Here is a 57,671-nt window from a genome sequence, read left to right on the forward strand (position 1 = left end):
CGTCTGCCGTCTCAGTGGTTGCGCATTATAATCAGACTCTTTGATGACGCAAGCCTTTTTTATACAAAAACAACACGAACCGAATCGTTTGTTCAATAAACGATCAAAAAGTGCTGGGGCGGACAAAATAACATCAAATTAGACTCTACATGTCCTCTTTATTTAGATTGGTGCGCCACTATTTTATTATCAACAACTAACAGTTCTACTTTTTTCTCCGGATCGACTTTTCCGGCCAATATCGCTTTGGCTAATGGGTTTTCTACCGTTTGCTGTATCGCCCGCTTTAGTGGCCTTGCGCCGTAAACTGGATCGAAGCCTACATTGGCAATTAAATCGAGAGCCTGATCTGATACTGCAAGTTGATAACCGCTGTCTTCCATGCGCTGGCCTAACTGTGCAAGTTGTATCGACGCAATCGACTTAATATGCTCTTTTCCTAATGGGTGAAAGACAACACTTTCATCGACACGATTTAAAAACTCTGGTCGGAAGTGCTTATTTACCACCTCCATTACCGCACTCTTAATGCCCTGATAATCTAAAGCTGCAAAATGTTCCTGGATTTGCGTCGAGCCTAGATTGGATGTCATTATCACTACGGTGTTTCTAAAGTCGACAGTGCGACCCTGTCCATCAGTCAGTCGTCCATCGTCAAGAACTTGCAATAAGATATTAAATACATCTGGATGCGCTTTTTCTACTTCATCGAGTAATATTACTGAATAAGGTTTTCTCCGAACTGCTTCTGTTATGTAGCCACCTTCTTCATAACCTACATAGCCAGGAGGCGCCCCGACTAATCGAGCAACCGAATGCTTCTCCATGAACTCGGACATATCAATGCGAACCATTGCGTCTTCGCTATCAAACATGAAATTAGCGAGTGTTTTACACAACTCGGTTTTTCCTACCCCCGTAGGCCCAAGAAACAAGAATGAACCTATTGGTTTGTTAGGATCAGACAGACCAGCACGACTTCGACGAATGGCATTCGCCACCACCTCTACTGCTTCTTTTTGCCCTATAACTCGTTTATGTAGAACTTCTTCCATTCGTAGAAGCTTATCTTTTTCCGCCTCTAGCATTTTTGATACTGGAATGCCTGTCTGTTTAGAAAGGACCTCTGCGATTTCATTATTGGTTACTTTATTTCGCAGTAATGTCATCTCTTGCATTTCTGCTTGCGTCGCTAGGTCCAATTGTTTTTCTAACTCAGGTATACGTCCATATTGCAACTCTGACATACGACTCAGATCACCAGCTCGGCGAGCAAAGTCCATGTCCATCCTCGCTTGTTCCAGCTCAGATTTTATATGTTGGGTACCTGACAACGCGGCTTTTTCTGCGTTCCAAACTTCTTCAAGTTCAGCAAACGCGCGTTCTTTTTCTTGTAGCTCTTGCTCTATTACCACTAAGCGTTTCGAACTCGCATCATCATGCTCATTAATTAATGCTTGTTGCTCGATTTTTAGCTGGATGATTTTTCGTTCTAGCTTATCTAACGATTCCGGTTTCGAGTCTATTTGCATCCGTATGCTGGATGCCGCCTCATCGATTAAATCAATCGCTTTATCTGGTAACTGACGGTCTGATACGTAGCGGTGAGAAAGGCTCGCAGCGGCAACGATCGCTGGATCCGTAATTTCAACATGGTGATGCAATTCATAACGCTCTTTAAGACCACGTAAAATAGCGACCGTATCTTCAACCGAAGGCTCATCTACAATCACTTTTTGAAAACGACGCTCTAAGGCTGGATCTTTTTCAATATAACGTCGGTATTCATCTAGCGTTGTTGCACCGACACAGTGAAGCTCGCCACGAGCAAGAGCTGGTTTTAGCATATTACCTGCATCCATAGAGCCTTCCCCTTTCCCGGCACCAACCATAGTGTGAAGTTCATCAATAAAGAGAATAACGTTACCCTCTTCCTTGGCCAGTTCATTCAGTACCGATTTTAGTCGCTCTTCAAATTCACCACGGTATTTCGCGCCAGCCACAAGAGACCCCATGTCCAAAGACAAGACTCTACGGCCGCGTAAACCTTCAGGTACTTCATTGTTGATAATTCGCTGAGCGAGACCTTCTACTATCGCGGTTTTCCCGACACCTGGTTCACCGATAATCACTGGATTATTTTTGGTGCGACGTTGGAGAACTTGAATCGTTCGGCGAATTTCGTCATCTCGACCAATAACAGGGTCTAATTTTCCTTGTTCTGCTCTCTCGGTTAGATCAATGGTGAATTTTTCTAACGCTTGGCGAAGTTCCTCGGCATTTTGATCTTTTACTTTTTGCCCACCGCGAATTTTATCGATGGCACCTGACAAGTTTTTCTCGGTCAGACCAACCTCTTTGAGTAAGGCCCCCAAAGCACCATTGTCTTCCAACGCTGCGAGTAAAAAGACTTCAGAGGAGATATAAGCATCTTGACGCTTTTGAGCGACTTTATCGCACAGATTAAAAAGCATCCCCATCGCGCTAGATAGTTGTACATCACCACCAATGCCACTAACTTTCGGCAAACGCTCTAAGATTTCACTCAATTTGGAGCGCAAATGTGGAACGTCCACATCGAGCATAGTCAGCAATGGTCGAATTGGGCTGCCGTTTTGGTCTAATAAAGAAACCATTAAGTGCACAGGTTCAATATATTGATGGTCACGACCCAAAGCCAATGATTGGGCATCAGAGATGGCAATTTGAAATTTACTTGTAAATCTATCTAGACGCATAGCGATAATTCCAACTGACTAAATGAGTTAATATTTACTAGAAAGATGGATACTAAAGACTAAATTTTCAAGGGGTAGGGAATAGGAATGAGTCAAAAAATAGATCATGAACATTACGGGCAAGAGTTAGTTCGGTTCAATCCAAATAAATACGGCTTGTCGCCCGGTAATGCCATCACGGCGGTAGGAAAAGAAATCACGCTTTTGTTGATAAGTGCACACATCGCTAGAAAAGATATGATTAACCCCAACACGCTTTAAACGCTGAGTCGCTAACATCGTCATGTTAGCCAGCCATTTATTACTTTCAATAGGCATAAACGCTCGCTCAGCATTTTCATCAAATAGACAAAATGCGTGCAAGACATCATCACCCACTTCAAACGCTGTCGCACCAATCGCAGGGCCCAGCCAGGCTATGACATCGCCATCAAACTGATTCACTGCATTTTCAATGATGCCACCGGCTAACCCTCGCCACCCCGCATGAATCGCTGCCACTTGCGTACCTGACGTGTTAGTTAAGAGTACAGGCAAACAATCTGCGGTCATCGCTGAGCATACGACGTTGTGAGAACGGGTAAAAACACCATCAGCATCTAACACCGTCTCTGTCGGTGCTTTGACTTCAAGTATATGTGTCGAATGGGTTTGGTTTAGCCAAACAGGCTGACTAGGCATGGCACATTGCTCAGCAAATAACGTCCTATTTTGCTCAACCAATGCAATGTCATCCCCAACATGTGTTCCTAGATTCAATCCGTCATAGGGTGGCAATGAAACCCCACCAACGCGAGTTGAAGACACTGCTTTTATACAGCTAGGAGCATTCCAGTTAGGGATGATCATGGTTAGTAATCTTCGGCGTGGTTTAGTTTTGCATCTTCTCGCAGTGCTTCAGTAATCGCGACCATATCATCAGGAACCGGAGCATGGAATTCTAACGTTTCCCCTGTCACTGGATGTTCAAAACGAAGCATTACAGCATGCAGAGCTTGTCGTTGAAAGCCACGAATCATCTCGGTCACTTCTTCACTTGCGTCTCTTGGTATACGAGCTCGGCCACCATAAGCAGTATCACCCAATAACGGATGCTGCAAATACGACATATGAACGCGGATTTGGTGCGTTCGACCCGATTCAAGGCGTAAGCGAATACGAGTATGTTCTCTGAAATGTTCAGCGACTCGGTAGTGAGTTACAGCCGGTTTCCCCATGGGCGCTACAGCCATCAGGGTGCGCTTCGTTGAATGACGACCAATAGGTTGATCTACTTTACCACCAGCGGTCATTTTACCAATAGCTATCGCTTCGTATTCACGAGTGATTTTACGTTTTTGAAGCGCACGTACTAGTCGAGTTTGTGCAGGTACGGTTTTAGCGACCACCATAAGACCAGTTGTGTCTTTATCTAAACGATGCACAATGCCCGCGCGCGGTACTTCTGCAATATCAGGGTAATGAAAAAGTAATGCGTTAAGCACGGTGCGATCTGGTGTCCCTGCTCCTGGATGAACAACAAAACCAATCGGTTTATTGATAACCAAAAGATCGTCATCTTCATAGACAATATCAAGCGGAATATCTTGAGCTTCCCAACGCTGTTCGTCTTCAAGCTCTGCTTGAACGGTAATAAGCTCTCCACCCATTACTTTAACGCGAGGTTTGGTAATTACTTCACCATCCACTTGGATTTTACCGGCCAATAACCACTCTTTGATACGAGAGCGTGAGAAATCGGCGAATAATTCCGCGACAGCTTGGTCTAATCTCTGACCAAGCTGGCTATCTTTTACTGTATTTGTTAATTCTATCTGCTGGGCCATATCGAACTTTTTCAAAAACTGTGAGACTAATGCTCACTACTGTGGAAAAATAAGCGTCATTGTATCTGTTACGAAGAAGAAAGTAACGGAAGCTTAAGAAATATTTAATTCAAGGAATCAGCTCCTGACATGAAACACTATACTTTATCCAGTTTACTCGCTCTTACTTTGCTGTTTGGTTGCTCAAGCAGTAATGAGATTGTTCCCGATGTTCCACCATCAGAGCTCTATGCAGAAGCTCAATTATCCCTGCGTTCAGGAAACTGGTTAACAGCAATAGAACAGCTAGAAGCCTTAGATTCACGTTACCCTTTTGGCGCGTATTCTGAACAGGTGCAACTCGACCTTATATACGCGTATTACAAAAACGATGACTTGGCATTGGGCCTTGCTACTATTGAGCGCTTTAGCCGTTTAAATCCAACGCATAACAAGCTCGACTGGGTGCTTTACATGCGTGGCCTAACACACATGGCTCAAGATCGTAATTTCATGCATGATTTATTTAATGTCGATCGAAGTGATCGAGATCCTGAACCAGTAAAGAAAGCGTTCGCTGATTTTAAAAAGCTGCTTCAGCGCTACCCGAATAGTCAATTTGCTAATGATTCTAGAAAACGCATGTACGCGCTAAAGAATCGATTAGCCGACTATGATTTGGCGACCGCAGATTTTTATCTACGCAGAGAGGCCTGGATTGCTGCTATCAACCGCAGCCAAGAGCTACAAAAAACCTATCCAGACACAGTGGCCGCCCGCAAATCATTAGAGATTCAATTAACGGCGTATGAAGAGCTTGGATTAGAAGAAGCGGTTGCTAGAACCCAAAAACTTATTGAGCTTAATGGCAATTAATACATGCCAATAAAAGTAACTCTCTGATTTAAAGCCGCTTCTTATGACGCGGCTTTTTTGTATCACTTGCTCATACCAGTATTTCGCCTAACCTTAAAGAATCACTTAGTAAAGGATTGGTTTATTGTGACCTTCAAATGTAGGCAGTGGTTTACTTTTATATTTCTGTTACTGGGCGTTTCAAGTGCTTCTGCGCTAGAGCTATCCCCCCTGCAAAAAAAAACCCTACAAAGGCGACTTTGACGAATTAAAAAATAAAAGTGTTATACGTGTTTTAGTGGCTGCTGATTTAGGGTTTTATTACATCGAAGGTGGACGGCCAAAGGGAATTATTGCCGAGTTACTTTATCATTTTGAGAAACAACTCAAAAAGACATCGCCCTATCTAAACCTACAGGTGATTCCTATACATCGAGATGACTTGCTACCAGCTATTGAAAGTGGGTACGGTGATCTCGCCATGGCCAACCTCACCATCACAGAAAAAAGAAAACAACGCGTCGATTTTAGTTCTCCTTTTATCAGCGATGTCAGTGAACTTATCGTGACTCAGCAATCGGTGACACCATTCACCTCAATTGAACAACTTAGTGGTCAAGAAGTCTGGATTCGCGCAAGCTCTAGTTATTTTGAAAGCCTACAACGTATCAATTTTCAGCTCGATGCCATCGATCAACCTCCCGTCGTTATTCAGTTCATTGAAGAAACGTTACAAGACTATGAACTGATGGAAATGATCAATTTGGGCCATATCAAAGCAACCGTTCTAGACAGCCATAAAGCAGAGCTATGGATGAACGCAATGGAAAACTTGCAGGTCCACACAGCTCTTCCACTTCGTGAGGGTGGAAAAATTGCTTGGGCAATGAGAAAAAATAGCCCTCAATTAAAAACAGTAACGGATCAGTTTTTAAAGTCTTCTCGCGCTGGGACACTTTTGGGTAACGTTATTTATAACAAATATATCGAAGACACTCGTTGGTTAGCACGATTACTCGATCCTAATAAAGTGGAACGTCTAGCTTCGTTATACTCGATATTTTCAGTCTATTCCGAACAATACTCATTCGACCCACTGATGATGTCAGCTCAAGGCTTTCAAGAGTCAGGGTTAGATCAAAGTAAAGTGTCTCACAAAGGCGCTGTTGGTGTGATGCAGGTACTACCCAGTACCGCAAAAGATCCTAACGTCGCAATTGCTGATATTCAAAAAGTCGACAACAATATTCATGCAGGCGTGAAATACATGCGGTTCATACAAGATCGGTATTTTACTGATGATGATATTTCCGCTGATAATCAGGTCTATTTCACCCTTGCAGCTTACAATGCAGGACCTGCCAACATTCGAAAAATGAGGCGTTTAGCCGTTAAGCACGGTTATGACCCCAATGTTTGGTTTAAAAATGTGGAAATTATTGCTCGGAGAAATATAGGTAAAGAACCCGTCACTTATGTAGCCAACATCAATCGATATTACGTTGTGTACAAACAGCTATCCGCATTAAAGCAGTTACGTGCTAAAAGAAATGCTAGCGTTGCACCGACAGAATTACGGCCACTGCGCGATCAATAAAACCGCCTTACCCTGCTGCATTATCTTAGCCATTGAAGGGTAGCCTGAACTTATCGAGACGAAGATCACAATTAAGAGTGGATAGAAAACAAACAGGAAAGTTTTTTAGGCTGCAAAAACTCCCCAAAAATAAGGTTTGTTTTTGCGTATTACCTCTTCCAATCTAGTCTTATCCCAATAAAAAACAAGCTTTTCTTTATGAAAACAGCATGACTCTTTGCGTAAGATCACATTTAGTTTTCATTGATAAATATCGACAAGAAACAGTGATTAAGATCACGTTACTTTCTGCTCAAATGCGTAATCTGAAGTTAACCCATAAGGGATGACACAGAGGAAAGCATCTATGAAAGTAAAAATCACTGGTAAAAATATCGACATCACCTCTGCTATCCGTGAGCACATTGAAAGTAAGTTTAAGAAACTTGAAAAGTGGCAAGTAGACATTATTGGATGCCAAACCACTTTTAGCGAAGCACCAAATAAGCAAAAGAAATTTGAAGCTATAATGACAGTACCAAAGGGGCAACTGGTCGCTTCAGCAACCCATGATGATTTATACGCGGCCGTTAACGAGGTTGAACAAAAATTAGAACGTCAGCTAAACAAACTACGTCACAAGCCAGAAGCTAGACGAGCAGAAAAACTCGAGCTTGAAGAAGAAGTAGAATAAAGATTGATTAAATAAAACTTAAAAATAGCGCTGAAAAGCGCTATTTTTTTTCTTGACGCTCTAAGCTCGCTTGCTTATTGTGTTTAAATATTCACTCTTGAGTGAGCAACTATGCAAACTTACCTGTTCTTTTTTGACTTCTTTTTACTCCAATAACCTTGGAGGCGGGATCGTTTGCAGAAGATAAGTCAAAAACGAACAAGAAGCCTCCCAAATGGGAGGCTTTTTTATAAAGGAAATATTCATGACCGACAAACAATACTCACTGGAAGAAATTCGTACACGCCTTAACGAATTGGATGATCAATTACTCAGTTTGATCTCTGAACGACGAAAAATGAGTATTGAGGTAGCGAAAAGTAAAGTAGAAACTTCTAAGCCTGTTCGCGATGCTGATAGAGAACAACAGCTTTTGGTCAAACTCATTAATAATGGCCAAAATAAATACAACCTTGATGCTCAGTACATAACGAAACTTTTTCACACTATTATTGAAGATTCCGTTTTATTGCAGCAAGCTTACCTACAAAACTTAGCGAATCCTCAAAGCAGAAAACCACTCGCTAGAGTCGCTTTCCTTGGCTCGAAAGGCTCTTACTCTCACCTCGCAAGTAGAGAGTTCTTCAGCCGGAAAAATATGGAATTGGTGGAGCTCAACTGTGAAAGTTTTCGAGATATTACCAGCACCGTTGAATCGGGCCATGCGGATTACGGCGTACTTCCAATAGAGAACACCAGCTCAGGTTCCATTAATGAAGTGTATGATTTATTACAACATACAACGCTTTATATCGTAGGTGAGCTAACACAACGCATAGAGCACTGTTTAGTAAGCACCTCTGAGATTCGAATTGAAGACATTAAAACACTTTATTCTCACCCTCAGCCCCACCAGCAATGCAGTGAGTTCTTGAACCGCTTAAAAGGAGTGACTCTAGAGTCCTGCGCAAGTACTGCTGATGCAATGAAAAAAGTGAAGCAGCTAAACCGAAGCGATGTTGCAGCGATTGGTAATGCATCAAGCGGCAAGATATATGGCTTACAACCCATCCAAGGTAACATTGCCAACCAAACGGAAAATCACACCCGCTTTATCGTGGTAGCGCGCAAACCTGTAGAAGTATCACAGCAAATACCAGCCAAAACGACCGTCATTATGTCGACTTCTCAAGAAGCAGGATCTCTGGTTGAAACACTACTGATCCTTCAACGCTACGGCATCAATATGACGAAGTTAGAATCTCGACCAATCATGGGAAACCCTTGGGAAGAGATGTTCTATGTCGATCTTCAAGCTCATCTGGACTCACAACATATGCAATCGGCCATCAATGAACTTACTAAGATCACAAAACACCTAAAAGTATTAGGCTGTTATCCGGCAGAGAACGTGAAACCCACCCAAGTAAAACTTCAATAAGTCTACATCTGTCTAATAAATCGCGGGAATGAGCTGACACTTTTACGAGCCCCCCGTAGAATTCTCCATTCTACGGGGGGATAAAAAATGACGCTTCTTTCGTCTGCACTTTATGAATTCGTAGTAACTTTATTGCATATTACTTTAATATAACTCAGGATAAACTCACGACCATGATGTTAAGGATAACTCCAGCTATTTGGGGGCAAGGGCAAGTACCTCATCCCGTTGCTAGACTATTATGAAGCTTAATACCCGAATATTACTGCTAGTCGCTCCTGTTATAGCCTTAAGTGCTGCGCTATCAAGCTACTCTATTTTTCAGCAACAAAAAGATGCTTTACTGAAACGAGAAGAAAGTTATCTTCAACTTAATATGGAGAAGCTGGCGGGGTATTTTCGTCATTCTGTTTCCGTGTTAAATGGCTATTCTTACACGCTGACGAAAAGCGACATTATTCGATACTACTTTCATAATGAGAATAGCCCCTACCATGATCTTGAATTAATCGATAATTTAAAGCATTCTATTACCTCTCTTCAATCTGGTGCTGACGGCAGTGGCCGCCTAGCTATTCTAGATAATAATCGAAACGCTCGATTTTATGTCGACAGTAATACCGATACTCTCGACACGCTTGACCCTAAAATCCGAGAATATACTGACAACGTTTATACCAAGACGAAAAAAACCAGTCATATAGGCTACACACAAAACTCTCAAGGTGAAGGGGTACTGATTCGATATGATTTACTCGGAAAGGACAGCCTCAAACATCCTACAGAAAATGCGAATGAAGAGACCTTTTTTGTGGTCGTTTCTGTCTCGCTAACCGCTTTCAATCAACTGCGTAAGCAAATAGAATTTGATACTAAAAGCAGTATATTCTTTACCGAAGTTCCTATTGTTCCTAAGCGCCTTATTCCGGATCCATCAAAACTGACTCAAACAGTGCAACTGAAAAAAAACTTCTATGCCACGTTAGATCCCGCTCATTTTATTATTGATGATAAGATCTATGCGTTAGGGAAAAACCTCGCTTCTTCTTTTGGTATTTCTTCACTTATCACTGTTCTGATTCTAACTTTTCTCCTCTATAGGCATGTGATAAGCCCAATCTCTAGGCTTGATCAACAACTTGGTGAAGTAGAGAGCAATCAACGTAAAAATATTGAACTACTGAAAGGAGACGATGAAATTGCGCATCTATCTCGCCGCTTCCACGCTATGTATCAAGAGCTCAATACGACCTATCAAAAAACAAAAGCATTAGCAGAAAATGATCACTTAACCCAATTGGCCAACCGACATCATTTTCATCAATTGGCTGAGCGCGCGTTGTCAAATACCCGTTCCAGCAAGCAGGTTTGGATTCTTTACATCGACCTAGACAATTTCAAGTACGTAAACGACAAATATGGTCATACAATTGGTGATAAACTCCTCATCAACTTTGCGCATCACATTCAAACGTTAAGTGATGAGTTCCATAAAAAGCATCACGTAAAATGCTTTGCTTCTCGGCTTTCTGGTGACGAATTCGCCATTTTTATCTCTTCAAAGCATTTTGATAACGAAAGCCATATCATTCGAACTTTCACTGCGAAATTACTTGAGCCTATTCAAAAGAGTCACGATTCTTTATTAGGCAGCTTTCCGGTAACGGCAAGCGTTGGTATCGCCACTTACCCTAAAGACGGTAACGACATTCATTCCCTCATTTCTAGAGCCGATACCGCCATGTATCAAGCCAAAAAGGCAGGAAAAAACCAGGTCGGCTACTACTCCAAAGAAATGGATGAAGCGGTTCAGCGCAGAACTCAAATTGAGCGAGCACTGAGAAATGCAGAGATAGAAAATGAATTTCGTTTGGTTTATCAACCTTATTTTGATCAAAGCGGAGCGAACGTTGTTGGTGTGGAAGCGTTGTTGCGTTGGCATTCATTAAAGCTGGGAATGGTTTGCCCTAGTGAGTTTATTCCAATCGCCGAGCAAACAGGGTTATTTGGGAAAATTGACCGTTGGGTAATACGCACTGCGTTTGGTGACTTTGGTTCTTTACAGTCAATGTTTGAAAAAGAAATTCAGCTGTCGATCAACCTGTCATCCGCAGAATTGGACTCACTTCAACTTGCCAATTATGTCCAACAGCAAGCCACATTATACAACGTCAACCCAAACCTTATTGATTTTGAGATTACAGAAACGTTTGCCAGCGATTCACAAAGCTTCCCATTACTGCACGAACTCACTATGCAAGGCTATCGTTTAGCCATTGATGATTTTGGTTCAGGATACACATCGATTACTCACTTAGTTCAGTACCCAGTACAGAAAATTAAGTTGGACCGTTTTTTCTTAGAGACATTAATAAAGACGGGTAACGAAAAAGTCATCAAGCCACTCATTGACCTTTGTCATTCACAATCTATGGCCGTCACTGCAGAAGGTATAGAAAACGAAGAAATGCACTACTGGCTCTCAGCTTACCAATGTGATTACATGCAAGGGTTTCATTTTGCGCACCCTCTTTCATTAGAAGAATTAAAAATATGGCGCAAGAACTTGCAAAAAGGACATAAAAAACATGAACGAGAGCAACAAGGTTGTCATAGCTTCGCTTAACCCAGCGAAGATTAATGCAGTTAAAAGTGCCTTTAGTGACACATTTCCCAACGTGGCGTTTGAATTTATGGGCGTGTCGGTTCCTAGTGAGGTCGATGACCAACCGATGTCAAACCATGAAACTCACCTAGGCGCACTCAACCGAGTCAAAAATGCCAAACGCGCTCAACCAAACGCAGATTATTATGTTGGACTCGAAGCAGGGATAGAAAACAACATGACATTTGCTTGGATTGCCGTTGAATCACAGTCTCAGCGAGGAGAATCTCGCTCGGCAAGCTTAATGTTACCTCCAAAAGTCCTAACAAAGCTTCAAGACGCCAATGAACTGGGCGATGTTATGGATGATGTTTTTGGAACTCAAAACATTAAGCAACAAGGTGGGGCAATTGGCCTGCTGACACACAATCAACTGAGTCGAAGCAGTGTGTACCATCAAGCCTTAGTCTTAGCGCTGATCCCATTTATCAATCCAAACCACTTCCCTGATAGTGTATAGATTAATTAAGTAAATAGATTGGTTGGGTGAATATCTTAATAATGTGAAGAGCGGCCCTTTATAGGCCGTTCCTTCGGGCTTGAAGATAGAGCAACCCTTAGTTAATGAACATAACTATCGAAATAACATACTAAGAAAATCTCGCCTGTTATTTCAAAAGCAATTTGGCTATCTGAGCTTTTTCATCATCGGATTTTGCTTTGAGTTCATTAGAACCTCGAGTAATCGTCGCTACACCAACCCCCAACATTTGGCTCACTTGACGTTGCGATATTTCACCTTTCAATAGCTCACAAACAATATTTGCTCGAGCCAGTAGCGCGTCTCTTTCATCGGGTGTCATTAACATCGTCAGTAGCAGCTCATGTTGCTCTGTGTCTGCTGCATGCTTAATTAAATCCATTAATTGTTGCCAATCTCGATATTGAGGTTCTAATGACATATTACTGCTCGATTCAAAATTAATGATCCTATTGTAAAGGGTTCAAACGCCATTGGAATCAATATTTAGTTTTCATTTCATGTTCATTAAGAAAGGCGCCATCCACCCCCATTAAATCTCGATAATAGGTTTCAAACATCAATATATTCTGGACATAACCACGGGTTTCTTTAAACGGAATCGCCTCAATAAACGCATAAGCATCCAACTTCTCGTTAGTTCGCTCTCGCCACTGTTTTACTCGGTTAGGGCCAGCGTTATAAGCGGCCAACGCAAAAATACGGTTGTTGTCATATTGCTCTAACAGTCCATCTAGATAATGGCTACCAATTTCAATATTTTTCCCCACTTCGTACAGCTCATTTTTCCCATGATAATTTAACTGGTATTTTTTAGCCGTATACTTAGCTGTTGTCGGCATAATTTGCATGATGCCTCTTGCCCCTACTGGAGATTGAGCTTCGCTGTCTAATGCACTTTCCTGTCTCGCCAGAGACATTAAAGTTATCGGATCAATATTGTGCTTTTCCCCATAAAAATTAAACCACCACATATGGGCGATAGGGAAACGTAAACTCGTGTTGTCCCACATTTTGGCGGAAATAGAAGCGGCAACAGACAAGTGATGCCAACGTTGCGTTGATGCATAAGCAGCGAGCATCTCTTTTTCTTTGGTTGGGCTATTTTTAAGGAGCCAACGCCACTCACTTTTTGCGGCGGTGATCTTATCTGTATCAATGAGCTCCTGAATACGCGTTAACGCTACTTGATGGTGTTTGATCAAAGCGTGATCCAGAGTTATCGTCGTCACTGGATACTGAATAGATTGCTTAATCTCCTTGGCAGCAGCTACGCTATAAAAGTTTCTCAAGCCCACTATTTTTTCAAGCCTTTGATGGCCGGATGAAGTATCCCCTAGTGCAATTTCGGAGCGCCCTAACCAATACTGCCATCGCGGTAATTGTTGGTAAGAGTTAGGCAGTAGTGCTGTCCACTTCTGTAAACCTTCCCAGTCTGCATGTTGAATCGACAGTCTGATTCGCCTTTCCATTAGAGAGCGGTTTTGTGATGTTTTAATGGCTTCATCACGCCAGTTAGCCAACTCCGAGGAATCGGTATTAATTAAGCGAAATGCGAGAAAATCAGCCAGTTCCTGCTGACTTTCCTTTGGTAATTGCTGCGCATTAACAACCTCTTCAAAGGCACTTTGTGCTTGCTCTATATCTTTACGAGCAAGCTTCTTTAAAGCATACATGCTGAGTTTTTGATGAAAATCATTCGGTTTATGTTTGCTAGCAAAATCCCCTACTGATTTAGGTTCACGGTACAGAGACTGCATTTCTTTTGCTTGTGTCGCCGCTGAGGAGCTATCAAGCTGCTTCATCAAGTAGTTCATCAAACTGCTGTTACCCGCTTTAAAAGCAAGTAACATTCTCTCTAAAATCAACGGATCCGTTTTAAGCCCTGCTTCACTCCATGCTTTAAACAGTGGGTCACAAGCATCCGACACCCCTTCCCCGCTTAACCAAAGATCATTGGCCCCTTTGAATGCTTTCGCCTTGTCACCCACCTTAAAGTGCGCGTAATAATAGTGGCACTGATACGTTTCTCCATTCGGTCGCTTTGTTTGAAAGGCCAGCAAGGTCGACCAATCCTTTTTTGACGCTAGCTCATCAAGATACGGAGCTCGGATTCGATAAGAAAAAGGAAAACTCTGGTAAGTATCGATAAAATGGCTCACATCCTCTGGCGTCTTTTGTTCAAGCTCGGCCAAGAATGCTCGATAGTCGACATAAGGCGTTAATGGGTAAGAGGCGATCTGTTCTCGCATCTGACGATATTGTTTAATGTTTTTATCGTCTAGAAGCTGTTGTGCTTGCTGATAGAGTTTTCTTTGAGTCGTTATACTTGACGATGTTTCAGCATACGAAGTACCGCTCATCAATGAACTAACAGCGATCATTGAGGTAAGAAGGCGTTGCGGTAGAGTGAATGGCATTAACTTCATTAGCTCTCTTCCTGTTGAGATAAGGTTTGATTCCCTTTAATTACGCTAATTCTAGCCTTAAATGTAAAGCGTTTAAGTGTAAATAGAGATAATTTAATAAATGTGCGACAAAAACATTTACGTCAATCGAGATATCAGCTTCATTTGATAATCGCTCACCGTATTCATGAGACAAAAGCACGCTCCTTAGTAACAAAAACATGTAGATTGGTATAAAATACCTCTTTTGTATCCACAAACATTAGGAACGATCGGCAATGGCTGAATACGTATATACCATGTCTCGGGTGAGTAAAACGGTGCCCCCGAAACGTCAGATTCTGAAAGATATCTCTCTAAGCTTTTTCCCTGGAGCCAAAATCGGTGTTTTAGGTCTCAACGGTTCAGGTAAATCAACACTACTTCGTATTATGGCAGGTCTTGATACTGATATTGATGGTGAAGCACGCCCACAGCAAGGTTTGAAAGTCGGTTATCTCCCGCAAGAGCCTGTTCTTGATGAATCTAAAACCGTTCGTGAAATTGTTGAAGAAGCCGTTTCAGATGTCGCAGGAGCCTTAAAGCGTATAGACGCTGTTTATGCGGCCTATGCGGAACCTGATGCAGACTTCGATGCCCTAGCAAAAGAGCAAGGCGAGCTTGAGGCACTGATCCAAGCGAAAGACGGCCACAACCTAGAGACAGCTCTAGAGCGCGCAGCTGATGCACTTCGTCTTCCTGAGTGGGATGCGAAAATCGAATTCCTATCAGGTGGTGAACGTCGTCGTGTTGCTATCTGTCGTTTACTTCTTGAGAAGCCAGACATGCTGCTTCTTGATGAACCAACCAACCACTTAGATGCAGAATCGGTCGCATGGCTTGAGCACTTCCTGGTTGATTACAGCGGTACTGTTGTGGCGATTACCCACGACCGTTATTTCCTAGACAACGCAGCAGGCTGGATTCTAGAACTTGACCGTGGTGAAGGTATCCCATGGCAAGGTAACTACACATCTTGGCTAGAACAGAAAGATGAGCGTTTGAAGCAAGAAAAAGCAGGCGAAAGCGCACGTCAAAAAACGATTGAGAAAGAACTGGAATGGGTTCGTCAAAACCCGAAAGGTCGTCAAGCTAAGTCTAAAGCTCGTATGGCGCGTTTTGAAGAAATGACGACGGGTCAATACCAGAAGCGTAACGAAACTAACGAACTGTTTATCCCACCGGGTGAGCGTTTAGGTGACAAGGTACTTGAAGTTAAGAACCTCACTAAGTCATTTGGTGATCGCGTTCTTATCGACGACCTATCATTCAGCATGCCTAAAGGTGCGATTGTCGGTATCGTTGGTGCCAACGGTGCAGGTAAATCAACACTGTTTAAGATGTTGAGTGGCGCTGAACAGCCAGATTCAGGCACCGTTGAACTTGGCGAAACGGTTAAGCTTGCTTCTGTTGATCAGTTCCGTGACAGCATGGACGATACAAAAACAGTATTCCAAGAGATCTCTGAAGGCGCTGATATCATTAAGATCAATAACTTCGAAATCCCTGCTCGTGCCTACTGCTCTCGCTTCAACTTCAAAGGCAACGACCAACAAAAAATCATCGGCCAGCTTTCTGGTGGTGAACGCAACCGTGTCCACTTAGCAAAACTGCTAAAAGCGGGCGGTAACGTGCTGCTACTCGATGAACCGACCAATGATCTTGATGTTGAAACGCTGCGAGCTCTTGAAGAAGCGCTGCTTGAGTTCCCTGGTTGTGCCATGGTTATCTCGCATGACCGTTGGTTCCTAGACCGTATTGCAACGCACATTTTAGATTACCGCGATGAAGGACAGGTCAACTTCTACGAAGGCAACTATACTGAATACAGTGAGTGGCTGAAGAAGACATTAGGTGCTCAAGCGGCAGAACCACACCGTATTAAGTACAAGCGAATTACCAAGTAGTCGCAAGCTTAATAATGGAATCAAGAACCGCAGACATTCTGCGGTTTTTTTAAATCTGTACACCCTTTAGTCCCATCATTTAAAAAAAACTTAAGGCATTCTAAGAGCTAAGGCACATTGAACATTGCGGAACTTTGCTATTATGATTGATGAAACGTTGAAATACATGCTATTGAAACGCATACATTTGAATCTGAAACACTTGGAGCTAATGCAATTACAGCTAATGCACTTAAAGCAAGTACAGAGAAAGAAGAGATATCACTATGGTTGAAAAACGTCGATTTTCAAGAATTGTCTACAAAGCATCTGCTGTTGTTATACAAGGGAATACCTCTGTAGACGCCCACATTCAAGACTTATCACTGCATGGCTTGCTGCTCAGCGCAGAGCCGAGCTGTAATCAGCTTAATGAGAATCAAGTGGCTGATGTTCAATTCTCACTGCCAGACAGTGACATTACTATCCAAATGACCGTCAATTTAATCAAGATTGACAACAATATCATTCGAGCAAGTATCAACCACATTGATATCGACAGTATCAGCTATTTAAAGCGGCTCATTGAATTAAACGTCGGCGACGATAGCCTACTGCACCGCGACATCGAGCATTTATCCGATCTTGGGGAACACGCTCACTAAGACGAATGCAGATAACATAAACATCGGTGGGCTTTGGTTTACTGACTAAAAAACAAAAAGAGCAACCAAGGCTGCTCTTTTAGACTTTCTATGCACTTTCACTCGCTCAACGCACCTTTACCCGCTGAGATCTAACCTCTATGGATAGCATCGTTCGCTTGCTTTAATAGATTTTGGCTCTCATTCATAAACTGCGAAGAGTAATCACCGAACCAATCACTGACTTCATTAAAACTCGTGATAAAGGCCTTCTTATCTTTTCCTTCTAATATTTCTAACGCATCACCAAAACGCTGGTGAAAACGCTTTATCATATCTATGTTGTCCTGAGAAGAAAAAATGATATCGCCATACAGGTTAGGATCTTGGCCAAATAGACGGCCCACCATGGCGAGTTCAAGCCGATAAATCGGCGAACTCAATTGCAATAACTGATCAATATTCGGGTTTTCTTTGCTCAAGTGTAAACCGTAAGCAAAAGAGGTAAAGTGACGTAAAGCTTGGATCAGCGTCATGCCGTTATCATGCTCATTGGCATCGATTTCACACAATGAAGCTCCCCAAATGGCAAACTGTTTCAACAGCCACTGATAACTCTCTTCACCTCGACCATGGCAGTAAACAATGACTTGTTTCGCTAAACTCGGTACATCAGGGCCAAACATTGGGTGTAAACCGACAACGGGGCCTTGATGAACATTAAGCATCGTTTCTAATGGCATCGATTTAATTGACGTTAAATCGCATAAAATACAGTCAGAAGGTAAGTTCGATAGTTTTTCAATGACGCCTTGAGTAAGGTGAATAGGAACGGTAACAACCACAAGTCCAGCGTTGTCTAAGATCTCGTCTGCTTTATCCCAATCTTGGCTTCCCAACACTTTTACCTGGTAGCCAGACAGAGTGAACATGCGGCCAAATAAGCCACCTAATTGCCCTTTACCACCAACAATAACAACCGATCTTAACTCTGGGTTTAGGCACTTGAATCCTGAATCTTTTTCACTAGCATAGGACTCTCGCATGGTTCTGCGCAGAATATCTTCGATCAGTTGTGGTGGCACACCTTTTTTCTCTGCCTCATGCCGACGTGATGCAAGCATTGCCGCTTCACGATCAGGGGCATAAATAGGTAATCCATGCTCACTTTTGACTTCACCAACTTTCTCAACCAACGACAAACGTTGTGCTAGTAAGTCCAATATTTGCTTATCAACCGCATCTATTTGCTCACGCAATTCGTTTAATTCAACAGCCATGCTAGTTCCTTTTTACCCTTTCAGGCGATTCTCTAAAAACGGCACTAATTCTGCGTGCGCGTGACGTAATAGTGCCTCAGTTGCTTCCCAATTGATACACGCATCCGTAATGGAAATTCCATATTTCATTTCACTAAGCGGTAAATCAGATGATTGATTTCCTTCGTGAATATGGCTTTCAATCATAAGACCAATAATTGACTGATTTCCTTCGCGAATTTGGTGGATCACATCTTCAGCAACTAAAGGCTGGCGGCGGTAATCTTTACGGGAATTAGCATGACTGCAATCCACCATTAATGACGCATCTAAGCCAAACTGGGCCATGTCTTGCTCACACTCAGTGACGGATACTGAATCGTAGTTGGTCTGTTTACCACCACGGAGAATTACGTGTCCATTTGGGTTACCTTGAGTGGTTAAAAGCGCGACCTGGCCTTCACGGTTGATCCCCATGAAACGGTGACTGGATGAAGCCGCTTGCATAGCATTAATCGCGGTCGATAAGCTTCCATCGGTGCCATTTTTAAAACCAATCGGCATAGAAAGCCCACTGGCCATTTCTCGGTGCGTTTGTGATTCAGTTGTCCGTGCTCCAATCGCTGCCCAGCTAAATGTATCGGCTAAGTATTGTGGACTGATCGGGTCAAGCGCTTCTGTTGCCAACGGGATGTCCATTTCAGCGAGCTCAACAAGCAGTTCACGGCCCACATGAAGACCATGCTCAATATCAAATGAACCATCGAGATGAGGGTCATTAATCAGGCCTTTCCAGCCAACCGTGGTTCTCGGCTTTTCAAAGTACACTCTCATCACAATGTAAAGCTGGTCGCTTAACTCTTCAGATAACGCTTTTAAGCGCTTCGCGTATTCTCTAGCGGCGTCTATATCGTGAATAGAGCAAGGACCGCAGACAACGAGTAAACGATGATCTTTTTTATGAATAATATTGGCGATGTTCTGACGGGATTCTTGAATAAACTGGCGTGCTTTATCGCTCAAAGGTAACTTAGTTTTTAGTTCTTCAGGAGTAATCAATACCTGTTCATCACTAATATTGATATTGCTTAATTCACTTTTCTGCATAACTACACCTGTATATTATTTTTTACATTAAATTGTTTGGCATTTAACCACCGACCATAGCCATAAATTAACAGGATAAAATGACATTTCAAGTGTAAATATTAAAAAACAATAGTGTAAATTTTATATTACACTCGTTATTTGCTTATATTACATTGAAAATAAGATGACTAATGGTGTTTTATTGCGCTCTTCTTATCTAGAATATCCTTACTTCTCTCCATTTGGATAGCATTATGGATCTTATTCTGTCGTTACTTCAGCAGATGTGCGTCTACCTCGTTTTGGCTTACATGCTCAGTAAGACGCCCATTTTTCTCCCTTTGCTGAACATATCAAATCGTATTAGCCATAAGCTCAGTGTTTATGTCCTATTTTCTCTGTTTTGCATTTTGGGCACCTACTTTGGTTTACAAATCAATGATGCAATAGCAAATACTCGAGCGATCGGCGCGGTCATGGGGGGAATATTTGGTGGGCCTGTCGTAGGATTTTTTGTCGGACTCACTGGTGGCATGCATCGCTACTCTTTGGGCGGTTTTACCGACGTCGCTTGCGCAATATCAACCACCGCAGAAGGACTCATAGGCGGGCTCGTGCACACCTACTTTGTTAGAAAAAACAAAGTAAGTCAGCTATTTAGCCCCAGCATCGTATTTGGGACCACATTGTTTGCTGAAATTATGCAAATGCTCATCATTTTGCTGGTTGCCAAGCCTTTTGCACAATCCTATGCCCTAGTCTCTGACATTGCCGCTCCTATGATCATCGCTAATTCCTTCGGGGCAGCACTGTTTATGAGTATCTTACAAGATAGAAAAACCATCTTTGAAGAGTATTCTGCGACGTTTTCACGTCGAGCCTTAAACATTGCAGAACGCTCTGTTGGCGTCCTTTCTTCTGGGTTTAATAGCAAAAATGCCGAAAAAATCGCACGTATCGTCTACGAAGAAACCAGTGTCGGTGCGGTCTCCATCACGGATGACCAAAAGATCTTGGCGTTTGTCGGTATAGGGGATGATCACCATAAGCCAGAGACTCCCATCTCATCGAACAGCACGTTAGACGCGATCAGTGAAAACAAAATCAAGTACCTTGATGGAAAAGAGACGCCGTACCAATGCTCTTTATCCCCAAAGTGCAAACTCGGCTCTGCTTTAATCATTCCATTGCGAGCGGGCGATCGAGTCATCGGAACCATTAAGCTTTACGAACCAAAGCGAAAACTCTTTTCAACCATTAATATGGCGATGGCTGAGGGTATTGCTCAGTTGCTTTCAAGTCAGATTCTCTATGGTGATTATCAACAGAAACAGATGTTGCTATCACAAGCCGAAATAAAATTGCTCCACGCTCAAGTGAATCCACATTTCTTGTTCAATGCACTGAATACTATCAATGCTATTATTCGCCGGGACCCCGATAAAGCGCGTGACCTCATTCAGCATCTGTCGCATTTTTTTCGCAGTAACCTTAAGCAAAATATTGAGACCGTGACGCTAAAAGAAGAGCTTGCCCACGTTAATGCTTACCTGACCATCGAAAAAGCGCGCTTTAGTGAACGGTTAGAGATCGATGTGAACATTGACCCATTCCTACTCACGCGACAGCTCCCTAGCTTTACACTCCAGCCTCTGGTTGAAAATGCCATCAAACATGGCACATCACAGAAACTGGAAGGCGGTATAGTTCGGATTTACAGTCAACCGGTTTTACAAGGTCAACGTATTGTTGTGGAAGATAATGCCGGTCACTACAAAGCACCAAGTGACGATCACTCTGGTTTAGGAATGTCCATCGTTGATAAACGCTTAACCAATAAGTTTGGGCGTGATGCGGCACTAAAAATTGAAGTGGAAGAGAACCAATACACTCGAATGAGCTTTATTATTCCCACTCAAGAAAACCGCTAAGGAATGAGTATGCTTTCGGCTTTGGTTATTGATGATGAATTACTTGCTCGAGAAGAGCTCTCTGATCTGCTCGAAGAAACCGGTGCAGTATCCGTGTTGGATACTGCCAGCAATGCCATTGAAGGGCTGAAAAAAATTAATCAGTTAAAACCTGACGTGGTCTTTCTTGATATTCAAATGCCTCAAATTACCGGCATTGAATTACTAGGCATGCTTGATCCAGAGACGATGCCCTATGTTGTGTTTGTTACCGCTTATGACGAATATGCGATTCAGGCTTTTGAAGATAACGCATTTGATTATTTGCTAAAGCCAGTCAATCCATGCCGATTGGATAAAACGATATCTCGCCTTCAAAAACACACAAATCCGATAGAGCAAAAGATCTCAACCATTGCCCCACGATCGCTTGAGCAAGTACCTTGTATTGGCTTAAACCGCATCATGATCATCCCAACGCTTGATGTTGAGTTCGCCTACACTGATATCAGTGGCGTGCACGTACAAACTCAGCAGCAAACCGCAACCTGTCAACTCACCTTAAAAGTGCTCGAAGAGAAAACCCCATTAGTGCGCTGTCACCGTCAGTACCTAGTCAATCCAAAAGCCATCAAAGAAATTAAACTATTAGAAAATAACCTCGCTGAAATCGTAACGGTGAGCCACCATCAAGTTCCGGTCAGTAGACGTTACTTAAAAAGCTTAAAAGAGATGTTGGGATTTCACTAAAACCTTTATTGCATGCTTACATTTCATGGCTCAGTGACGTGCAATATGCCGTGAAAAACCACCCTAAAATGGTTTCTCATTTTAAATCTCGGTATATTCTCAGCCGTAAGTATATTCTTAGACGTAAGGACATTCTTAGCCGCAGAGAACATGGACGACCACTAGTCGAGCATCATTTTTATCGCTTCTGATGCTTGCTTCCATTGATTTGAACGGCGTAATTGAGCCAGTCTAAAAGACTGCTTTTTCAATAATGTCTCAGCGATAGGCACATCCATGATAGGCAGGTTATCAAGGACTTCGACTTGAGCATCCCGCTTGTTACACACCAGAAGCATGTCGCACCCCGCGACTAATGATTGATGAGCTCGCTCAGCTGGGCTTCCCATGATCGATGCGCCTTCCATGGTTAAGTCATCAGAAAAAACCAACCCGTTAAAGCCCAGTTTTTGACGTAATACTTGTTGTAGCCAATACTCAGAACCGCTGGCTGGCTGATCATCATAATGAGGGTAAATAACATGGGCTGGCATCATGGCATCCAATACTCCCGCTTCAATCTGAGCCTTAAAAATAGCCATGTCGGATTCAAAAATATCATCTCGATGATCATAAGGCGTTTCTAGGTGTGAGTCTGCTAATACACCACCATGCCCCGGGAAATGCTTCCCTGTCGTTGCCATACCCACGGACTTCATCCCCTGCATATACGCTGTGCTGTAACAAATAATATCGTCAACACTGTCCCCAAATGCGCGGCTGCCTATCGCCTTGCATCCATGGCCCTTATCTAAAACAGGCGCGAAACTAAGATCGATATCATGGGCGATAAGTTCTGCAGCCATCAACCAGCCACCTTGCTGAGCCAATTGTGCTCCCTCTTTATGTCTCGCGTATTCTTGAGCCGCTGGAATGATCGAAAAGCCTTCTCGGAAGCGCTGTACTCGTCCCCCCTCTTGATCGACACCAATTAAGAATGGTCGCTTAACCGTTTTACGGATCGCTTTGTTCAATGCTAATAGCTGCTCACTATCGTGATAGTTTCGAGCGAATAGGATCAAACCGCCTACCGTTGGGTGCTCTAGAATTTCCTTGTCTTCTGCCGTCAGTTCATAGCCTTCAACGTCGACCCATAATGGACCCATATCTTCTCCTAACTCCGCATAAATTCGCTAAGTCATCGAGATTATTCGCTTTAAAAATGCTTTACAATGATTTTAGGTTTGAACTCAGTGAATATACGATGAAACAACCAGAACTTTACATTGGCGTGATGTCGGGAACCAGCATGGATGGCGTCGATACTGCTTTAGTGCAGATTGATGGTGAGAACGTTCACATGATCGCACACGACGAGTACCCAATGCCAAGCGATATAAAATCTCGCTTATTGAATATTGCCACAGGTCAGCGAACCAATTTAATTGAAATAGGGGAACTGGACCACCAACTTGGCCGACTGTTTGCCGATGCGGTTAATGCGCTACTGGATAAATCCGGTTACCAAGCCGATCACATTGCAGCGATTGGTAACCATGGACAAACCGTCTTTCATCAGCCCACAAGCGATTTCCCGTTTACCATGCAGTTGGGTGATGCCAATATCATTGCTGCCCAATGTGGCATTGATACTGTTGCCGATTTCAGACGCAAGGACATGGCGCTTGGCGGGCAAGGCGCTCCGTTAGTCCCCGCTTTCCATCAAGCTATTTTTAGTGCGACTCACTCCAGCGTCGTCGTGTTAAACATTGGGGGAATATCGAATATTTCAGTGTTGCGACCCAATCAAAAGGTCATCGGCTACGATACCGGACCTGGGAATATGCTGATGGATGCTTGGTGCCAAAAGCACCGAAACCGACCGTATGATAAAGATGCTGAATTTGCGTATCAAGGCAATGTCGAACCTTCCCTTCTCTCTGAATTACTTGCAGAAAGCTATTTGCAGAAGCCCCCACCGAAAAGTACCGGACGTGAGCTGTTTAATCTCGATTGGCTTACGAAACATTTAGCGGATCATTACGTGCCCGCCGAGGATGTCCAGCGTACGCTATGTGAATACACCGCCCTCACTATCTGTGAACAAGTCAGGCTCTATAAAGTCGGTCTATCCCCAGAATTATTAGTTTGTGGCGGAGGAGCACAGAATCCATTGCTCATGATGCGTTTAGCCGAGCTGCTACCAGACTGGCAGGTTGCTTCCACTTCAGAAAAAGGGGTTGATGGTGACTTTATGGAAGCCATCGCTTTTGCCTGGCTAGCTCAAAGACGCCTTCACGGACTAAGCAGCAATTTGCCTGAGGTCACCGGTGCCAGTAAGCTTGCCTCCTTAGGCGTAATCTATCCATCCAATTAAAAGGCTTAACATGACTAATGATGCCCTTATTTCTGCCCTTTCTCATCTGGTATCGGAGGGGCGTAACCCCGAAACCATGGATATCGATCTTCTTTCAGCAGAGCAAATAGTGGGTAGGCTCAATCAACAAGATAAGCAAGTACCTATCGCGGTTGAGAAAGAGTTGCCTCAAATTGCCAAAGCGGTTGATAAGATCGCTCACGCCTTTCAAAACGGTGGTCGCCTGATTTACATGGGTGCTGGTACCAGTGGTCGATTGGGTGTATTAGATGCCTCAGAATGCCCACCGACGTTTGGTGTTTCAAACAAGATGGTTATCGGCCTCATCGCCGGTGGACCAGAAGCAATTTTGAAAGCCAAAGAAGGCGCGGAAGATTCGCTGACTCTCGGTATTGAAGATCTGAAAGCCATTCAGTTTTCAGAAAATGATGTCGTGGTAGGCATCGCTGCTAGTGGCCGCACACCTTACGTAATTGGTGCACTCAACTACGCCAATCAGATTGGCGCGGTGACGGTTGCGCTGTCTTGTAATCCAGATTCACCGATAGCTGAGATCGCTCAAATAGCGATAAGCCCAGTGGTGGGCCCAGAAGCCTTAACCGGTTCCACACGCCTCAAATCAGGTACCGCGCAAAAGTTGGTGCTTAACATGCTGACAACTGCCAGCATGATTCGCATTGGTAAAAGCTACCAGAACCTGATGGTCGACGTAAAAGCGACCAATGAAAAGTTGGTTGCTCGCGCTGCTCGTATCGTTATCCAAGCAACCGAGTGCGATATTCAACAAGCAACGAAAACACTGGAAGTCACTGGATATGATGTGAAGTTGTCTATTCTGATGATTTTAACAGGGCTGGACCTCGATAGCGCGAAGCAACAACTTCTGAACCAACAAGGGTTTCTTAGAAAGGCGGTTGAAAGTAGCAAACCCTCTTAACTGATGCGGCTAAACTGATGTCGCTTAACTAATACATCTTGAACATAGCGCTCGCTTAGCCCGTGGGCCAAGCATTGGCCAGGTTGTTGTTTTCCCTAGTCAATGCTTTACTTGTTTATGGTAGACACCCATTCATCAGTTGCTGTATTCAGACCAACCGCGTTGCCACTCCATGCGAAATTTCTGTGATTCTTCGGTTCCTTCACATACCCCTTCATAGTACTGACCAGACAGTCCCATTTGGTAAGCAAAATTAGGATTACAGTACTCTGTCACTCCCACAGTATATCCTTCGGTGTATTCCGACACTTTAACGCCACCAAGCTTTGATAAGTCTTTGTATGAACGTTCAGTATGTCCTTTAATTCCATCTTGGTATCCAATTTGATACCAATCCCCGCTTTCCGCTAACTGCTCTGTACTACTAGCACAGCCAGTCAGAGCGCCAACCAAAGCCAGTGCGATAATATGTTTCATTATTTTCCTTTCGCTTATAACGTTTTACTACAACATGACATTTAATTTCCTATCCCGCCACTTAATTTTGATAGCGTCCTTTTAAATCGGTCACAGGCCTTTGAGATATGATGGCAACCGTTTACGTCCGGCACGAACCACTTAATTATATTGGATACCACTCAGCTAGGTATATGACCACTGAGTGGTTTACTGAATGTGCCTATTCATTGGGTTAGTTATCATAGAGGCTGAACTGATAATTTAAATCAAAGGATGACCCTATGTTGTGGTTTTTTACTTGTGTTGCTGCCCTTATTGGCGGCTATTTTATTTATGGCGCTTTCATTGAAAAAGTTTTTGGTATCAATGAAAAACGTAAAACGCCCGCTCACACGAAAACCGACGGTGTGGATTACGTTCCAATGTCGACACCAAAAGTTTACCTGGTTCAACTACTCAACATAGCCGGGGTTGGCCCAATCTTTGGCCCAATCATGGGGGCACTGTATGGCCCAGCCGCGATGCTTTGGATTGTTATCGGTTGTATCTTTGCGGGTGCCACTCATGATTACTTCTCAGGTATGCTTTCTGTGCGTAATGGCGGGGCTTCGGTACCCACCATCACAGGCCGCTACTTAGGCAAAGGCGCCAAACATTTTATGAACATTTTTGCCATTGTCTTGTTGCTGCTTGTTGGTGTGGTATTCGTTTCGGCGCCTGCTGGAATGATCACAAACCTAATCAATGACCAAACGGATCTGAACGTTAGCATGAGCACGTTAGTCGCCATCATTTTTGGCTACTACATCATCGCAACGATTGTCCCAGTTGATAAAATCATTGGTCGCTTCTATCCATTGTTTGGGGCGTTACTGATCTTCATGTCAGTGGGTCTAATTACAGCCGTTGCCGTATCAAGTGAGCACACGGTTCTTGGTGGCTTTGAAGTGAGTGACATGTTCAACAACATGAATCCTAACGATATGCCACTTTGGCCAGCACTCTTTATCACCATAGCTTGCGGTGCTATTTCTGGCTTCCACGCGACTCAGTCTCCACTTATGGCTCGCTGCATGGAAAATGAAAAAAATGGTCGCTTCGTCTTTTACGGCGCAATGATTGGTGAAGGTATCATCGCTCTTATCTGGTGTGCTCTTGCTCTATCTTTCTTTGGCTCGGTTGATGCTTTGGGTGAAGCCGTAGCAAATGGCGGACCTGGTGCGGTGGTTTACGGTGCTTCATTTGGTCTTTTGGGTGTATTTGGTGGTATTTTAGCGTTCCTAGGTGTGGTTATCCTGCCAATCACGTCTGGCGATACTGCTTTCCGTTCAAGCCGTTTGATTTTGGCTGAATACTTCAACATGGAGCAAAAAACGCTGCGTAACCGTCTACTGATGGCACTACCACTGTTTGTACTTGGCGGTGTGTTAACTCAAGTTGACTTCGGAATTATCTGGCGTTATTTCGGGTTTGCTAACCAAACTACCGCCGTCATGATGCTTTGGACCGCTTCCGCATACCTGCTGCGCCACGGAAAAATGCACTGGGTAACCACGGTTCCTGCTATGTTCATGACGACCGTTGTGTCTACCTTCATTCTAAACAACAGTACCCTTGGCTTTGGCTTACCAATTCAACTATCTACCATTGTGGGCATCTTATTCACTTTAGGCGTAACCGCTTATGTCATTAAGATTTCAAAAGGCAAAGGCGACACTGATTTGGCTGATGAAGAGCACCCTCAGGTTGAAACTAAGACCGCGTAATGCGTCGATAACACTTTGTATCAATGGGTACAAAAACAAACAATAAAAATGGAGCGCTACCTTAGCGCTCCATTTTTTATCTCTCAACATAAACTTACAGTAAATAAACCTACGGAAAACTAGTCTATCTGCTTAATCTGTAATTCTTTAGGAACTTCAAAGAACATATTCTCTTCTCTTCCTAGTACGTTTTCTACCGAGCTTGCTCCGAGTTCTTTAATACGATCCAATATTTGATCGACCAGCTCTTCTGGTGCTGATGCGCCAGCGGTCACGCCCACTTTTACTTTTCCATTAAACCATTCTGGCTTAATGTCTTCTGGACAATCTGTCAGGTAACCCGGTGTACCCAGTTTTTCAGCTAATTCTTTCAGACGCGTTGAATTGGATGAATTTTTTGAACCGACGACGACCATCACATCAACATCATTAGCGAGTTCACGAACCGCATCTTGACGATTCTGGGTCGCGTAGCAAATATCATCTTTGCGAGGTCCTTGAATATCTGGGAAGACACGGCGAAGCTCATCAATCACATCAGCGGTTTCATCGACCGACAGCGTCGTTTGACTGACATAGTGAAGATGTGAGGTGTCTTTTACCTTCGCTTTTAACGCTTCAACATCGCTCGGTACTTCAACCAAATACATCCCCCCCTGATTGCTGGCGTATTGCCCCATCGTACCTTCCACTTCAGGGTGCCCAGCATGGCCAATCAGTACCACTTCCATATGCTTACGGCTGGCTCTTGCGACTTCCATATGGACTTTTGTCACCAATGGGCAAGTCGCATCAAAGACGGTTAATTCACGTACTTTAGCTTCTTGTCGAACCGCCTGAGATACACCATGGGCCGAAAAAATGACAATCTGGCCATCTGGCACTTCATCCAGTTCTTCCACAAACACCGCACCGCGCTGCTTTAGCCCTTCGACCACAAAGCGGTTATGCACCACTTCATGACGCACGTATATCGGCGCTTCATAGATTTCAAGTGCGCGTTCCACAATGCTAATGGCACGGTCTACACCGGCACAAAAGCCACGTGGGTTAGCTAAAAGAATTTTCATGTCTTTACTCATGCGAGTTCATCTCAATGTTCGATATTTTACGATAACTTATTCAACAGACAAAATGTCGACTTCGAAGGTCACATCTTGCCCGGCAAGAGGGTGATTAAAATCAACCGTGACAGAGTCGCCCGCGATATCAGTGATAATCCCCGGGATCTCAGCGCCATCAGGGCCAGAGAATGCCATAACCGTCCCCACTTCGACTTCTGCATCACCGACAAACTTTGCTCTGTCCATGTAATGAATATTGTCTGGATTTGGCATGCCGAATGCGTCGATTGCTTTAAGCTCAATGGCCTTTTTCTCTCCCGCTGACAAGCCCACTAAGCGTTGCTCAAAGTTATCACTTAGGCTGCCATCACCAATGATCAATTTTGCAGGTTTCCCCATGTTCTGAGTACTATCGGCTACAGAGCCATCTTGCAGTTTAATGGTGAAATGAAGCGTTACTGCTGAGTCTTTTTTTATGGTCGCCACGTTTCTTCTCTTCCTTGTTGTGTGATCTTGTTGTGTGATAGAAGTGCAGGGTAAACAAAAAGCGCCATCTGAACAACAGACAGCGCTTAGGGTTATTTCAATTTTGAAGGGCTAGGCGAATTTTAAATGGCCTTAATCACGCTTTTTTTGTCTGATTTTTTTTACGAAAACCATCCAATATGATCATAGCCGCACCGATACAAATCGCGGCATCAGCGAGATTGAACGCTGGCCAATGGTAGTTTCCCCAATAGAAATCCAGGTAATCGACAACAAAACCATGAACAATACGATCAAATACATTCCCAACAGCACCACCAATGATCATGGCATAAGCGATATTATTCCACTTCTCGGTTGCGGGTAACTTACTCATCCAGTAAGTGAGCATGCCTGTAACAATAAAGGCGATGGTAGAAAAAAACCAACGCTGCCAACCGGGCTGATCAGCGAGAAAGCTAAAAGCTGCTCCGTAATTGTGTACATGCAATAGATTAAAGAATGGCAAGACCTCGATTCGGTTTGCCCAGCCATACCCCATATGCTCAAGAACAACGAATTTTATGCCTATATCAGCAAAAAAAATGACCATCGCAAGCCATAGCCAACGAACGCCTGAATGTTTTAGTGTGATTGCTTGTTCGTTCATAATCTTCCTAAAAAATAACCCCAGTTGATACTGGGGCTATGAAAACAATAAAAAGTTCACTTATGTTTCAAATGCAAACAAGGTTTATGCGCATAACGGTTATGCGAATTTACGCACTTCACCTTCGCCTTCCACGTTAGACACACAACGGCCACACACTTTCTCATGGCCTTCAATCGTGCCAACATCTGGCGTGTGGTGCCAGCAGCGATCACACTTCTCGGCTTCTGTCGCGGCCACTTCTACAAATAAACCGTCGACTTCGGTGCTATGAGCAGTATCCGTTTTATCCGTCAGTACTTTCACTTCCACTTTGGATGTGAGCAGTACAAAACGAAGTTCATCTTCGAGCTTATTCATTTTCGCCGCTAGTGCATCGTCAGCATAGAGCGTCACTTCCGCTTGCAATGAACCACCAATGGTTTTCTCTTTACGTGCTTCTTCCAATAACTTGTTCACCGCACCACGAACCGCTTGAATTTCAGTCCAGAATTCGTTGTTTAGTTCTTCACCTTCAGAAAGATCACGTAAACCTTGATACCATTCACCTGTGAAGACGAATTTATCACGAGCACCTGGCATTTCATTCCAGATTTCATCGGCAGTGAAAGACATAATCGGAGCCATCCAACGAACCAAGGCTTCAACGATATAGTAAAGGGCCGATTGACAGCTACGTTGAGCGTGACCACCCAGTTTTGCTGTGTATTGGCGATCTTTAATCACATCAAGATAGAAAGACCCCATTTCGATTGAACAGAACTGCATCAGACGCTGAGTCACTGCGTGCGTGTTGTATTCATCGTATGCTTTTACAATTTCTTCTTGTGCAGCAAATGCACGGCCTACGGCCCAACGATCCAATGCAACCATCTCTTCGAGTGGCACTAAATCTGTTTCTGGGTTGAAACCATTTAGGTTCGCTAGGAAAAAACGCGCTGTATTACGGATACGACGGTATGCATCAGCAGAACGTTTTAGAATCTCATCTGAAACGGCCACTTCGCCAGTGTAGTCAGTAGAAGCCACCCATAGGCGTAAAATATCGGCGCCTAGCTTATTAGTGACGTCTTTTGGCGCAACAACGTTACCAATAGATTTAGACATCTTACGGCCGTTACCATCAACAACAAAGCCGTGAGTCAGCACTTGTTTGTAGGGTGCTTCATCTTTCATCGCAATGGATGAGATCAATGAAGATTGGAACCAGCCACGGTGTTGATCCGAACCTTCAAGGTAAAGATCCGCACTATGGCCGTTGTACTCTTCACGAGCATCAACCACAGAGTAGTGTGTAACACCAGAATCAAACCACACATCTAGCGTATCCAGCACTTTTTCGTACTTTTCAGCATCAGCATCGCCCATCAGTTCAGCGGCATCAACATCCCACCACGCTTGAATGCCTTTCTCTTCTACCAATTTCGCTACTTTTTCGATAAGAGCAGGGCTGTCAGGGTGAAGTTCTGCCGTTTCTTTATGAACGAACAGTGCAATTGGCACACCCCAAGTACGTTGACGAGAAACACACCATTCTGGGCGACCTTCAATCATACCCTCGATGCGGCTTTGACCCCACTCAGGCATCCACTCAACACTTTTGATTGACTCTAGTGCTTTTGCTCGTAGGCCAGCTTGATCCATTGAGATGAACCACTGCGGCGTTGCGCGGAAGATGATTGGTGTTTTGTGTCTCCAGCAATGTGGGTAGCTGTGTTCGTACGCGTGATGATGTAAAAGCGCGCCTTTTTCTTTCAATACTTCAAGGACTGAGTCGTTCGCTTTAAAGACATGCTGACCTGCAAATAGCTCTGTATCTGGCAAGTAAACACCGTTAGAGCCAACCGGGTTAGCGACTTCTAGATCGTATTGTTTACCGACCACGAAATCTTCTTGGCCGTGACCTGGAGCGGTGTGGACTACGCCTGTACCAGCATCAGTGGTCACGTGATCACCAAGCACAGCTGGGACACTAAAATCATAGAACGGGTGGTTGAACTGCATGAGTTCAAGCTCTGCACCTGTCGCAAAACCTAGGTTGTGATAATGCTCGATACCCGCGCGATCCATGACGTCTTTTGCCAGTTCAGAAGCCACAATGAGACGTTGCTCTTGCTGCTCACCTTTCGCTTCCACTTGAATCAGAACGTATTCTAGATCGTCTCTCAGACACACTGCGCGGTTAGCCGGTAGTGTCCAAGGTGTCGTTGTCCAGATAACAACTGAGAGTTCACCTTGACCTACATGATCGTTAGCCAGTGTGAACTTTTCAATTAAAGCCGCTTCATCTGCCGCTGCAAATTTCACATCTATCGATGGTGATACTTTATCTTTGTATTCTACTTCTGCTTCAGCAAGTGCACTGCCACAATCCGTACACCAGTGAACAGGTTTAAACCCTTTCAGTAGGTGACCATTGTCGGCAATTTTCCCAAGCGCACGGATGATGTTTGCTTCTGTACCGAAATCCATCGTGCGGTAAGGTTTTTCCCACTCACCCATAATGCCAAGACGTTTGAAGCTCTCTTTTTGACCTTCTACTTGCTGAGCCGCGTATTTACGACACTCTTCGCGGAAATCGGCCGCAGAAATCTTTTGTCCTGGCTTGCCTTTCTTCTTTTCAACCATTAATTCAATTGGAAGACCGTGACAGTCCCAACCTGGAATATAAGGCGCATCAAAGCCAGACAGTGTTTTTGATTTAACAATAATGTCTTTAAGAATCTTGTTTAATGCATGACCAATATGAATATCACCGTTAGCGTACGGAGGGCCGTCATGCAGTATGAACGACTTTTTGCCTTTCTTGGCTTTACGAATTTCACCGTAAAGATCTTCTTTATACCAACGCTTAAGCATTTCTGGCTCGCGGTTTGCTAAATTACCGCGCATTGGAAACCCTGTTTCTGGTAAGTTCAGGGTATTTTTGTAATCACTCATCGATTCTTAATTCCGTTCTATTGGGCGAAGTTAGACATTATGTTAATCGGTGGAATAAACCGATCAACGCTTAAGCTGAAGCAACCACACCCTTGCGGCTTCAGCATCCAATTCTATTTGTTGTTTAAGCGCTTCAAACGACTCAAACTTGTGCTCATTTCTGAGTTTGTGTAACAGTATCACTTCCAACTGTTGACCGTACAAATTGCCATCAAAGTCAAATAAGTGCACTTCTAGCTGTTGACGAATCCCATTCACGGTAGGCCTTTGCCCTATATTCGCCACACCACCAATTCTTTGTTGCCCTAGGCCTAATGCCTGTACCACATAAACACCTGATACGGGCGATACACATCGTTTAAGTGGAATATTTGCCGTTGGGAAGCCTATCGTCCGCCCAAGCTTTCTTCCATGTGATACCCGACCACTGATGCTGTACTCACGTCCTAACATTTCACTGGCCGTATCCAACGCATCGTCGGCTAGCGCGTTACGAATGCCAGTGCTGCTTACACGTTGATGCTGTAAACAAAAGCTGTTGGTGCTGACAACGTCAAAACCAAATTTCTGTCCCGCTTCTTTCAGCATTGAAAAGTCGCCCGTGCGCCCTTTGCCAAAGCAAAAATCATCACCAACAACGAGGTATTTCACCCCAAGCTTATCAACGAGTAAATCTCGTATAAATGCCTCAGCAGACAATGAAGCAAAATAGCGATTAAAGTTTACGCACAGTAACCTGTCTAAATCGAGCTTACTTAGCTGAACATATTTATCCCTTAAGCGGGTTAAACGAGCGGGAGCTCTGTCTTGACTAAACAGTTCCATCGGCTGTGGTTCAAATGTCATCACAACAGAAGGCAGTTCGAGATCATGGGCTTTTTGAGTCACTTGATCTAAGACTTGCTGATGCCCTAAATGAACACCATCAAAATTACCTATCGTTAAGACACAGCCTTTATGCTGAGGCTTAATATTGTGAATACCACGAATTAATTCCATTGGGATGAACTAAATACCTATTTATCAATTACTATGTTATCAATTACTATGCGTGAAACTGACGGATTATATACTAATCAAGTTCACTCTGTCGCTGCTTTTACATCTTTTAAGCGGATACCTAAAGCGAGCAAGGAAAAAATATACACACAAGCCCCGATAGCAATAGCAAGTACTAACATCGTCACTCGCTCACTGAACGCCCACATTAACCACTGTGACATATCGTCTAGGTGCCACAATAACACCGCAACCATCGCGGAACCTGCAATGACAAGCTTGGCTAAAAAGATCATGGTGTGCTTTGTCACTTTATAAACATTATTGATATGCAGACCTCGGTAAAGTAGCGCCATGTTGACAAAAGCCGATAACGCCGTCGCCATTGCGAGCCCAACATACCCATAAAACCATGCGAAAATGGCGTTGAAGAACATATTGGTTACCATCGCTATGATGCCATATTTCACAGGCGTCTTAGTATCTTGACGAGAGTAGTAGCCGGGTGCCAGCACCTTAATTAACATAAAGTTGAGCAAACCAGATGCGTAAGCAAACAAAGATAATGACGCTTGATGGACGTCATGAGGGGTAAATTCACCACGCATAAATAACACCATTAGCATAGGTTTAGCTAATACCATTAAACCTAACATGGCGGGCACACCGAGCAAGGTGACCATGCGGACTCCCCAATCCATCGTATGGGCAAAACCCTCACTTTGCGCATCTACGTGTTTTCTTGATAACGCAGGTAAAATAACCGTCGCAATGGCTATACCAAATAGCCCAAGTGGAAACTCCAGTAAACGGTCGGAATAATAGAGCCAACTGATTGAGCCCGTTGCTAGAAAACTGGCAATAAAAGTATCAAACAGCAAATTAATCTGACTGACCGATACACCAAATAAGGCCGGGATCATTAGGGTACGAATTTTAACGACCCCGGGATCTCTCCAGCCCCATTTAGGTTTAACCAGTACGCCCGCTTTGATTAGAAAAGGCAGTTGAAAAAGAAATTGGACCAATCCACCTAAAAAGACGCCGATAGCCAATCCAATTTCCGGTTGATTCAGCATAGGGGAAATAAAATAAGCCGACCCGATGATCATCACATTGAGAAAGACCGGTGTAAACGAAGAGACCGCAAACTTGCCTAAGGTATTGAGGATGGCGCCTGAAAGTGCAACAAAGGTGATAAACCACAAATATGGGAACGTGATTTTCAGCATAAAGCTCGCTAATTCAAACTTTTCTGCAGAAGGCCCTCCATTTAACCAATCCAAAAACCAACCCGCGCCAAAAAGCGCAGTAATGACTCCCGAACCCAAAACCCCCATTATGGTGACAACAGACACGATAACGCCCAGGGTACCCGAGGCTTTTGCTATCAGCTGTCGAGTTTCATCCATATCACCTTTAGCGTGATACTCCGTCAATACCGGTACAAATGCTTGAGAAAAAGCACCTTCTGCAAATAATCGACGCAAAAAATTGGGGATTTTGTTTGCAAAGAAAAAAACATCAGCGCTGGCTCCTGCGCCCATCAAATTAGCGACAACAACATCACGAACTAACCCTAATACTCGTGAAATCAACGTCATTGCGCTGACAATCATGCCTGATTTTAGAAGACGTTTACTCAAATTAACCTCAATCACCACGGCTAATGCGTCACTATATTCAAGAACAAACATAGAATGCCTGTGTAAGAGAAGATAAGTATTAGCAATGGTATAAAAATACTGTTAGAATCCCCGCCATCTTAACCGCGATAACCTTTTCATACCAAACTTGTTTGGCTTAGATGGGTTTTTGCACAAATCATTTGACAATTAAGCGCAAATAGAGGATATTCCTCGCCCTTAAATTGTCACCGAACTATGTTTTTGGGAGTTAGACCTTGGCAAACAGTAAATCTGCTAAGAAGCGCGCTATCCAAGCTGAGAAACGTCGTCAGCATAACGCTAGCCGTCGCTCTATGATGCGCACTTACATGAAAAAAACGATTGCAGCTATTGAAGCTGGCAATAAAGAAGCTGCAACTGCTGCTCTAGTAGAAGTTACACCACTTCTAGACCGTATGGCGACTAAAGGCCTTATTCATAAGAATAAAGCTGCTCGTCATAAGGCTCGTTTCACAGCTGCAATCAAAGCTCTTTAATTAGAACTCTGATTACTGTGAGAAAAAAACCGGCTTCTGCCGGTTTTTTTATGTCTAAATTATCTCAATTTCAACTTAACTGGTTTCTGGTTCACAATACAAACTATAAAGCAGCTTGATCATCGCCTTCACTTCATCGCTACTCAATGAGTAAAAAACCGTTTGTGCCTCTTTACGTGTGTTGACTAAACCATCACGGCGCAACCAAGCTAGATGTTGAGATAGCGCAGATTGACTTAACTCCAACTGAGAACCTAACTCCCCTACCGATAGTTCATTGGTATGCAATAGGCACAAAATCTGTAGACGCTTTGCATTAGCCATGGCCTTGAGCAAAACAACCGCTTTCGCCGAATTTCGGTCCATATCTTCTAAGTTCATTAGGATTTCTCACTCTATAAACAGCTGTGATAGTCAATTCATCACTGGGTATCGAATAGTATAACGATATGGCGCAATCAACAACTGACAAACTTATGTTTAAACGGCACACCATGATAATCTAATATCATATAAAACATAAGGTTACTTAATCAACTCACCAAAGTCTTCATCACAAATACTTTTAACCGCTGGGTGTTGAATCATTCTTTCTGCAAAAATAATGTAATACTCTTCTTTTAGATCCTCAATAGAACCAATTTTTTTAAGGTGCGTTTTCTCATCCACTTCGTTCCGGTATGTGCTTGGGGCAAGCATGACCGCATCTTGATGCTGGCGAAAGAAGGCTTTCATTAACGCTAAATCATCAAACTCACCTAAAATATTGGGATTGACCCCCTGTCTGTCAAACCACTGTAAAACTTTACGTCCCATTGCGGTTCGACTACCTGGGATCAATAGCTTTATCTCTTCGAGATCCCTTGAAAGCACAATGTTCTGGTCGCCATGGCTATAAAAACTCATGCCTGATTCCCCAAGCTTTTTACTGTATAAGCCCGGACTTTTACCTGAATCGACCGGACAGTCAGAGAGAATCATGTCCAGTTTATGTTGGGAGAGTTGCTCAAGCAGTAATTCATGTGTTGATTCAAAACAACGCAGGTGGATACTGTTATCATTCGGGACGGCACTCAACAAAATCCGACTGACGATATCTTTTGACAAGGCATCAGCTACCCCAACATCAAATAAGATATTAGATCGCTGACTGTAATTAACAATATCAAGCAACTCATAACTCAAACCAAACATTCGATCGGCATATTTAAAAACGAGTTGCCCTAACTCGGTTGGCTCTACACTACGACCATTTCTCTTAGTCAGCTTGCCATCCATCCGCTCTTCAAGGGCTTTAATTTGTCCGGTCACCGTTTGCGGGGTCAAAAAAAGCGCGTCTGCCGCTTTCGTCACTGATCCTTGTTTGCACACCATCCAAAAGTAATAAAGGTGGTTATAGTTTAAATGGTACATTGCATCACCTAGCATAGGAGTTATATCCCTCTATTCTAATCATAATCGCATCGCTGATGCATCTATATTTCGGAAAAACCATTAGTGACTGGTTTTTTTGAATAATATTACCGAAAGTGTATTTTGTTATATTGCAAATTTTATCGGTTTTTTCTGCCTATTAATAAAAAAGTCAAAAAAACACTATCCAGTCACAGAGTTTTAACATCAACAAAAACATCTTAAAATCAACACCTTAAAATAACCTTGGCGCCACAAAAAAAATCAAACCTCGGCTTCATCTCAAAAAGTCTCGCACGCCCCCAAACTGTCATATTAGTGAAATATTTGCCGTCTAGTATCACTCTCAGATTCAACTACAGACCAAAAACACTAAAACGGTCAACGGAGAAAACTATGATGAACCAAGCTACTTCTACAGCAATGCCAAAAGCGGGAACATCCCACTGGCTACGCTGGGCTAACTTGGCATTCATGCTATACCTACTTCTTTTAGCGGTATCAATGGTAGGAAGCGGATTCAAATTGTCGACAGGAGACCATGCAAAGGTATTATTTGAATTTGCATCTCACCCTATCGCTGGTTTAATGATTGGTCTTATCGCCACAGCGCTCATTCAATCATCCAGTACCGTTACTTCCATTATTGTCGGTTTAGTTGCGGGTGGATTACCTGTAGAAACCGCCATCCCTATGGTTATGGGAGCGAATATCGGTACCACAGTCACCAATACCATCGTTAGCTTAGGTCATGTTCGTTGTAAGGTTGAGTTTAAACGAGCCTTTGCAAGTGCCACTATTCATGATTTCTTTAACTTGCTTGCTGTTGCCATATTCCTGCCGTTAGAAATGATGTTCGGTATTCTCGACAAAATTTCACATTGGTTAGTGTCTCCTTTCCTAGCAACCGGTGATCTAAGCATTAAAAGTCTGAACTTTATTAGCCCTATCACTAAGCCAGTGGTCGGTGCAATCAAAGAGCCATTGTCTGCATTTGGTGATGTCACTGCTGGTGTTACATTAATTTTGCTCGGTATTGCGACGATTGTTGTTGCGATTACCGTGATGGGTAAATTAATGAAAAGCCTGATGGTTGGCCGTGCTCGTGAAATTCTAAAGAATGCGATTGGTCGTGGTCCACTGCATGGGATCGCGTCGGGTTCTATCGTGACCATCTTGGTTCAATCTTCATCAACAACCACAAGTCTAATGGTTCCTCTTGTGGGCTCTGGGGTACTTAAAGTTCGTGACATATACCCATTTACCCTAGGTTCAAACATTGGTACGTGTATTACTGCTCTATTAGCTGCTACGGCCGTGTCTGGTGAGTTCGCAGTGTTTGCTCTACAGATTGCATTGGTTCACCTAGTCTTCAATGTCCTCGCTACCGCGTTAATCTATGGTATTCCATTCTTACGAGAGCTTCCTGTTAAAGGTTCTGAGTATATCGCTGAGATGGCAGTAAAGAATAAATGGGTTGTAGCTGGTTACTTGGCAAGCATCTTTGTTGTCATGCCAGGTGCTGTTCTTGCTTTAACGGCTTAAGATAGAAGATAGTTCTACCTTTAAGAACTCGCCGCGGCATCTAGACAAGAAAATACAGTCCAACAAAAAGGCCCCTAAACTCATACCGTTTAGGGGCCTTTTAGTCTCTATCTTTCTAAAACCAATAAAGTAAGTCAACTACACCGAGAACGGGTATTTAATCGCTTCATGGCATTCATAGCCTTCTACCCAAAAATCCTCCAAGGTCACCCAAGTTTCTAAATCTTCTAATGAAGTGATTTTAGGATTAATGTGAAACGTCGCTGGTTTTAAAGGCTCACGCTTTAACTGAATATCACGCATGGGGGCCAATTGATCTTCATAGATGTGTGCGTTTACTATTTTATGATACGCCACGCCCGGCTTCTTACCCGTTATTTGAGCCATCAAAGCAAGAAACACATACACTTGAACCATATTAAAATTCAAGCCAAGAGGAACATCACAAGAGCGCTGGGTACTGTTTAGATACAATGTATCACCCAATAAAGAGAAGTGATGGCTGTACATGCATGGACGCAAGCACCCCATATGAAACTCTCCCGGATTGTAGAAATTTAAAATCTCTCCGCGATCATCGACACCACGCGTAAGGTCATCGACAATCTTACGCAGCTGATCAACACTTCCACCATCTGGCTTTGCCCAAGATCGCCCTTGTACACCGTACACACGCCCCATATCGTCTTCGCCTTTACGATATGAATTATTGAGCCATGCTTGATTTAAATTAGCATTAGCATCCCATGTTTTCGTGCCTAGTTTCCTGAAGTCTTCAGCGTTATCATAACCACGAATATACCCAAGTAATTCCGCTACCGCAGACTTCCAAAAACTCTTTCGTGTTGTCACCAGAGGGAATTGATTATTTTGAACATCATACTCTAGGTCAGCATTAATCACCGTCAAACAACGCTTACCTGTCCTTTCGTTTTCAATCCAAGTTCCTTCATCGACGATGCGATGACAAAGTTCTAAATATTGGTTCACGTTTAATCCTTACTTTACTGCTGCGTTATCGTTGAACTGACCACGCTTGTAAGCCCATACCATCATTAAACCACCAACAATGATCATTGGTAGTGATAAAATCTGCCCCATTGAAATGAAATCGCCAAACAAGCCAATATGCGCATCGGGTTCACGAACGTATTCAACGAGGAAGCGGAAGCTACCATAACCAATCAAAAAGAGGCCAGATACCGATCCAAGCGGTCTTGGTTTCTTAATAAACCAGTTCAAGATAAAGAACAGCACAATGCCTTCTAGTGCCATTTCATATAGCTGTGAAGGGTGACGCGGCAAAGGACCACCATTCGGGAAAACAATACCCCAAGGCGCATCAGTGACGCGACCCCACAACTCACTGTTCATAAAGTTACCCAGACGGCCCATCCCTAGACCAAACGGAACCAGCGGTGCAATAAAGTCAGCGACACCAAAAAATGTACGGCCATTCTTTTTCGCATACCAAAACATCGCGCCGATAACACCGAGTAACCCACCATGGAATGACATTCCACCGGTCCACACCTTAAATAGGTATAAGGGATCTTGAAGAAATATTTCAAAGTTATAAAACAGGACGTAACCAACACGACCACCAACCACAACCCCTAAAAAACCTGCAAATAATAAGTCGGAAACTTGCTCACGTGTCCAGCCGCTATTCGGTTTATCTGCACGGCGGTTCGCGAGCCACATAGCAAAAGCAAAACCCACTAAATACATGAGCCCATACCAGCGGATAGAAATGGGACCTAATGAAAAAAGGACAGGATCGATATTAGGAAACTGGATTAATCCCTGAGACATAGAAGAGTACTCTTATTTTTATTGATTGATTATAAACTGAGACGAGATTACAGCAGCATAGTTCCTGCGACAAATATTAAAAAGACCGCGAACACCTTTTTTAGCATCACAGTAGGTAAGGTACTCGCCAGCTTAGCTCCTATCTTTGTTGTAAACATAGAGGTAGAGGCAATCGCGACAAGAGCAGGTAAATAGACATACCCAATACTATAATCAGGCAAACCTTCTAAATTGTATCCATGCAAAATAAAGCCGATCATGCCAGAAATCGCAATCATACAACCACAGACGGATGAAGAACCGACCGCTTTACGCATCTCAATACCATGACGACTCAAAAATGGGACGGATAATGAACCGCCGCCGATCCCTGCCAGACTTGAAATGACACCGATACCAGAACCGCACAGTAATGTTACCCCGCTGCTAGGCATTTTCTTTGTCTTGGTGGACTTTACCGAAATCAGCATTTGAATGGCTAATAGAGTCACAATGCCAGCAAAAATCTTAGGGAGGTACTCTGTGGGTACCCACTCGGCAATATAGGTACCGAAAAAGCCACCAAAGATCACTCCTGGCATCAGCCATTTAATGATGAACATATCAACATTGCCGAGCTTTAAATGGTTTAAAGCCGAAGAGCCTGACGTTAAAATAATCGTTGCCAGAGACGTCGCTAACGCAACCAACATAACGCTTTCCGCGCCAATACCAATGGAAGGCAAAATATAAAGAAGAGCAGGAACGACGATCAGCCCTCCGCCGATCCCTAATAAACCCGCCATTACACCAACAAAAGCACCCAGTAAAACCAACAGAAATAACAATTCTATATGCACAACAACCTCTATTTTTTGCCTGCTCGGATAAACCCAGCAAAACCTCTATCTTCAAAATGCGATGACATCATAGTATAGATGTCTTTCCCATACGCTTTCATTAAGGCTTTATTAGCAAATTGTTTTAATTCAGTCGTTTCAGAGTGACGCAATAAATACTTAACCTTTGCCACGTTAGAGGTATTCATACTCAGTGAGGTATATCCTAAGCCAACAAGCAAGAGACAACCAATAGGATCCCCTGCTAACTCACCACAAACACAAACTGGCAGCTTTAAGCGGTCACAAGTATCATAAATATGTTTCAGCGCCATGATCACAGATGGATGGAATGACTCATACACATCAGCAACTCTTGAATTATTACGATCAACGGCAAGAAGGTATTGCGTTAAGTCGTTGGTACCAACCGATACAAAATCAATTTTCTTAGCGATAAGAGGAAGTAAGTAAAGCATCGAAGGCACTTCGATCATGATCCCGACTTTTGGCATACGGATACTTTCATCAACCTTAGACACTTCTTTATACGCTTGCCTTATTAATAATAACGCATCATCCAGCTCCTGAGCACTCGCTATCATTGGTAACAATATACTGAGATTATGATGCTCGGTGCTTGCGCGTAACATCGCTCGAATCTGAATCAGAAAGATATCTGGATGATCTAAGGTAAATCGAATGCCTCGCCAACCTAAGAAAGGATTGTCCTCTTCTATAGGCAAATAAGGTAAAGCTTTGTCCCCTCCTACATCCAAGGTTCTCATCACGACACGCTTATTAGGGTACGTACTTAAAACACTACGATACTGCTGTATCTGTTCATCTTCTGATGGAAAGCGATGCTGGAGCAAAAAAGAAATCTCGGTTCGATATAGACCAACACCATCAACGCCCTGATTGATCGCAATATTAGTATCGGCACTGAGCCCCGCATTCAATAACATTTCAATGCGATACCCATCGGCTGTCATCGCGGGTTTATCCGAGCCTTTGCTGACCATGGATGTCAGTTCACGCTCTTCGTTAGCTAATGCACGGTATTCTTTTAACAGCTGTTTACTCGGTGAAACTAAAACCTTTCCACTATATCCATCAACGATACCGCGTTTACCATTTATCTCTGTCAGATTCAGGCTTAATCCCATCACCGCAGGAATGCCAAGGGCGCGAGACAAAATCGCGGCATGAGAATTCGCAGCACCATCTAACGCGACAACCGCAAGTAACTTATCTTTGGGGATAGATGCTAAGATGGAAGCAGTCAGTTCCCTAACAACCAAAATGACTGGTTTTTCAAGATGCTGCTGCTCTTTCTGAGTGTTGTACAAAAAAAACAGTAAGCGCTGACCTAACTCACGAATATCCTGTGCTCGTTCTCTTAAATAAACATCAGACATTCGCGCAAAACGATTGGAATAAGACTCGACGACCTGCCTAAGGGCCCAATCGGCTTTATCCCCTTTCTGAATATGACTTTTTAAGTCTTTTCGCAGCATTGGATCGTTGAGCAAGTGAGTAAACAGATCAAAAATCGCTAACGTTTCTTTGTTTATATCACCATGCAGTTTTTTTCTCATCCGGCCAAAGTCGTTAAGAGCATCTTCAATGGCCACCATCAACCATTCTTGCTCTTGACTCACGTTAATGTTGGAGGCCGGATGAACATCAGACAACTGAGGTTGAGCGTCATCCCACCAAAACTCACCAATAGCGACACCGGAAGAGGCAGGATTACCTATATTAACGTGCTGTTTTTTTTCAAGACTCCAATGCCCTTGCGTTTGTGCATGAGCAATAATCACAGCAAGCTGGGCAGCCAGTGTGACTAAAAAGGATTCTTCAATTTCGTTAAATAAACGGGAGGACTTTTGTTGAACAACGAGAACACCCAGTACCTGCTTGCGATAAATAATCGGTGTACCAAGAAAACTGTGGTAAATCTGCTCTCCTAACTCAGGAAAGAGTTTAAAATTGGCATGCTGAGAAGCATTCGCAATATTGATAGGTTCGGCACTACGCTTAACTAATCCGACAAGGCCTTCATTATAGTTAATATGGATTTTGTCGCCTGAAAACTCCAGTCCTTGAGTCGCCATCAGCTCTAAGCGACTTCGCTCTTCATTAGCAAGATAGATAGTGCAGCACTCTGTTTCCATAGCGCTGCATGTTTGCTTAACTAAAATATCAAACGCTTGATAGACATCATCAACTTTTGATACCTGTTCAACTATTTCCCTTAGTTGAGAAAGCATAACGATTCTACCCTCTTTTAAACTTCCGCTTACCTTTTAGTTTTCGCTCTTTGAATGGCATCGCCATTGAAGCGAATTCTTTCATCGCTCGACGATACACATCCCGCTTAAACGAAACGACTTGTCTTACTGGGTACCAATAACTTACCCAACGCCAACCATCAAATTCAGGGGTGCTACCGCGCTGCATATCTATCTGTGATTCATCACAGTCTAAGCGCAATAAAAACCATTTCTGTTTTTGTCCGATACAGACAGGCTTTGAATCCCAACGAACTAAGCGTTTTGGCAATTTATATCTGAGCCAATGACGACTTGTTGCTACGATTTTCACGTCTTTTTTTGTTAGACCAACCTCTTCATAGAGCTCTCTGAACATTGCCTGCTCAGCCGTTTCTCCGTCATCAATCCCCCCTTGAGGAAATTGCCATGAATGTTGTCCGTATCGTTTAGCCCAGAAGACCTGACCATGGTTGTTACAGATTACAATTCCCACATTTAAGCGGTAACCATCGCCATCTATCACTGGCCAACCTCGAATAATATCTTTAATTACAGTGATTTTTCCACATATCCCCAACAGGAGCAAACTTACTAGTGTGATTAGCACGTGATTTATTGGTAACAACCCCTAACATGGATAACTTCTAAGCCCAGGGGCACTTATCAACATCACAATGAGACCTAAGCCACATTTATTCACCTTTTCTGTGAATAACCGTGTGAAGAAAGTCATTAATACAGATCATTTCGTATTAAAAACTATCATGCCAACATAGTTCCAACCATTAAAATACGGGTATAAGTTAATAAAAATCATAACGTTAAATAAACAATCATGAGTAAAAATAAACTATTGATGTTTATTTTCTTACCCTAAAAACAACATGGTCAAAGATCATCCAACCAGAGTCTTATCCACAAAAAAATCATTTAATATTGGCGGAATGGCGAATAACAAGTCTTAATTGATCTTAAAAGCACTGATCATTTGTACATAATCATGAATTAACACTTAAAAACAGCCATCCCTGTGGATAAGTTGATAAGTGATGATCTTTTCTCCTGGGTGAATACTTATTCCCCATTACGAATCAAAAACACATTTGTTATGATAACGATCTTTACACTCCCGTTAGCGACCTTATGAAGCCTGAACCCATCTCTGAAAACGAACTACTCACTCGAGCCAATGCGATTGCGGGTCTTTCTTTAAAAGATCTCGCTGATGAAGCTAATATCCTTGTCCCTGAAGACCTGAAGAGAGACAAAGGCTGGGTAGGTCAATTATTAGAATGGCACTTAGGAGCAACAGCAGGAAGCAAACCTCAACAAGACTTTGAAACTCTGGGTATAGAGCTGAAAAGTATCCCTATTGGCTATAACGGTAAACCACTTGAAACAACCTTTGTCTGTGTGGCTCCTCTTGTTGGTGTTCATGGTTTAAGTTGGGAGCACAGCCATGTCAGAAATAAGCTATCAAGAGTTCTTTGGATCCCCGTAGAAGGAGAAAGAGAAATCCCATTAGCGGAACGACGAGTAGGATCCCCTCTAATCTGGTCTCCATCAGAAGAGGAAGAGCAGCAACTTAAAGCCGATTGGGAAGAATTAATGGAACTGATTGTTCTAGGCCGAGTAGAACAGATCACCGCGAAACACGGCGAAGTGTTGCAACTCAGACCAAAAGCCGCCCATGGCCGAGTGTTAACCGATGCGTTCGGCTCTAGTGGTAAACGGATAAAAACTCGCCCGCGGGGGTTTTATCTTCGGACTCAATTTACATCGGCAATTCTCGATAAATACTTTATTTAACGACGTGTTTATTGAACAGAGTCTTTATTTAAAGTAAGTAACAGCACAGTCAATGCATCGCCAACGATAGCTCAATATCACAGTATGAAATGCCCCCTTCACGACCAAACTCGTCATAGGCATTATGTAACCTTAGGTACGCTTTATCGATACCCAATCGGACCAACTCTTCTTTGACTAGCTCTAGAGAGTCAAAGTGCATGGGATCGTCATCTTGTTTGAGTGGCTCCAATTTGTGCTTATATTCGACGGCTATTTGATACTGAGATAAATCAGAGCATCCTATTACAAACACCTTAGGGGCCTGGTATGAATCCTTGTGATATCCATGAATCCATTTATCTAATTGTCTTTTCTGCATATACGCACCTCCAATTATCATTCTAGACAAAGCTGGCATTTTTGCGAATTCTTGCCCTAATCCATTTGATCCGTAGAGGGATTCACATATATTGGTAAAACAACGATACGATGAACAAGGAAGTACTATGCAGTACACAAAGTTGCCACACTCGAGTTTAGAGATCAGTAAAATCTGCCTCGGTACGATGACCTTTGGAGAGCAAAATACTCAAGCGGATGCGTGCAATCAACTGGATTATGCATTGGAAAGAGGGGTCAACTTTATTGATACGGCTGAGATGTATCCCGTTCCACCAAAAGCATCAACACAAGGTCTTACCGAAAGTTATATTGGACACTGGCTTAAGCAATCTTCTAAACGAGAGAAAGTGGTTCTGGCTACGAAAGTTGCAGGCCCACGGAACGTTCCATACATCCGCGATAATATGAAACTTGATCGTCGTAATATTCATCTGGCGATCGACGATAGTTTAAAACGACTGCAAACAGATTACATCGATCTCTATCAGCTGCACTGGCCTCAACGAAACACCAATTGTTTTGGGCAACTCAACTACCCTGACAGCGCTGAGCAAGAAGAAGTCACACTGATCGAAACCCTAGAAGCGATGTCTGAATTAGTAAAAGCAGGAAAGATTCGTTATATCGGGGTCTCGAATGAAACACCATGGGGTGTCATGAGCTTGCTCAAACTAGCAGAAAAACATGACCTACCCAGAATTGTATCGATACAAAACCCATACAACTTACTCAATCGCAGCTTTGAAATCGGCCTGTCAGAAATCAGTCACAATGAGGGCGTAAAGCTGTTGGCGTATTCCCCTCTCGCTTTTGGTTGCCTTAGTGGAAAGTACCTTAACAACCAAAAACCGACAGATGCTCGATGCACTTTATTTGAACGTTTTGTCCGTTACTTTACGCCACAAGGAATCGCTGCAACCCAAGCGTATGTCGACCTTGCTCATCAATATTCGCTTGATCCAGCTCAAATGGCTCTTGCGTATGTAAACCAACGTCCATTTGTTGCTTCTAATATCATTGGTGCTACCAATATCAATCAGTTAAAAATGAATATAGACAGTTTAGATGTTGTACTTACTGACGAATTACTTCGAGAGATACAAGAGGTTGGTACGACTTACTCCAACCCTTGTCCTTAGTGTTTCATAGGGGTAGGTGAAGTGCCTACCCCATTATCTACGTTGGTATTCGCGTGCTTAATACACGACGAAGGTGACGAACTCGACGTTCAGCTTTGACGGCTTCAGGCTCTGAAAATCCAATAGGTCTTCCATCGCTTTCTAATCCTATATCACGTAATAGATGGGTATTTTCCCAAGGAATATCGTAGCTGCTGTGACGAATTTTTCTCTTCCACTCACGTTCTTCACGCTTAAGATCCGCTCTAACGAGTAATGTGGCGAGTTTTAAATAAACAGAATGGCGCATAATAGTTCTCCAGTTAAGAATAGTAGCTGGGGAAAGGGCGCAAAGAGAATAGGGGTTGTGACTCTTATTAAGCTGCCATTTCCGCAGCCTAACAAGGTTACGAATTAATTATTAGTAGATGTCATGCGATCGGCTGCCATAGCCATGATGTTATGGCAGGCGTACAAAGCCTTGAGCTCAATACGATCGAGATCGGTACAAACACATTGAATGATGGATAAATGTTTCATCTGTACCTCCTAACTAAATAATAAATCCGAAGAAAATTGTGTAGCAGAGTCTCTGCTCACGATTAAATTCTATGCAATTGAGATAATAATTCAACCATTATAAATTGATTAATAAAAAAACAATGTATTCCTCCATTTAGAACGCTATGCCACTAAAAAACCAACACATTCACACAGTGAATAACAAATAATCAACATAATGATGTATAAAAAAAGCCACAATGACTACGTTGTGGCTTTAATACATTCTAATTCAGCTTGTTATGCTTAAGACATCGCATCTTCTGTGATCAAATTATGTTTGTTCAATAACCGGTACATAGTAGCACGCGATACTCCGAGCTCTTTTGCAGCAATCGATACTTGCCCCGAGTGAGACTCTAACACCAATAAGAGTGCGTCTCTTTCACTGCGCTCTCGAATGCTCTTTAAACTACGTCGACCATCATGTCGTTTCGGCAGATCCAATTGAGACTCGTCGATCATAACGTTATCAGACATCAAGACAATGCGTTTGATTTGATTCATTAGCTCTCGTACATTTCCTGGCCAGTGATAACGTGTTAAGTCTCTGATCGCATCTTCAGAAAAACTTCGAGCTTGAGCATTAAATTCTTTTGAATACTCTTGCAGGAAATGGCGAGCAAGTAGAGCAACATCGCCCGCTCTTTCTTTTATGCTAGGGACATTAATCCGCAGCACATTAATGTAGTGATAGAGTTCTTCATTAAAATCACCATCAATCAGTGCTTTTTCGATATCAGAAGAATTCGCCGCTAAAATTCTCACATCCACTTCTTTACGGCCATCAGGCGTATCCACGACCCCTTCTTGTAAAAAACGCAGTAAATTCAATTGCTGTGACTTAGGTAAGGTTAAAATATCGTTCAGCAGAATCGTGCCACCGTCCGCCTTTTCAAGCATCGATACTTGAGTACCATCTTCTTGGTTAATGCCAAAAAAATCACACTCAATACGTCTTTCTGACATAGCACGACAATTCACCGAAATAAATTCTTGTTGAGATCGTGCTGATGTCTTGTGCACCGCCTTTGCAACGGTCTCCTTACCCGTACCACTTTCCCCGTAGATCAAAATGGATACGTCCGTTGGGCCAACACGTTTGATTTGATCTCGTAGGCGTTTCATTGGAATCGAATCACCAATAAGCCCCATATCACTCATTGAGCCATAATTTGGCCACACTTTTTTCTCGAGTTTTAACATACCAAGTTGGTGTCCTATGGTATTCAAAAGCTGAGCGTCAGGGATAGGAGAAGTGAAAAAATCAATACAGAAGTTAACAATAAACTGGCAAATGGTATCAGAGCTCAGTTGTGATTCACGGATAAATGCAAGCCAACGAACTTGCTTGTGCTTACTGACTAAGTTAGCGATACCATTGAGACTAAACTCGTCATGACTCAAGTCCACAATGCCGATACATGGGCCGGTCTCACTAAAAAGCGCATCAGCCTTACGTAAATCTGCACATGAAGTACAACGCCAACCAACTTGCTCTAGTACCGAAAGCCAGGGTTCATGTGTCCCACCAACAACGACAAGTGAACCTGGGACAGAATCCATACGGAATTGGCTACCCATTATTATGTTCCTTATATTGATTTTTTAAATTTATATCTAAGCCGTGAATACCTAACGGTAGTAGCCGTTACATTATCGAGACTGGCCGAGATAATCTGTCTCAATACTTAGACTAGGCCCCGAATAATCATTTATACAACTATTTTGGTCACATACATTCAAGTTAACTATAAAATCACGCGCATAAAACCATAATCTTCGTTAATTTCGACGCTTGTCAGTAAAAAAAAGCCACCCGAAGGTGGCTTTTTTTAGTTATTGATAAACAAGGAGTTAATGACGGATAATCTTTAAATCAGATCGCCACTGACGAACGCCTTACGACTGTGGACGCATTGCCGGGAACAAGATCACGTCACGGATTGTGTGCGTGTTAGTAAATAGCATCGCTAGGCGATCGATACCAATACCTTGACCCGCTGTTGGCGGTAGGCCGTGCTCTAGTGCAGTAATGTAGTCTGCATCGTAGTACATAGCTTCGTCATCACCCGCGTCTTTTGCGTTAACTTGTGCTTTGAAACGCTCATCTTGGTCTTGTGCATCGTTAAGCTCAGAGAAACCGTTCGCTACTTCACGGCCACCGATGAAGAACTCAAAGCGGTCTGTGAAGAATGGGTTGCTGTCGCTACGACGAGCCAGTGGAGAGATGTCCGCTGGGTAACCCGTGATGAACGTTGGTTGAATTAGCTGAGGCTCAGCCGTTTCACCAAAGATCTCTTCAAGAAGCTGACCACATGTCCAGAACTTCTCAACGTACAGACCTACTTCTTCTGCAATTTTAACCATCAATTCTCTGTTCTGAAGATCGTCTTCAGTTAGAGCTTGGATGTTTGCATTTTCAGGTGTGTAGTGTTTGATTGCATCGAACATGCTCATGCGAGCGTAAGTGCCACCGAACTCAACGGTTTCGTCGCCGTAAGGCATAGAAGTAGAACCAAGAACGTCCATCGCTGCAGTGCTTAGCATCTCTTCCGTTAGATCCATTAGATCTTTGTAGTCAGAGTACGCTTGGTAGAATTCCATCATTGTGAATTCTGGGTTGTGACGTGGAGAAAGACCTTCGTTACGGAAGTTACGGTTGATCTCGAATACACGGTCAAAACCACCCACCACTAGACGCTTAAGGTAAAGCTCAGGTGCAACACGTAGGTACATGTCGATGTCTAGTGCGTTGTGATGAGTGATGAATGGACGTGCTGTTGCACCGCCTGGGATCACGTGCATCATTGGCGTTTCAACTTCTAGGTAGCCTTTTGAGCTCATGAAGTTACGGATTGAAGACACAAGCTTAGAACGCACGATGAATGTGTTACGAGAGTCTTCGTTCACGATTAGGTCAACGTAACGCTGACGGTAACGCATCTCTTGGTCAGTTAGACCGTGGAACTTCTCTGGCAGAGGACGAAGTGCTTTCGTTAGCAATTCAAACTCTTCCATGTTCACGTAAAGGTCGCCTTTACCAGACTTGTGAAGCGCACCTTTAACACCGATGATGTCACCGATATCTAGGCCTTGGTACTTCTCTTTTAGTACTTTTTGAACGTCTTTCGCTGCGTATGCTTGGATACGACCAGAAGTTTCTTGAATCGCAAGGAATGGACCACGCTTCGCCATAATACGACCAGCGATCGCAACGATGTGGTTAAGCTCTTCTAGCTCTTCCTTAGTCTTCTCACCGAATTCCGCTTGAAGGTCGCCAGCTAGGTGCTCACGACGGAAGTCATTTGGGTGACCGTTAGCTTTGCAGTTCAGGCGGATGTGATCCAGCTTGCTGCGGCGCTCAGCGATTAGTTTGTTCTCTTCAGGTGAAGAAGCTTCTTGTGCGTTTTCGTTTTGAACAGCATCAGTCATTAGAGATGTACCCTGCTTTTATAATTTGGACAGCTATATTTTTTCAAATATAGGCATTTTTACCAATATTATTGGTAAAGCTTAATAGTTGGTAAAGCTTACAGACCTGATTTCAGGCTAGCTTCAATAAACTTGTCTAAGTCACCGTCAAGAACCGCTTGAGTGTTACGGTTTTCGATGCCGGTGCGCAAATCTTTGATACGAGAATCATCCAGTACGTAAGAGCGGATTTGACTGCCCCAACCGATGTCTGATTTCGTTTCTTCGCTCGCTTGTTTTTCAGCATTTTGTTTTTGAATCTCAAGTTCAAAAAGCTTAGCACGTAGCTGCTTCATCGCTTGATCTTTGTTCTTATGCTGCGAACGGTCATTCTGACATTGAACCACAGTGTTGGTTGGAACGTGAGTAATACGTACCGCCGATTCAGTGGTGTTTACGTGCTGACCACCAGCGCCAGAGGCACGGTATACGTCAATACGTAAGTCAGAAGGATTAATGTCGATCGTAATGTTGTCATCAATCTCTGGGTAGATAAACGCAGATGCAAATGAAGTATGACGACGGCCACTTGAATCAAATGGTGACTTACGAACCAGACGGTGAACACCAGTCTCTGTGCGTAACCAACCATAAGCGTACTCACCAGAAATACGTATTGTTGCGCCTTTCAGGCCTGCAACATCACCATCAGAAACTTCAATCACTTCCGTCTTAAAGCCTTTCGCTTCAGCCCAACGCAAATACATGCGTAACATCATTGATGTCCAGTCTTGAGCCTCTGTGCCGCCCGAGCCTGACTGCAAGTCAATGTAGCAATCTGAAGCGTCGTGATCACCTGAAAACATACGACGGAATTCAAGTTTGCCTAACTTGGCTTCAAGCTCAGCAAGTTCCGGTTCAATTTCATCAAAAGTTTCTTGATCGCCTTCTTCAACCGCAAGCTCCAACAAACCATCGACATCTTCAACCCCTTGGTCAAGCAAGTCGATCGTTTCTACTATCGCTTCAAGTGATGCACGTTCTTTACCAAGTGCTTGCGCACGATCCGGGTCGTTCCATACATCCGGTTGTTCTAGTTCTGCGTTTACTTCTTCTAGACGCTCTTTTCTTGCGTCATAGTCAAAGGTACCCCCTCAGGATATTTGTGCGCTCAGACACATCCTGAAGACGGTTTTTAATAGGATTGATTTCAAACATTTTAGCTCATCATTTGTGAGTAGAATTTAACCGAGAAAGTTTACTGAAAAATGTGATGAAGATACAGAAAAAACCGAGGTGAAATAGAAATAAAAAAGGCCGATGTTTTCATCGGCCTTTTTCAATTCATCATGCACAGAAAGCCTATAGAACGGTATCTTCTACGAAGACTTGATCAACGGCTTTACCAATAAAGAACATGCATATAATCGAAGCGAAAGTAGGAAGCACCCATCCCATTCCAACTTCAAACAGCGGTAGCATATTTAATGCTGAAACATCGAGCCCGGCCACTTTTGCAGCATCAATAAGGGCAAAGATTAATGCTACAAGCACCACAACACGATAAGCCACAACCGGATTTGGCAGCTTTTCACGCACAAACGCTAGCACAACAAGTGCAATAGCTACGGGATAAAGAGCAAAAAGAACAGGTACAGAGAGGGAAATCAGCTGAGATAGACCCACATTCGCGACAAGTGCGCAAATTCCACCAATAATCAGAACCCACTTCTTATAAGACAATGACGTTAACGAGCTGAAGTAATCTGAACAAGCAGAAATCAAGCCAATTGCCGTGGTTAGACACGCCAATAATACAATCACCGACAAGACCAGTTGCCCATAAGGACCAAACAGCGCTTGAACGTACAAGCTTAAGACCACGCCACCGTTATCCGCCCCTGAAGCCACGACCGCACTGGTTGCCCCCAAGTAAAAAAGAGAAATATAGACAAAGGCTAAACCCGCAGCTGCGATGCACGCGGCACTGATCAAATATTTTGCCGTCGCGCTGCGTTCAGTGATCCCTTTGCTACGCAGAGCATCAACAATCAACATACCAAACATCAGCGAGCCAAACGTGTCCATCGTGTTATACCCTTCCAGGAAACCTTTGGTTAACGGTTGTGTCGCATACTCACCTTGAGCGGCAAGCATTTCGCCTTGTGGATCAACAAATACCGCCACCGCTAGAATGATCAAGCCAATGAATAGGACAGGCGTCAATACCTTACCAATCACATCGATAAGACGGCCTTGTGACCAAGCAAAGAACATAGCGATAGCAAAAAAGGCCGTGGAAAACAGGGCTAAGTCGACTTGGCCAGCATCAGTTAAAAAGGGGCGAACTGCCATCTCGTAGGCAACTAATCCAGTACGAGGGGCAGCAAAAGCAGGACCGATGATGATAAAAATAAGTACAGCGATAAGCGTTGCAGCGCGCACTGGTAGATCTTTCGTCAGATGTCCCCAAGAGCCTCCGACTTTCGCCACAGCGATGATGGTGATAAGCGGCAATCCGACCGCGGTGGCAAGAAATCCAATCATCGCAGGCATTAGGTTTTCACCAGCTAACTGCCCTGCCAATGGTGGAAATATAATGTTGCCTGCCCCTAAGAAAAAAGCAAACAGCATAAAGCCTACGGCTATAATGTCTGTCAATTTTAAAGTCTGCTTCACAGCTAACCCTTACTATAATGTTGAACGATGTTATGTTTGCGTATTGTTGCTTTATCAGCACAATACCCTTTTATTTGGTCGCGAATAATGACGAAACCCTTATCAATTGGCAACCTCTGAGAGGTAAACACCATATTAATCTGCATTTTTATCTACAATGCAGTCAATAACACCATGCTTAGACAGATTAGCAGAACATAACAAAGAACAATCCGGCTACTTGCATGAAAAAAAATAGCATAAAAAACCAAACATTAAATTAACAACAGACACTTTTACCAACAAAGAGTGTTTTAACGGAATTATCATGAAATGTAGCACGTTAAAAACTAAGGGATTCAAATTTAAGCAGTTTTCTATTGAAGGTGGCCGTTCCGGCATGCCAGTGAGTACCGATGGGATTTTATTAGGCGCTTGGTCAAACCTCGACCTTATGAACACATGCCTGGATATAGGAACTGGAACCGGACTGTTATCTTTAATGGCAGCGCAAAGGCATAACACATTAGCCATCACTGCCATTGATATTGATCGTCACGCGATTGAGAGTGCGCAGCATAATTTTAGACAATCACCATGGGATGACCGCTTACAACTGATTGAAGGGGACATTCTCAAGGCTCCCATGACCGCGCTTTTTGATGGCATCATCTGCAATCCGCCATACTTCAATTCAGGAGAGCAATCACACCATACGCAACGAGCCATCGCCAGACATACCGATACTCTTGATCATCATGCATTACTTGAGCGTTCTTATGCACTAACCACCCCCTTAGGAACCGCCAACTTCATTTTGCCCATTTATGAAGGTCATCAACTTATTGCCAAAGCGAAACCACTCAATTGGCACGTTACCCGACTCTGTTATGTAAAGACGACTGAGCAGAAAACAGCATCTAGGCTATTGATAGAAATAAGTAAAATGAAAACAGAGTTAGAAGAAACACACCTTGTCATTCACCAAGATGGGCAATACAGTAAAGAATTTCACTCATTGACTGAGAACTTTTATCTCAAGATGTAGAAATATCATGTGATCATAATCACTAATACATCTATAATATCCGACCTAATTTTTGCCATAACACGCCTATCGGCTTGTGGAGATACTACAGTGATCAGAACTTTTGCTGACCTTGATCTAGATGAAACCCTTATTACAGCGATAGAAGAGCTGGGGTTTGAGCGCCCAACGCAAATTCAAGAAGATGCGATCCCACAAGCTCTAGATGGCAAAGACATTCTTGCCTCTGCACCGACAGGAACAGGTAAAACCGCTGCTTTTTCACTTCCAGCGTTGCAATACCTGCTTGATTTTCCTAGAAAAAGACCAGGGCCTGCTCGTGTATTGATCCTAACACCAACACGAGAGCTAGCGATGCAGGTAGCCGATGAAGCTCGTGCGTTGGCTAAAAACACACGCTTGAATGTCTTCACTATTACAGGCGGTGTTCAGTATCAGGAACATGCTGATATTCTTGCTCAAACGCAAGATATCGTGGTGGCCACACCGGGTCGCTTGATGGAATACATTGAATCAGAGCGCTTTGACTGCCGTGCGATTGAATGGCTTATTCTCGATGAAGCTGACCGCATGCTAGACATGGGATTTGCGCCTGTTGTCGATAGACTGGCGGCTGAGTGTCGCTGGCGCAAACAAACCCTACTCTTCTCTGCAACACTTGAAGGCCGAGGTGTGGAAGGCTTTACTGCTGATCTTTTAAAAAACCCAGCAGAAGTGACAGCCGATCCTTCTCGCCGTGAGCGCAAGAAGATCACGCAATGGTATCACCGCGCTGATAGCATGGAACACAAGCTCGCATTACTTAAAAAAATACTGACCGATCAAGCGGATCGATCTATCGTATTTTTGAAAACTCGTGAACGTTTAGCCGAGCTACGTATTGAGCTTGAAAAAGCACAAATCCCATGTGCATGGATCCAGGGTGAAATGCCACAGGATCGTCGTAACAATGCCATCACTCGTTTCCGAGAAGGGACGGTTAACGTTCTTCTTGCTACGGATGTTGCTGCTCGTGGAATCGATCTTCCCGATGTAAGCCACGTGATCAACTACGACATGCCACGCTCAGCCGATACTTACTTACACCGCATTGGCCGTACTGCCCGCGCCGGTAAAAAAGGCAACGCTTTGTCTCTGGTAGAAGCACACGATCAGGCTATGCTTGAGCGTGTCGCGCGTTATATCGATGAAGAAATTAAAGAACGCTTCATTAAAGATATGCGCCCACAACATAAAAAAGCATCGACCAAGAAAAAGAAAAAAGACGTAACGAAAAAAGATGCAAAGAAAAAGACCACTAAGAAAAAAGCGGTTAAGAAAAAGAACACAAAGAAGAAGTAAGTCACGTCTACGTTGAGTAGCAAAATACAAAAAGAGTAAAGAAATAAAAAAAGCCGATACTCATTGCTATGATTATCGGCTTTTTTATATCGGCGTATCGCTGAAAATATCGATTTATCATTGAAAAGGGAGCAGCGTATTAACCCTGCTCAAATTCAAATAGGAACCCGATTAATGCTCACGAGTGGCGCGGAAATCAACGTCAGGGAATCGCTCTTTCGCTAAATTCAAATTCACCATCGTTGGCGCAATGTACGACAGGTTATCACCACCATCTAACGCAATATTCGATTGATTTTTACGTTTAAACTCTTCAAGTTTCTTGTCGTCACTGCACTCAACCCAACGGGCCGTTGCCACGTTGACACTTTCATAAATCGCTTCAACATTATATTCAGACTTCAATCGAGCCACGACCACATCAAACTGAAGCACACCCACTGCGCCAACGATAAGATCATTGTTTTGCACCGGACGAAAAACCTGTACTGCCCCTTCTTCAGAAAGCTGTACAAGACCTTTTAATAGCTGCTTCTGTTTCAGCGGATCACGTAAACGAATACGACGGAATAACTCCGGTGCAAAGTTTGGAATACCAGAGAACTTCAAACTTTCACCTTGAGTAAAGGTATCGCCAATTTGAATCGTACCGTGGTTATGCAAACCAATAATATCACCCGCGTACGCCTTTTCAGCGCGAGAACGATCACCGGCCATAAACGTAACGGCATCTGAAATGCTAACACTTTTTCCAGTGCGGACATGATTCATCTTCATGCCTTGATTATACGTACCCGATACAATGCGCATGAAAGCGATACGATCTCGGTGTTTAGGGTCCATATTGGCTTGAATCTTAAACACAAAGCCAGAGAATTTTTCCTCGGTAGCAACAACGTCACGCTCATTCGCTTGACGTGCTTGAGGAGCTGGAGCCCATTTAGTTAAGCCATCAAGCATATGGTCAACGCCAAAGTTGCCCAGTGCAGTACCAAAGTAAACCGGTGTCAACTCACCCGCTAAGAACAGCTCCAGATCAAAGTCAGGGCAAGCACCGACGACAAGCTCTATCTCTTCTCGAACGCTTTTTGCAAGGTCTGCGCCAACAGCCTCATCAAGTTCAGGGTTATCCAAACCTTTAACAATGCGAACTTCTTGAATCTCATGGCCATGGCCTGATTCGTATAAGATCGTTTCATCGCGATGAATGTGGTACACACCTTTAAATTCTTTACCACAACCAATGGGCCATGAGATAGGTGCACAAGCCATACCTAACTCACTTTCCACTTCGTCCAAGACTTCCATTGGATCACGAACGTCACGGTCAAGTTTATTCATAAAGGTAACGATAGGCGTATCACGTAAACGCGTCACCTCCATCAACTTACGAGTTCGATCCTCAACACCTTTTGCCGCATCGATAACC

Annotated in this window: 48 protein-coding genes, 1 pseudogene and 1 other annotated feature (1 of these 50 running past the window's edge); of the genes and pseudogenes, 19 read left to right on the forward strand and 30 right to left on the reverse strand. The window is 43.4% G+C overall.

The window, feature by feature from the left end:
• Positions 1-158 precede the first annotated feature (158 nt).
• The 3 genes from clpB to rluD all read right to left on the reverse strand — a co-directional run bounded on the left by clpB (position 159) and on the right by rluD (position 4,564).
• Positions 159-2,738, reverse strand: a complete 2,580-nt coding sequence (clpB, locus tag A1QO_RS01305) for an ATP-dependent chaperone ClpB (protein ID WP_017036906.1) — start codon at positions 2,736-2,738, stop codon at positions 159-161.
• Positions 2,739-2,864: 126 nt separating this feature from the next.
• Positions 2,865-3,587 (reverse strand): peptidoglycan editing factor PgeF, encoded by a 723-nt coding sequence (gene pgeF / locus A1QO_RS01310; protein WP_017035438.1) that lies wholly within the window; start codon positions 3,585-3,587, stop codon positions 2,865-2,867.
• 2 nt (positions 3,588-3,589) lie between these two features.
• On the reverse strand, positions 3,590-4,564 hold the full coding sequence (gene rluD, locus A1QO_RS01315) for a 23S rRNA pseudouridine(1911/1915/1917) synthase RluD (RefSeq protein ID WP_017036905.1): 975 nt from the start codon (positions 4,562-4,564) through the stop codon (positions 3,590-3,592).
• 129 nt (positions 4,565-4,693) lie between these two features.
• Between rluD and bamD the strand changes: the two genes are divergently transcribed.
• The 6 genes and pseudogenes from bamD to yjjX all read left to right on the forward strand — a co-directional run bounded on the left by bamD (position 4,694) and on the right by yjjX (position 12,213).
• A complete protein-coding gene (gene bamD, locus A1QO_RS01320) occupies positions 4,694-5,419 on the forward strand; it encodes an outer membrane protein assembly factor BamD (RefSeq protein ID WP_017039777.1) in 726 nt (241 codons plus the stop codon).
• 126 nt (positions 5,420-5,545) lie between these two features.
• Positions 5,546-6,995 (forward strand): annotated as a pseudogene (locus tag A1QO_RS01325) (transporter substrate-binding domain-containing protein).
• 346 nt (positions 6,996-7,341) lie between these two features.
• Entirely contained in the window at positions 7,342-7,668 is a 327-nt protein-coding gene (gene hpf / locus A1QO_RS01330) for a ribosome hibernation-promoting factor, HPF/YfiA family (protein WP_017035442.1), read from the forward strand.
• Between the two features lie 110 nt (positions 7,669-7,778).
• Positions 7,779-7,899 (forward strand) — a sequence feature (Phe leader region).
• 13 nt (positions 7,900-7,912) lie between these two features.
• Positions 7,913-9,088, forward strand: a complete 1,176-nt coding sequence (gene pheA / locus A1QO_RS01335) for a prephenate dehydratase (protein ID WP_017035443.1) — start codon at positions 7,913-7,915, stop codon at positions 9,086-9,088.
• A gap of 241 nt (positions 9,089-9,329) precedes the next feature.
• Positions 9,330-11,714 (forward strand): putative bifunctional diguanylate cyclase/phosphodiesterase, encoded by a 2,385-nt coding sequence (locus A1QO_RS01340; RefSeq protein WP_017039776.1) that lies wholly within the window; start codon positions 9,330-9,332, stop codon positions 11,712-11,714.
• The gene (yjjX, locus tag A1QO_RS01345; RefSeq protein ID WP_017039775.1) at positions 11,677-12,213 is read left to right on the forward strand and encodes an inosine/xanthosine triphosphatase; all 537 of its coding nucleotides are present in this window, start codon (positions 11,677-11,679) and stop codon (positions 12,211-12,213) included. The genes A1QO_RS01340 and yjjX overlap by 38 nt, the downstream gene beginning before the upstream one ends.
• Positions 12,214-12,361: 148 nt before the next feature.
• Here the strand turns inward: yjjX and trpR are convergent, their stop codons facing one another.
• Positions 12,362-12,655, reverse strand: a complete 294-nt coding sequence (trpR, locus tag A1QO_RS01350) for a trp operon repressor (protein WP_017035446.1) — start codon at positions 12,653-12,655, stop codon at positions 12,362-12,364.
• 58 nt (positions 12,656-12,713) lie between these two features.
• A complete protein-coding gene (sltY, locus tag A1QO_RS01355; protein ID WP_017039774.1) occupies positions 12,714-14,663 on the reverse strand; it encodes a murein transglycosylase in 1,950 nt (649 codons plus the stop codon).
• A 257-nt stretch (positions 14,664-14,920) separates the two neighbouring features.
• Here sltY and ettA point away from each other — a divergent pair, with 257 nt between their 5' ends.
• Positions 14,921-16,588 (forward strand): energy-dependent translational throttle protein EttA, encoded by a 1,668-nt coding sequence (gene ettA / locus A1QO_RS01360; protein ID WP_017035448.1) that lies wholly within the window; start codon positions 14,921-14,923, stop codon positions 16,586-16,588.
• A 266-nt stretch (positions 16,589-16,854) separates the two neighbouring features.
• Complete coding sequence (locus A1QO_RS01365; RefSeq protein ID WP_017035449.1) at positions 16,855-17,232, forward strand: PilZ domain-containing protein; 378 nt, start codon at positions 16,855-16,857, stop codon at positions 17,230-17,232.
• Positions 17,233-17,363: 131 nt separating this feature from the next.
• On the opposite strand, the gene tyrA is transcribed toward A1QO_RS01365, so the two are convergent.
• Complete coding sequence (gene tyrA / locus A1QO_RS01370; RefSeq protein ID WP_017035450.1) at positions 17,364-18,491, reverse strand: bifunctional chorismate mutase/prephenate dehydrogenase; 1,128 nt, start codon at positions 18,489-18,491, stop codon at positions 17,364-17,366.
• A 12-nt stretch (positions 18,492-18,503) separates the two neighbouring features.
• Complete coding sequence (locus tag A1QO_RS01375; protein ID WP_017035451.1) at positions 18,504-19,577, reverse strand: 3-deoxy-7-phosphoheptulonate synthase; 1,074 nt, start codon at positions 19,575-19,577, stop codon at positions 18,504-18,506.
• A gap of 236 nt (positions 19,578-19,813) precedes the next feature.
• Between A1QO_RS01375 and A1QO_RS01380 the strand changes: the two genes are divergently transcribed.
• Complete coding sequence (locus A1QO_RS01380) at positions 19,814-21,490, forward strand: sensor histidine kinase (protein ID WP_017035452.1); 1,677 nt, start codon at positions 19,814-19,816, stop codon at positions 21,488-21,490.
• Between the two features lie 9 nt (positions 21,491-21,499).
• Positions 21,500-22,219, forward strand: coding sequence for a two-component system response regulator BtsR (btsR, locus tag A1QO_RS01385; protein WP_017035453.1), 720 nt, complete (start codon positions 21,500-21,502; stop codon positions 22,217-22,219).
• Positions 22,220-22,380: 161 nt separating this feature from the next.
• Here the strand turns inward: btsR and nagZ are convergent, their stop codons facing one another.
• Positions 22,381-23,364 carry a beta-N-acetylhexosaminidase gene (nagZ, locus tag A1QO_RS01390; RefSeq protein ID WP_017039773.1) on the reverse strand — a complete coding sequence of 328 codons (984 nt, stop codon included), beginning with the start codon at positions 23,362-23,364 and terminating at the stop codon, positions 22,381-22,383.
• A 98-nt stretch (positions 23,365-23,462) separates the two neighbouring features.
• On the opposite strand from nagZ, the gene A1QO_RS01395 reads away from it, so the two are divergent.
• The gene (locus A1QO_RS01395) at positions 23,463-24,575 is read left to right on the forward strand and encodes an anhydro-N-acetylmuramic acid kinase (protein WP_017035455.1); all 1,113 of its coding nucleotides are present in this window, start codon (positions 23,463-23,465) and stop codon (positions 24,573-24,575) included.
• Between the two features lie 10 nt (positions 24,576-24,585).
• Positions 24,586-25,512, forward strand: a complete 927-nt coding sequence (gene murQ / locus A1QO_RS01400) for an N-acetylmuramic acid 6-phosphate etherase (RefSeq protein WP_017039772.1) — start codon at positions 24,586-24,588, stop codon at positions 25,510-25,512.
• Between the two features lie 135 nt (positions 25,513-25,647).
• On the opposite strand, the gene A1QO_RS01405 is transcribed toward murQ, so the two are convergent.
• Positions 25,648-25,989, reverse strand: a complete 342-nt coding sequence (locus A1QO_RS01405; RefSeq protein ID WP_017035457.1) for a DUF2799 domain-containing protein — start codon at positions 25,987-25,989, stop codon at positions 25,648-25,650.
• 263 nt (positions 25,990-26,252) lie between these two features.
• Here A1QO_RS01405 and A1QO_RS01410 point away from each other — a divergent pair, with 263 nt between their 5' ends.
• Entirely contained in the window at positions 26,253-27,737 is a 1,485-nt protein-coding gene (locus A1QO_RS01410) for a carbon starvation CstA family protein (RefSeq protein ID WP_017035458.1), read from the forward strand.
• 119 nt (positions 27,738-27,856) lie between these two features.
• Here A1QO_RS01410 and ispH read toward each other — a convergent pair whose 3' ends face one another.
• From ispH to murJ, 6 genes are all read right to left on the reverse strand, one after another.
• Positions 27,857-28,819 (reverse strand): 4-hydroxy-3-methylbut-2-enyl diphosphate reductase, encoded by a 963-nt coding sequence (gene ispH, locus A1QO_RS01415; RefSeq protein WP_017039771.1) that lies wholly within the window; start codon positions 28,817-28,819, stop codon positions 27,857-27,859.
• Positions 28,820-28,855: 36 nt separating this feature from the next.
• Positions 28,856-29,287 (reverse strand): FKBP-type peptidyl-prolyl cis-trans isomerase, encoded by a 432-nt coding sequence (gene fkpB / locus A1QO_RS01420; RefSeq protein ID WP_017039770.1) that lies wholly within the window; start codon positions 29,285-29,287, stop codon positions 28,856-28,858.
• A gap of 136 nt (positions 29,288-29,423) precedes the next feature.
• Positions 29,424-29,936 (reverse strand): signal peptidase II, encoded by a 513-nt coding sequence (lspA, locus tag A1QO_RS01425; protein WP_017035461.1) that lies wholly within the window; start codon positions 29,934-29,936, stop codon positions 29,424-29,426.
• A 99-nt stretch (positions 29,937-30,035) separates the two neighbouring features.
• On the reverse strand, positions 30,036-32,876 hold the full coding sequence (gene ileS / locus A1QO_RS01430) for an isoleucine--tRNA ligase (protein ID WP_017039769.1): 2,841 nt from the start codon (positions 32,874-32,876) through the stop codon (positions 30,036-30,038).
• 63 nt (positions 32,877-32,939) lie between these two features.
• Positions 32,940-33,875 (reverse strand): bifunctional riboflavin kinase/FAD synthetase, encoded by a 936-nt coding sequence (gene ribF, locus A1QO_RS01435; RefSeq protein ID WP_017036894.1) that lies wholly within the window; start codon positions 33,873-33,875, stop codon positions 32,940-32,942.
• Between the two features lie 83 nt (positions 33,876-33,958).
• A complete protein-coding gene (murJ, locus tag A1QO_RS01440) occupies positions 33,959-35,521 on the reverse strand; it encodes a murein biosynthesis integral membrane protein MurJ (RefSeq protein WP_038131806.1) in 1,563 nt (520 codons plus the stop codon).
• 257 nt (positions 35,522-35,778) lie between these two features.
• On the opposite strand from murJ, the gene rpsT reads away from it, so the two are divergent.
• Entirely contained in the window at positions 35,779-36,039 is a 261-nt protein-coding gene (gene rpsT / locus A1QO_RS01445; protein WP_017035465.1) for a 30S ribosomal protein S20, read from the forward strand.
• 75 nt (positions 36,040-36,114) lie between these two features.
• Here rpsT and A1QO_RS01450 read toward each other — a convergent pair whose 3' ends face one another.
• Entirely contained in the window at positions 36,115-36,420 is a 306-nt protein-coding gene (locus A1QO_RS01450) for an ArsR/SmtB family transcription factor (protein ID WP_017035466.1), read from the reverse strand.
• A 144-nt stretch (positions 36,421-36,564) separates the two neighbouring features.
• On the reverse strand, positions 36,565-37,452 hold the full coding sequence (nhaR, locus tag A1QO_RS01455) for a transcriptional activator NhaR (RefSeq protein ID WP_026026881.1): 888 nt from the start codon (positions 37,450-37,452) through the stop codon (positions 36,565-36,567).
• Positions 37,453-37,848: 396 nt separating this feature from the next.
• Between nhaR and A1QO_RS01460 the strand changes: the two genes are divergently transcribed.
• Positions 37,849-38,997 (forward strand): Na/Pi symporter, encoded by a 1,149-nt coding sequence (locus tag A1QO_RS01460; RefSeq protein ID WP_017035468.1) that lies wholly within the window; start codon positions 37,849-37,851, stop codon positions 38,995-38,997.
• A 138-nt stretch (positions 38,998-39,135) separates the two neighbouring features.
• Here A1QO_RS01460 and A1QO_RS01465 read toward each other — a convergent pair whose 3' ends face one another.
• From A1QO_RS01465 to rppH, 5 genes are read right to left on the reverse strand one after another with little or no spacing between them, the layout of a single operon-like run.
• A complete protein-coding gene (locus A1QO_RS01465; RefSeq protein WP_017035469.1) occupies positions 39,136-39,987 on the reverse strand; it encodes a thymidylate synthase in 852 nt (283 codons plus the stop codon).
• Positions 39,988-39,996: 9 nt separating this feature from the next.
• The gene (gene lgt / locus A1QO_RS01470; RefSeq protein ID WP_017035470.1) at positions 39,997-40,812 is read right to left on the reverse strand and encodes a prolipoprotein diacylglyceryl transferase; all 816 of its coding nucleotides are present in this window, start codon (positions 40,810-40,812) and stop codon (positions 39,997-39,999) included.
• Positions 40,813-40,859: 47 nt separating this feature from the next.
• Positions 40,860-41,651: a sulfite exporter TauE/SafE family protein gene (locus A1QO_RS01475; protein ID WP_017037720.1), complete on the reverse strand. Its 792-nt coding sequence runs from the start codon at positions 41,649-41,651 to the stop codon at positions 40,860-40,862.
• Between the two features lie 8 nt (positions 41,652-41,659).
• Positions 41,660-43,906, reverse strand: coding sequence for a phosphoenolpyruvate--protein phosphotransferase (ptsP, locus tag A1QO_RS01480; protein WP_017037721.1), 2,247 nt, complete (start codon positions 43,904-43,906; stop codon positions 41,660-41,662).
• 7 nt (positions 43,907-43,913) lie between these two features.
• A complete protein-coding gene (gene rppH, locus A1QO_RS01485) occupies positions 43,914-44,432 on the reverse strand; it encodes an RNA pyrophosphohydrolase (protein WP_026026578.1) in 519 nt (172 codons plus the stop codon).
• Positions 44,433-45,052: 620 nt separating this feature from the next.
• On the opposite strand from rppH, the gene mutH reads away from it, so the two are divergent.
• Positions 45,053-45,718 carry a DNA mismatch repair endonuclease MutH gene (gene mutH, locus A1QO_RS01490; RefSeq protein ID WP_017035474.1) on the forward strand — a complete coding sequence of 222 codons (666 nt, stop codon included), beginning with the start codon at positions 45,053-45,055 and terminating at the stop codon, positions 45,716-45,718.
• A 49-nt stretch (positions 45,719-45,767) separates the two neighbouring features.
• Here mutH and A1QO_RS01495 read toward each other — a convergent pair whose 3' ends face one another.
• Positions 45,768-46,079: a DUF6482 family protein gene (locus A1QO_RS01495; protein ID WP_017035475.1), complete on the reverse strand. Its 312-nt coding sequence runs from the start codon at positions 46,077-46,079 to the stop codon at positions 45,768-45,770.
• Between the two features lie 127 nt (positions 46,080-46,206).
• Here A1QO_RS01495 and A1QO_RS01500 point away from each other — a divergent pair, with 127 nt between their 5' ends.
• Positions 46,207-47,241 (forward strand): NADP(H)-dependent aldo-keto reductase, encoded by a 1,035-nt coding sequence (locus tag A1QO_RS01500; RefSeq protein ID WP_017040251.1) that lies wholly within the window; start codon positions 46,207-46,209, stop codon positions 47,239-47,241.
• Positions 47,242-47,278: 37 nt separating this feature from the next.
• Here A1QO_RS01500 and A1QO_RS01505 read toward each other — a convergent pair whose 3' ends face one another.
• From A1QO_RS01505 to brnQ, 6 genes are all read right to left on the reverse strand, one after another.
• Entirely contained in the window at positions 47,279-47,530 is a 252-nt protein-coding gene (locus tag A1QO_RS01505) for a hypothetical protein (protein WP_017035477.1), read from the reverse strand.
• Positions 47,531-47,634: 104 nt separating this feature from the next.
• The gene (locus A1QO_RS20695; protein ID WP_017035478.1) at positions 47,635-47,760 is read right to left on the reverse strand and encodes a hypothetical protein; all 126 of its coding nucleotides are present in this window, start codon (positions 47,758-47,760) and stop codon (positions 47,635-47,637) included.
• A gap of 267 nt (positions 47,761-48,027) precedes the next feature.
• Positions 48,028-49,365, reverse strand: coding sequence for a cyclic-di-GMP-binding transcriptional regulator VpsR (gene vpsR / locus A1QO_RS01510; RefSeq protein WP_017035479.1), 1,338 nt, complete (start codon positions 49,363-49,365; stop codon positions 48,028-48,030).
• Positions 49,366-49,683: 318 nt separating this feature from the next.
• Entirely contained in the window at positions 49,684-51,216 is a 1,533-nt protein-coding gene (lysS, locus tag A1QO_RS01515) for a lysine--tRNA ligase (protein ID WP_017039573.1), read from the reverse strand.
• A 98-nt stretch (positions 51,217-51,314) separates the two neighbouring features.
• Positions 51,315-52,413, reverse strand: a protein-coding gene (gene prfB / locus A1QO_RS01520; protein WP_139073947.1) for a peptide chain release factor 2 whose coding sequence is annotated in 2 segments (ribosomal slippage) — positions 51,315-52,337 and positions 52,339-52,413 — 1,098 coding nt in all. Because the reading frame shifts where the segments join, the coding sequence is not laid out codon by codon here.
• A gap of 144 nt (positions 52,414-52,557) precedes the next feature.
• Positions 52,558-53,874 (reverse strand): branched-chain amino acid transport system II carrier protein, encoded by a 1,317-nt coding sequence (brnQ, locus tag A1QO_RS01525; protein WP_017039572.1) that lies wholly within the window; start codon positions 53,872-53,874, stop codon positions 52,558-52,560.
• Positions 53,875-54,181: 307 nt separating this feature from the next.
• Here brnQ and A1QO_RS01530 point away from each other — a divergent pair, with 307 nt between their 5' ends.
• Positions 54,182-54,901 carry a tRNA1(Val) (adenine(37)-N6)-methyltransferase gene (locus A1QO_RS01530; protein ID WP_017037725.1) on the forward strand — a complete coding sequence of 240 codons (720 nt, stop codon included), beginning with the start codon at positions 54,182-54,184 and terminating at the stop codon, positions 54,899-54,901.
• 90 nt (positions 54,902-54,991) lie between these two features.
• Positions 54,992-56,242 carry an ATP-dependent RNA helicase SrmB gene (srmB, locus tag A1QO_RS01535; protein ID WP_017035484.1) on the forward strand — a complete coding sequence of 417 codons (1,251 nt, stop codon included), beginning with the start codon at positions 54,992-54,994 and terminating at the stop codon, positions 56,240-56,242.
• 171 nt (positions 56,243-56,413) lie between these two features.
• Here the strand turns inward: srmB and prfC are convergent, their stop codons facing one another.
• A protein-coding gene (prfC, locus tag A1QO_RS01540; protein WP_017035485.1) for a peptide chain release factor 3 crosses the window boundary here: on the reverse strand, positions 56,414-57,671 show its 3' portion. The gene runs 332 nt beyond the window's last position; the window shows 1,258 of its 1,590 coding nt (coding positions 333-1,590); its start codon lies off the right edge, out of view; it ends in the stop codon at positions 56,414-56,416.

It is taken from the genome of Vibrio genomosp. F10 str. ZF-129 (genome assembly GCF_000287055.2).
Lineage (GTDB): Bacteria > Pseudomonadota > Gammaproteobacteria > Enterobacterales > Vibrionaceae > Vibrio.

Bases quoted from the DNA above. Each gene is read 5' to 3' on its own strand.
- clpB (WP_017036906.1), bottom strand. From the start codon at position 2,738: ATGCGTCTAGATAGATTTACAAGTAAATTTCAAATTGCCATCTCTGAT.
- pgeF (WP_017035438.1), bottom strand. From the start codon at position 3,587: ATGATCATCCCTAACTGGAATGCTCCTAGCTGTATAAAAGCAGTGTCT.
- rluD (WP_017036905.1), bottom strand. From the start codon at position 4,564: ATGGCCCAGCAGATAGAATTAACAAATACAGTAAAAGATAGCCAGCTT.
- bamD (WP_017039777.1), top strand. From the start codon at position 4,694: ATGAAACACTATACTTTATCCAGTTTACTCGCTCTTACTTTGCTGTTT.
- hpf (WP_017035442.1), top strand. From the start codon at position 7,342: ATGAAAGTAAAAATCACTGGTAAAAATATCGACATCACCTCTGCTATC.
- pheA (WP_017035443.1), top strand. From the start codon at position 7,913: ATGACCGACAAACAATACTCACTGGAAGAAATTCGTACACGCCTTAAC.
- A1QO_RS01340 (WP_017039776.1), top strand. From the start codon at position 9,330: ATGAAGCTTAATACCCGAATATTACTGCTAGTCGCTCCTGTTATAGCC.
- yjjX (WP_017039775.1), top strand. From the start codon at position 11,677: ATGAACGAGAGCAACAAGGTTGTCATAGCTTCGCTTAACCCAGCGAAG.
- trpR (WP_017035446.1), bottom strand. From the start codon at position 12,655: ATGTCATTAGAACCTCAATATCGAGATTGGCAACAATTAATGGATTTA.
- sltY (WP_017039774.1), bottom strand. From the start codon at position 14,663: ATGAAGTTAATGCCATTCACTCTACCGCAACGCCTTCTTACCTCAATG.
- ettA (WP_017035448.1), top strand. From the start codon at position 14,921: ATGGCTGAATACGTATATACCATGTCTCGGGTGAGTAAAACGGTGCCC.
- A1QO_RS01365 (WP_017035449.1), top strand. From the start codon at position 16,855: ATGGTTGAAAAACGTCGATTTTCAAGAATTGTCTACAAAGCATCTGCT.
- tyrA (WP_017035450.1), bottom strand. From the start codon at position 18,491: ATGGCTGTTGAATTAAACGAATTGCGTGAGCAAATAGATGCGGTTGAT.
- A1QO_RS01375 (WP_017035451.1), bottom strand. From the start codon at position 19,577: ATGCAGAAAAGTGAATTAAGCAATATCAATATTAGTGATGAACAGGTA.
- A1QO_RS01380 (WP_017035452.1), top strand. From the start codon at position 19,814: ATGGATCTTATTCTGTCGTTACTTCAGCAGATGTGCGTCTACCTCGTT.
- btsR (WP_017035453.1), top strand. From the start codon at position 21,500: ATGCTTTCGGCTTTGGTTATTGATGATGAATTACTTGCTCGAGAAGAG.
- nagZ (WP_017039773.1), bottom strand. From the start codon at position 23,364: ATGGGTCCATTATGGGTCGACGTTGAAGGCTATGAACTGACGGCAGAA.
- A1QO_RS01395 (WP_017035455.1), top strand. From the start codon at position 23,463: ATGAAACAACCAGAACTTTACATTGGCGTGATGTCGGGAACCAGCATG.
- murQ (WP_017039772.1), top strand. From the start codon at position 24,586: ATGACTAATGATGCCCTTATTTCTGCCCTTTCTCATCTGGTATCGGAG.
- A1QO_RS01405 (WP_017035457.1), bottom strand. From the start codon at position 25,989: ATGAAACATATTATCGCACTGGCTTTGGTTGGCGCTCTGACTGGCTGT.
- A1QO_RS01410 (WP_017035458.1), top strand. From the start codon at position 26,253: ATGTTGTGGTTTTTTACTTGTGTTGCTGCCCTTATTGGCGGCTATTTT.
- ispH (WP_017039771.1), bottom strand. From the start codon at position 28,819: ATGAGTAAAGACATGAAAATTCTTTTAGCTAACCCACGTGGCTTTTGT.
- lspA (WP_017035461.1), bottom strand. From the start codon at position 29,936: ATGAACGAACAAGCAATCACACTAAAACATTCAGGCGTTCGTTGGCTA.
- ileS (WP_017039769.1), bottom strand. From the start codon at position 32,876: ATGAGTGATTACAAAAATACCCTGAACTTACCAGAAACAGGGTTTCCA.
- ribF (WP_017036894.1), bottom strand. From the start codon at position 33,875: ATGGAATTAATTCGTGGTATTCACAATATTAAGCCTCAGCATAAAGGC.
- A1QO_RS01450 (WP_017035466.1), bottom strand. From the start codon at position 36,420: ATGAACTTAGAAGATATGGACCGAAATTCGGCGAAAGCGGTTGTTTTG.
- nhaR (WP_026026881.1), bottom strand. From the start codon at position 37,452: ATGTACCATTTAAACTATAACCACCTTTATTACTTTTGGATGGTGTGC.
- A1QO_RS01460 (WP_017035468.1), top strand. From the start codon at position 37,849: ATGATGAACCAAGCTACTTCTACAGCAATGCCAAAAGCGGGAACATCC.
- lgt (WP_017035470.1), bottom strand. From the start codon at position 40,812: ATGTCTCAGGGATTAATCCAGTTTCCTAATATCGATCCTGTCCTTTTT.
- ptsP (WP_017037721.1), bottom strand. From the start codon at position 43,906: ATGCTTTCTCAACTAAGGGAAATAGTTGAACAGGTATCAAAAGTTGAT.
- mutH (WP_017035474.1), top strand. From the start codon at position 45,053: ATGAAGCCTGAACCCATCTCTGAAAACGAACTACTCACTCGAGCCAAT.
- A1QO_RS01495 (WP_017035475.1), bottom strand. From the start codon at position 46,079: ATGCAGAAAAGACAATTAGATAAATGGATTCATGGATATCACAAGGAT.
- A1QO_RS01500 (WP_017040251.1), top strand. From the start codon at position 46,207: ATGCAGTACACAAAGTTGCCACACTCGAGTTTAGAGATCAGTAAAATC.
- A1QO_RS01505 (WP_017035477.1), bottom strand. From the start codon at position 47,530: ATGCGCCATTCTGTTTATTTAAAACTCGCCACATTACTCGTTAGAGCG.
- A1QO_RS20695 (WP_017035478.1), bottom strand. From the start codon at position 47,760: ATGAAACATTTATCCATCATTCAATGTGTTTGTACCGATCTCGATCGT.
- vpsR (WP_017035479.1), bottom strand. From the start codon at position 49,365: ATGGGTAGCCAATTCCGTATGGATTCTGTCCCAGGTTCACTTGTCGTT.
- lysS (WP_017039573.1), bottom strand. From the start codon at position 51,216: ATGACTGATGCTGTTCAAAACGAAAACGCACAAGAAGCTTCTTCACCT.
- A1QO_RS01530 (WP_017037725.1), top strand. From the start codon at position 54,182: ATGAAATGTAGCACGTTAAAAACTAAGGGATTCAAATTTAAGCAGTTT.